This window comes from Methylomonas sp., from assembly GCF_023228165.1.
GTDB lineage: Bacteria > Pseudomonadota > Gammaproteobacteria > Methylococcales > Methylomonadaceae > Methylomonas.
On sequence record NZ_JALOBS010000006.1, the window covers coordinates 57,672 to 115,342 of the forward strand.

Annotated in this window: 58 protein-coding genes (2 of these 58 cut by a window edge); 13 read left to right on the plus strand and 45 right to left on the minus strand. The window is 42.8% G+C overall.

Going from position 1 to position 57,671, the window contains the following annotated elements:
• The 5 genes from M0R33_RS05925 to M0R33_RS05945 all read left to right on the plus strand — a co-directional run.
• Window positions 1-37, plus strand: partial view of a cation:proton antiporter family protein gene (locus M0R33_RS05925; RefSeq protein WP_292566458.1) — the 3' portion only. The gene continues 1,523 nt to the left of window position 1, outside the view; 37 of the gene's 1,560 nt are visible here — the last part of the coding sequence; its start codon lies off the left edge, out of view; the stop codon is at window positions 35-37.
• 78 nt (window positions 38-115) lie between these two features.
• Window positions 116-847 carry a DUF1538 domain-containing protein gene (locus M0R33_RS05930; RefSeq protein ID WP_292566461.1) on the plus strand — a complete coding sequence of 244 codons (732 nt, stop codon included), beginning with the start codon at window positions 116-118 and terminating at the stop codon, window positions 845-847.
• Window positions 844-1,623 (plus strand): DUF1538 domain-containing protein, encoded by a 780-nt coding sequence (locus M0R33_RS05935; protein ID WP_292566464.1) that lies wholly within the window; start codon window positions 844-846, stop codon window positions 1,621-1,623. Before M0R33_RS05930 ends, M0R33_RS05935 begins: the two co-directional genes overlap by 4 nt.
• An 8-nt stretch (window positions 1,624-1,631) precedes the next feature.
• The gene (locus M0R33_RS05940; RefSeq protein ID WP_292566467.1) at window positions 1,632-1,982 is read left to right on the plus strand and encodes a P-II family nitrogen regulator; all 351 of its coding nucleotides are present in this window, start codon (window positions 1,632-1,634) and stop codon (window positions 1,980-1,982) included.
• Window positions 1,979-2,386 carry a CBS domain-containing protein gene (locus M0R33_RS05945; protein ID WP_292566469.1) on the plus strand — a complete coding sequence of 136 codons (408 nt, stop codon included), beginning with the start codon at window positions 1,979-1,981 and terminating at the stop codon, window positions 2,384-2,386. The genes M0R33_RS05940 and M0R33_RS05945 overlap by 4 nt, the downstream gene beginning before the upstream one ends.
• Before the next feature lie 279 nt (window positions 2,387-2,665).
• Here M0R33_RS05945 and M0R33_RS05950 read toward each other — a convergent pair whose 3' ends face one another.
• The 15 genes from M0R33_RS05950 to M0R33_RS06020 all read right to left on the minus strand — a co-directional run bounded on the left by M0R33_RS05950 (window position 2,666) and on the right by M0R33_RS06020 (window position 13,939).
• The gene (locus M0R33_RS05950; RefSeq protein ID WP_292566472.1) at window positions 2,666-3,337 is read right to left on the minus strand and encodes a DNA adenine methylase; all 672 of its coding nucleotides are present in this window, start codon (window positions 3,335-3,337) and stop codon (window positions 2,666-2,668) included.
• Between the two features lie 85 nt (window positions 3,338-3,422).
• Window positions 3,423-3,695: a type II toxin-antitoxin system RelE/ParE family toxin gene (locus tag M0R33_RS05955; protein WP_292566474.1), complete on the minus strand. Its 273-nt coding sequence runs from the start codon at window positions 3,693-3,695 to the stop codon at window positions 3,423-3,425.
• Entirely contained in the window at window positions 3,679-3,906 is a 228-nt protein-coding gene (locus M0R33_RS05960) for a DUF6290 family protein (RefSeq protein WP_292566477.1), read from the minus strand. Before M0R33_RS05960 ends, M0R33_RS05955 begins: the two co-directional genes overlap by 17 nt.
• 343 nt (window positions 3,907-4,249) lie before the next feature.
• On the minus strand, window positions 4,250-4,444 hold the full coding sequence (locus M0R33_RS05965) for a YbdD/YjiX family protein (RefSeq protein WP_292566480.1): 195 nt from the start codon (window positions 4,442-4,444) through the stop codon (window positions 4,250-4,252).
• 1 nt (window position 4,445) lies between these two features.
• Complete coding sequence (locus tag M0R33_RS05970) at window positions 4,446-4,802, minus strand: PilZ domain-containing protein (protein WP_292566483.1); 357 nt, start codon at window positions 4,800-4,802, stop codon at window positions 4,446-4,448.
• A gap of 46 nt (window positions 4,803-4,848) precedes the next feature.
• A complete protein-coding gene (locus M0R33_RS05975; RefSeq protein WP_292566486.1) occupies window positions 4,849-5,874 on the minus strand; it encodes a hypothetical protein in 1,026 nt (341 codons plus the stop codon).
• A gap of 56 nt (window positions 5,875-5,930) precedes the next feature.
• Window positions 5,931-8,729 carry a class I adenylate cyclase gene (locus M0R33_RS05980; RefSeq protein ID WP_292566489.1) on the minus strand — a complete coding sequence of 933 codons (2,799 nt, stop codon included), beginning with the start codon at window positions 8,727-8,729 and terminating at the stop codon, window positions 5,931-5,933.
• 42 nt (window positions 8,730-8,771) lie between these two features.
• On the minus strand, window positions 8,772-9,383 hold the full coding sequence (gene cobC / locus M0R33_RS05985) for an alpha-ribazole phosphatase family protein (protein WP_292566491.1): 612 nt from the start codon (window positions 9,381-9,383) through the stop codon (window positions 8,772-8,774).
• A gap of 13 nt (window positions 9,384-9,396) precedes the next feature.
• Window positions 9,397-10,143, minus strand: a complete 747-nt coding sequence (locus M0R33_RS05990) for a phosphate/phosphite/phosphonate ABC transporter substrate-binding protein (protein WP_292566493.1) — start codon at window positions 10,141-10,143, stop codon at window positions 9,397-9,399.
• A gap of 12 nt (window positions 10,144-10,155) precedes the next feature.
• A complete protein-coding gene (locus M0R33_RS05995; protein WP_292566496.1) occupies window positions 10,156-10,632 on the minus strand; it encodes a PAS domain-containing protein in 477 nt (158 codons plus the stop codon).
• Window positions 10,633-10,658: 26 nt separating this feature from the next.
• The gene (locus M0R33_RS06000; RefSeq protein WP_292566499.1) at window positions 10,659-11,021 is read right to left on the minus strand and encodes a roadblock/LC7 domain-containing protein; all 363 of its coding nucleotides are present in this window, start codon (window positions 11,019-11,021) and stop codon (window positions 10,659-10,661) included.
• Window positions 11,022-11,059: 38 nt separating this feature from the next.
• Complete coding sequence (locus tag M0R33_RS06005; protein ID WP_292566502.1) at window positions 11,060-11,713, minus strand: hypothetical protein; 654 nt, start codon at window positions 11,711-11,713, stop codon at window positions 11,060-11,062.
• A 1-nt stretch (window position 11,714) separates the two neighbouring features.
• Window positions 11,715-12,254 (minus strand): ATP/GTP-binding protein, encoded by a 540-nt coding sequence (locus M0R33_RS06010; RefSeq protein WP_292566505.1) that lies wholly within the window; start codon window positions 12,252-12,254, stop codon window positions 11,715-11,717.
• A gap of 15 nt (window positions 12,255-12,269) precedes the next feature.
• Window positions 12,270-13,448 carry a hypothetical protein gene (locus tag M0R33_RS06015; protein WP_292566508.1) on the minus strand — a complete coding sequence of 393 codons (1,179 nt, stop codon included), beginning with the start codon at window positions 13,446-13,448 and terminating at the stop codon, window positions 12,270-12,272.
• On the minus strand, window positions 13,445-13,939 hold the full coding sequence (locus M0R33_RS06020) for a hypothetical protein (protein ID WP_292566510.1): 495 nt from the start codon (window positions 13,937-13,939) through the stop codon (window positions 13,445-13,447). The genes M0R33_RS06015 and M0R33_RS06020 overlap by 4 nt, the downstream gene beginning before the upstream one ends.
• 370 nt (window positions 13,940-14,309) lie before the next feature.
• Here M0R33_RS06020 and hemJ point away from each other — a divergent pair, with 370 nt between their 5' ends.
• Entirely contained in the window at window positions 14,310-14,735 is a 426-nt protein-coding gene (gene hemJ, locus M0R33_RS06025; RefSeq protein ID WP_292566511.1) for a protoporphyrinogen oxidase HemJ, read from the plus strand.
• A 19-nt stretch (window positions 14,736-14,754) separates the two neighbouring features.
• Here hemJ and M0R33_RS06030 read toward each other — a convergent pair whose 3' ends face one another.
• The 21 genes from M0R33_RS06030 to M0R33_RS06130 form a co-directional block, all read right to left on the minus strand.
• Entirely contained in the window at window positions 14,755-16,539 is a 1,785-nt protein-coding gene (locus M0R33_RS06030; protein ID WP_366043195.1) for an asparagine synthase C-terminal domain-containing protein, read from the minus strand.
• Window positions 16,536-17,726: a glycosyltransferase family 4 protein gene (locus M0R33_RS06035; protein WP_292566514.1), complete on the minus strand. Its 1,191-nt coding sequence runs from the start codon at window positions 17,724-17,726 to the stop codon at window positions 16,536-16,538. The genes M0R33_RS06030 and M0R33_RS06035 overlap by 4 nt, the downstream gene beginning before the upstream one ends.
• Window positions 17,723-18,877: a glycosyltransferase family 4 protein gene (locus M0R33_RS06040; RefSeq protein ID WP_292566517.1), complete on the minus strand. Its 1,155-nt coding sequence runs from the start codon at window positions 18,875-18,877 to the stop codon at window positions 17,723-17,725. The genes M0R33_RS06035 and M0R33_RS06040 overlap by 4 nt, the downstream gene beginning before the upstream one ends.
• Window positions 18,878-19,180: 303 nt before the next feature.
• Window positions 19,181-20,386: a TIGR04063 family PEP-CTERM/XrtA system glycosyltransferase gene (locus tag M0R33_RS06045; RefSeq protein WP_292566520.1), complete on the minus strand. Its 1,206-nt coding sequence runs from the start codon at window positions 20,384-20,386 to the stop codon at window positions 19,181-19,183.
• A 51-nt stretch (window positions 20,387-20,437) separates the two neighbouring features.
• Window positions 20,438-21,526, minus strand: a complete 1,089-nt coding sequence (locus M0R33_RS06050) for a nucleotidyltransferase family protein (protein WP_292566524.1) — start codon at window positions 21,524-21,526, stop codon at window positions 20,438-20,440.
• 10 nt (window positions 21,527-21,536) lie between these two features.
• Entirely contained in the window at window positions 21,537-22,442 is a 906-nt protein-coding gene (locus tag M0R33_RS06055) for an HprK-related kinase A (protein ID WP_366043198.1), read from the minus strand.
• 335 nt (window positions 22,443-22,777) lie between these two features.
• Window positions 22,778-23,392 (minus strand): hypothetical protein, encoded by a 615-nt coding sequence (locus M0R33_RS06060; protein ID WP_292566529.1) that lies wholly within the window; start codon window positions 23,390-23,392, stop codon window positions 22,778-22,780.
• A gap of 88 nt (window positions 23,393-23,480) precedes the next feature.
• Entirely contained in the window at window positions 23,481-25,367 is a 1,887-nt protein-coding gene (locus M0R33_RS06065; protein WP_292566532.1) for an XrtA/PEP-CTERM system amidotransferase, read from the minus strand.
• Between the two features lie 20 nt (window positions 25,368-25,387).
• Window positions 25,388-26,521 carry a TIGR03088 family PEP-CTERM/XrtA system glycosyltransferase gene (locus M0R33_RS06070; RefSeq protein WP_292566535.1) on the minus strand — a complete coding sequence of 378 codons (1,134 nt, stop codon included), beginning with the start codon at window positions 26,519-26,521 and terminating at the stop codon, window positions 25,388-25,390.
• Window positions 26,514-27,725, minus strand: a complete 1,212-nt coding sequence (locus tag M0R33_RS06075) for a TIGR03087 family PEP-CTERM/XrtA system glycosyltransferase (RefSeq protein WP_292566538.1) — start codon at window positions 27,723-27,725, stop codon at window positions 26,514-26,516. The genes M0R33_RS06070 and M0R33_RS06075 overlap by 8 nt, the downstream gene beginning before the upstream one ends.
• Window positions 27,726-27,732: 7 nt before the next feature.
• A complete protein-coding gene (locus tag M0R33_RS06080; RefSeq protein WP_292566541.1) occupies window positions 27,733-28,752 on the minus strand; it encodes a FemAB family XrtA/PEP-CTERM system-associated protein in 1,020 nt (339 codons plus the stop codon).
• Window positions 28,749-29,615 carry an XrtA system polysaccharide deacetylase gene (locus M0R33_RS06085; protein WP_366043202.1) on the minus strand — a complete coding sequence of 289 codons (867 nt, stop codon included), beginning with the start codon at window positions 29,613-29,615 and terminating at the stop codon, window positions 28,749-28,751. Before M0R33_RS06085 ends, M0R33_RS06080 begins: the two co-directional genes overlap by 4 nt.
• Before the next feature lie 6 nt (window positions 29,616-29,621).
• Window positions 29,622-30,773: a UDP-N-acetylglucosamine 2-epimerase (non-hydrolyzing) gene (gene wecB, locus M0R33_RS06090; RefSeq protein ID WP_292566543.1), complete on the minus strand. Its 1,152-nt coding sequence runs from the start codon at window positions 30,771-30,773 to the stop codon at window positions 29,622-29,624.
• Window positions 30,754-31,779: an XrtA/PEP-CTERM system-associated ATPase gene (locus M0R33_RS06095; protein ID WP_292566545.1), complete on the minus strand. Its 1,026-nt coding sequence runs from the start codon at window positions 31,777-31,779 to the stop codon at window positions 30,754-30,756. Before M0R33_RS06095 ends, wecB begins: the two co-directional genes overlap by 20 nt.
• Window positions 31,780-31,797: 18 nt before the next feature.
• Window positions 31,798-33,408 (minus strand): TIGR03016 family PEP-CTERM system-associated outer membrane protein, encoded by a 1,611-nt coding sequence (locus tag M0R33_RS06100; RefSeq protein ID WP_292566548.1) that lies wholly within the window; start codon window positions 33,406-33,408, stop codon window positions 31,798-31,800.
• Window positions 33,383-34,243, minus strand: coding sequence for an XrtA-associated tyrosine autokinase (locus M0R33_RS06105; RefSeq protein WP_292566550.1), 861 nt, complete (start codon window positions 34,241-34,243; stop codon window positions 33,383-33,385). The genes M0R33_RS06100 and M0R33_RS06105 overlap by 26 nt, the downstream gene beginning before the upstream one ends.
• Window positions 34,244-34,258: 15 nt before the next feature.
• Window positions 34,259-35,788 carry an XrtA system polysaccharide chain length determinant gene (locus M0R33_RS06110; protein WP_292566552.1) on the minus strand — a complete coding sequence of 510 codons (1,530 nt, stop codon included), beginning with the start codon at window positions 35,786-35,788 and terminating at the stop codon, window positions 34,259-34,261.
• Between the two features lie 40 nt (window positions 35,789-35,828).
• The gene (locus M0R33_RS06115; protein ID WP_292566553.1) at window positions 35,829-36,557 is read right to left on the minus strand and encodes a polysaccharide biosynthesis/export family protein; all 729 of its coding nucleotides are present in this window, start codon (window positions 36,555-36,557) and stop codon (window positions 35,829-35,831) included.
• Between the two features lie 49 nt (window positions 36,558-36,606).
• Window positions 36,607-39,036, minus strand: coding sequence for a tetratricopeptide repeat protein (locus M0R33_RS06120; protein ID WP_292566555.1), 2,430 nt, complete (start codon window positions 39,034-39,036; stop codon window positions 36,607-36,609).
• A 38-nt stretch (window positions 39,037-39,074) separates the two neighbouring features.
• The gene (locus M0R33_RS06125) at window positions 39,075-39,812 is read right to left on the minus strand and encodes a PEP-CTERM/exosortase system-associated acyltransferase (RefSeq protein WP_292566557.1); all 738 of its coding nucleotides are present in this window, start codon (window positions 39,810-39,812) and stop codon (window positions 39,075-39,077) included.
• Between the two features lie 36 nt (window positions 39,813-39,848).
• Window positions 39,849-40,322, minus strand: coding sequence for a cyclic nucleotide-binding domain-containing protein (locus M0R33_RS06130; RefSeq protein ID WP_292566559.1), 474 nt, complete (start codon window positions 40,320-40,322; stop codon window positions 39,849-39,851).
• Between the two features lie 109 nt (window positions 40,323-40,431).
• Here M0R33_RS06130 and prsK point away from each other — a divergent pair, with 109 nt between their 5' ends.
• Window positions 40,432-42,504 carry an XrtA/PEP-CTERM system histidine kinase PrsK gene (prsK, locus tag M0R33_RS06135; protein ID WP_292566561.1) on the plus strand — a complete coding sequence of 691 codons (2,073 nt, stop codon included), beginning with the start codon at window positions 40,432-40,434 and terminating at the stop codon, window positions 42,502-42,504.
• Window positions 42,501-43,874, plus strand: coding sequence for a PEP-CTERM-box response regulator transcription factor (prsR, locus tag M0R33_RS06140; protein ID WP_292566564.1), 1,374 nt, complete (start codon window positions 42,501-42,503; stop codon window positions 43,872-43,874). The genes prsK and prsR overlap by 4 nt, the downstream gene beginning before the upstream one ends.
• A 10-nt stretch (window positions 43,875-43,884) precedes the next feature.
• Here prsR and M0R33_RS06145 read toward each other — a convergent pair whose 3' ends face one another.
• Complete coding sequence (locus M0R33_RS06145; protein WP_292566567.1) at window positions 43,885-44,736, minus strand: transglycosylase SLT domain-containing protein; 852 nt, start codon at window positions 44,734-44,736, stop codon at window positions 43,885-43,887.
• Between the two features lie 1,044 nt (window positions 44,737-45,780).
• On the opposite strand from M0R33_RS06145, the gene M0R33_RS06150 reads away from it, so the two are divergent.
• Both M0R33_RS06150 and M0R33_RS06155 read left to right on the plus strand, forming a co-directional pair.
• On the plus strand, window positions 45,781-46,650 hold the full coding sequence (locus tag M0R33_RS06150; RefSeq protein WP_292566570.1) for a class I SAM-dependent methyltransferase: 870 nt from the start codon (window positions 45,781-45,783) through the stop codon (window positions 46,648-46,650).
• Window positions 46,651-46,728: 78 nt separating this feature from the next.
• Window positions 46,729-47,412 (plus strand): methyltransferase domain-containing protein, encoded by a 684-nt coding sequence (locus M0R33_RS06155; RefSeq protein ID WP_292566573.1) that lies wholly within the window; start codon window positions 46,729-46,731, stop codon window positions 47,410-47,412.
• A gap of 91 nt (window positions 47,413-47,503) precedes the next feature.
• On the opposite strand, the gene M0R33_RS06160 is transcribed toward M0R33_RS06155, so the two are convergent.
• The gene (locus tag M0R33_RS06160) at window positions 47,504-48,304 is read right to left on the minus strand and encodes a hypothetical protein (protein WP_292566575.1); all 801 of its coding nucleotides are present in this window, start codon (window positions 48,302-48,304) and stop codon (window positions 47,504-47,506) included.
• A gap of 208 nt (window positions 48,305-48,512) precedes the next feature.
• The gene (locus tag M0R33_RS06165; RefSeq protein WP_292566577.1) at window positions 48,513-49,376 is read right to left on the minus strand and encodes a ThiF family adenylyltransferase; all 864 of its coding nucleotides are present in this window, start codon (window positions 49,374-49,376) and stop codon (window positions 48,513-48,515) included.
• A 153-nt stretch (window positions 49,377-49,529) separates the two neighbouring features.
• On the opposite strand from M0R33_RS06165, the gene M0R33_RS06170 reads away from it, so the two are divergent.
• The 3 genes from M0R33_RS06170 to M0R33_RS06180 are packed head-to-tail and all read left to right on the plus strand — an operon-like array spanning window position 49,530 to window position 52,380.
• Window positions 49,530-50,666 (plus strand): ABC transporter permease, encoded by a 1,137-nt coding sequence (locus tag M0R33_RS06170; protein WP_292566581.1) that lies wholly within the window; start codon window positions 49,530-49,532, stop codon window positions 50,664-50,666.
• The gene (locus M0R33_RS06175) at window positions 50,663-51,382 is read left to right on the plus strand and encodes an ABC transporter ATP-binding protein (protein WP_292566584.1); all 720 of its coding nucleotides are present in this window, start codon (window positions 50,663-50,665) and stop codon (window positions 51,380-51,382) included. The genes M0R33_RS06170 and M0R33_RS06175 overlap by 4 nt, the downstream gene beginning before the upstream one ends.
• Before the next feature lie 23 nt (window positions 51,383-51,405).
• Window positions 51,406-52,380, plus strand: coding sequence for an efflux RND transporter periplasmic adaptor subunit (locus tag M0R33_RS06180; protein ID WP_292566587.1), 975 nt, complete (start codon window positions 51,406-51,408; stop codon window positions 52,378-52,380).
• 1 nt (window position 52,381) lies between these two features.
• On the opposite strand, the gene M0R33_RS06185 is transcribed toward M0R33_RS06180, so the two are convergent.
• The 6 genes in view from M0R33_RS06185 to M0R33_RS06210 are tightly spaced (at most 38 nt apart) and all read right to left on the minus strand, a layout consistent with a single transcriptional unit that may run on beyond the window.
• The gene (locus tag M0R33_RS06185; protein ID WP_292566589.1) at window positions 52,382-53,770 is read right to left on the minus strand and encodes a TIGR03013 family XrtA/PEP-CTERM system glycosyltransferase; all 1,389 of its coding nucleotides are present in this window, start codon (window positions 53,768-53,770) and stop codon (window positions 52,382-52,384) included.
• Between the two features lie 24 nt (window positions 53,771-53,794).
• Complete coding sequence (locus M0R33_RS06190; protein WP_292566593.1) at window positions 53,795-54,571, minus strand: serine protease; 777 nt, start codon at window positions 54,569-54,571, stop codon at window positions 53,795-53,797.
• 12 nt (window positions 54,572-54,583) lie between these two features.
• Window positions 54,584-55,663 (minus strand): acyltransferase, encoded by a 1,080-nt coding sequence (locus M0R33_RS06195; RefSeq protein ID WP_292566596.1) that lies wholly within the window; start codon window positions 55,661-55,663, stop codon window positions 54,584-54,586.
• Window positions 55,664-55,701: 38 nt separating this feature from the next.
• Window positions 55,702-56,457, minus strand: coding sequence for a YdcF family protein (locus M0R33_RS06200; protein ID WP_292566599.1), 756 nt, complete (start codon window positions 56,455-56,457; stop codon window positions 55,702-55,704).
• A 19-nt stretch (window positions 56,458-56,476) separates the two neighbouring features.
• The gene (locus M0R33_RS06205) at window positions 56,477-57,370 is read right to left on the minus strand and encodes a hypothetical protein (protein WP_292566602.1); all 894 of its coding nucleotides are present in this window, start codon (window positions 57,368-57,370) and stop codon (window positions 56,477-56,479) included.
• Window positions 57,371-57,393: 23 nt separating this feature from the next.
• Window positions 57,394-57,671, minus strand: the 3' portion of a protein-coding gene (locus M0R33_RS06210) for a tryptophan--tRNA ligase (RefSeq protein ID WP_292566605.1). 739 nt of this gene lie beyond the right edge of the window; the window shows 278 of its 1,017 coding nt (coding positions 740-1,017); its start codon lies beyond the right edge, outside the window; it ends in the stop codon at window positions 57,394-57,396.

Below are 57,671 nucleotides of genomic sequence, written 5' to 3' on the forward strand. Positions count from 1 at the left end.
GCTGGCCGCGCAGGCCGGTAGCTTGGCGGATGAGTAGGTTTACCGGTATACAAAGCAAGTAACGAACCATGGTTATGTTAAGCTACTACACTGACATTGAACCGGATAAACCACCATGTTCAGTAACAATCGATTGTTCAGATTAATCATCAGCAGCTGCCTGGATCTGACACCGATTTTACTGGTGGTACTGGCTTTTCAATTGCTGGTGATTCGCCAGCCTATCCCCAATGTAGCCGAATTAATTATCGGCTCGTTGTTTGTGGTATTGGGGTTAACCTTTTTTATGCTGGGTCTGGAACAAAGTCTGTTTCCGATCGGCGAATCCATGGCCAACGCCTTTGCCCGCAAGGGCAGCTTGTTTTGGCTACTGATGTTTGCGTTCTGCCTGGGCTTCGGCACCACCATCGCCGAACCCGCCTTGATCGCTATCACCCAGGAAGCGGCCAATATTGCCAGCCGAGCCCAATTGATTGAGGCCGACGACAGCGCGGTGCAAAATTATGCTTTAGGCTTACGACTCACTGTAGCGACATCGGTGGGCTTTGCCATCGTGGTGGGTGTGTTCCGCATCATCATGGGCTGGCCGCTGCATTATTTCATCATCGGCGGTTACATCACGGTGATTGCCATGACCCCGTTTGCCCCCCAGGAAATCATCGGCATAGCCTACGATTCCGGTGGCGTCACCACCTCCACCATCACCGTACCGCTGGTGACGGCATTGGGCATCGGTTTGGCCAACTCCATCAAAGGTCGCAACCCGGTGATAGACGGCTTTGGCTTGATTGCCTTTGCGTCCCTGACACCGATGATTTTTGTGATGGCTTTCGGCATGCTGGCATGATCGAGTGGTTACAACAGTTTCTGGATGCCTTATTGGCAACCGGTCGCGATGTGCTGCCGATTGCAGCCATCATCATTGGTTTTCAGTTACTGGTCATACGCAAACCGCTGGTGCATCCCACTAAGACCCTGCTGGGTTTTATCAACGTTTTGATTGGTATCACTTTTTTCCTGGACGGCCTGAAAATGGCGTTATTTCCGTTGGGCGAACTGATGGCATCCCAATTGACCGCTCCGGAGTTTCTGAATATTCCCGATACCGCCATTACCGCGGACTGGCGCAATTATGGCTGGGTTTATCTGTTCGGCGCTTGCATCGGCTTCGCCACCACCCTGGCAGAACCGTCTTTACTGGCGGTGGCTATCAAAGCTGAGGAAATTTCCGGAAAGGCCATCAGCGCCTGGGGTTTACGCATTGCCGTGTCCTTCGGTGTGGCTTTCGGCATAAGTTTGGGCACCTTCCGTATCGTCTCCGGCACCGAGCTGTATTATTACATCGTAGTTGGCTATATCATCGTGGTGATTCAAACCTTGTTCGCACCCAAAATGATTATCGGCCTAGCTTACGATTCCGGCGGCGTCACTACCTCAACCGTCACAGTACCGCTGGTGACTGCGCTAGGCCTGGGTTTGGCATCCACGGTACCAGGCCGTAACCCGTTGCTGGACGGCTTTGGCCTGGTGGCTTTTGCCAGTTTGTTTCCGATTATTACCGTTCTAGGCTATGCTCAGCTCGCCGAATGGCGGAGCAAAAGACGTCAATCAAATCATTCTTGAGGATTATCATGCGCTTTAAACTCATCATAGCTTTTGTGGATGACACCAAAACCGACTTGGTCATGGATACCGCTCGGAAAAACGGCGCCAAAGGGGCGACCGTCATCACCCAGGCCCGTGGCGAAGGCATTAAACAGGCCAAAACCTTTCTTGGCCTGACGCTGGAAGTGCAGCGTGATGTCTTGCTGTTTTTAGTCGAAGAACATTTAAGCCGCCATATTCTGGAAAAAATTGCCAAAGCCGGCGAGTTTGATTCCAAGCCCGGCTCGGGCATTGCATTTAAAATCGATGTGGAAGACGCGATTGGCGTCATGCATCAAGTAGAAGAACTCACTCAAGAATTGGAAGACGAAATATGATCGACACCAATAAAATAATCCGCGTCAGAGACATCATGCGTACCGACTTTGCCGGCATTGACGGTTCGGCAACCGTTAAAGACGCCTTGATTATGATGAAAAAGCATAAAACCTCGGTGCTGATCGTCAACAAGCGCCATGAGTTCGACGAATACGGCTTGGTCACTTCCGGCGACATCGCTCGGCATGTGCTGGCCGAAGATCGGGCCCCCGACAGGGTTAATGTGTATGAAATCATGGACTGCCCGGTTATACAGGTGAGCCCGGAGATGGATATTCGACTTTGCTCGAAATTGTTTGCCAATTACGATCTGGTGCGTGCGCCCGTGATTGAAAACGGCACGGTAATCGGCATGGTCAGCCCCAACGCCTTGGTGCTGGACGGCATGTATAAGAACCTCTAACAGAGTGACGGACGGCTCGCCGGCGGGAATTCGCATATGCCGACCAAAAACAACCACTAATTCCGAATTGGTTGCGCCAATAGAGCATGCGGTCTGTTGAAAGAAGATAATTGACGCAATCGACCCCTAGCAGCCAATGAAAATTAAATTGAAAAGACAAGAGGGCAAATAAGCTGCCATTCAAAATGTAGGGGCGTTTTACCCTAAAGGGTATAAAAGCTTGCGTAATCGCACATTTTGAAGTCAACATTCCTCCGATTACGCTATCGCTAATCGGAGCTACGCGGGCTGAAAATCAATAATATTAGCTTTTGTTGAGTCTTGAAAAGTTCTTTCCCAAGTTGAAAAATTGCCAAAAGAACGTTTTACATCTTTATTCGTTCGCAAATTTAAATTGGCTCGATGAAATAAGTTAAATGGTCGCTTTTTTAAACATGCCTGAAATAAGCAATAAAAATAAACGCTACGCTGATGTGGATTTTCTACGGCATGAATTGCTTTCGCTGCACCGTCCAACCATTGATTTTCTTCATCCGTGTAATACATGTTGGCGAATGTCTTTGTTATAAAACCATTTTCTGGTTTTATACTTTCTATAAATTGATAAGCATCGTTAATATCGGAAAAAGGGAATTTGTCGGCCAATAAAGCCTGAGCTGAAATGGTGTTGCTGAGCAGAGCGTCGTGGTAATAAATCTGTTTGCCCATTGCCTTAAACAACAGTGAAACGCTAGCCGTTCCGCCAAAACCATCCAATACCGTATTGAACGGCAAGTCCTTAACTGCGTGATATATCCAGCTCAACAAACGGCGTTTGCTACCGTAATATCTTGTTTTCGGAAACTTCGAGATAGCCAATTCAATTTCGGCATCGTTGAACGCCCTGGGTTTCTGGATGCTCCAGTTTATTGCGGCGCTAATTGATTCGGAAGGTAGATAATCGAAAGTCATATCAAAATGCTAACAAGAGAACTGCGTAAACTGAACATTATTGGAAATGGATCCGAAGTAAGGTGGTTGGGTTAGATTTTTAGGATTAATGCTTGTCTCGATAAACGTCTTTTCGATGGCCCAATTCAACGACTAAAACAATTAATTCGTCGTCTTGGATTTGGCAAATCAAGCGGTAGTCGCCAACCCGATAGCGCCAGTATACGGACAATTTGCCTTGCAAGGCTTTGCCGGAAATGCGCGGATTGTCTTGCTCGGCCAACTGAGTGAGAAAGGTCTTGATTCTGTCGCGGACCGGTTTGTCCAGCTTGTTGATGGCTTTGGCGGCGCCAGTCTTAAGCTTAACGCTCCAAGGCATTGAGTTGTTGCTCCCATTCCTCCAAGCTGATCGTATCGTCATTACCGCTCGTCAATTCTGCTAACGCAGCATCTGCGGCGGCGACATCCGCCAAATCTTCAAGGTAATCACTGAGTAAATTTTTGATCAGTTGCGCGGGGCTGACGTGTTCCCGCTCGGACAATTGGCGGAGCAGGTTCGCCGTGTCGTCATCGATATTTAGTGTCATCATGCTGCTGCCTGTATTGTGATTTTAGACGCTTAGTCTCGTTGTATAACGCCGAACAAACAAGGTGAGCCGGAATGTTCGTTCTAAGCAATGTAAAGCTGTGGACGACCGAGAATATATTTATCCTCTGGGAGAATGCCCCCCCTTGCCCTTCGACAACCTCTGGAAGAACAGTACTTTTCATGGCCCAACTGCTCTTGGTTTATTGATGATTCTAGCATGGGTTCCGGTTTTCAATATCTGCTTTGCGGTTTATAGCAGGCAACGGCTATCGGCGCTACAGCAATGTGGCAGCTTGTTTCAAGCCAGTCGGCGCCGCTAACGGATTTAATCTGAATAGGCAAAATCAGCAACAACGCTTGACGCCATTCCATTTGCGTTGGGTTTCCGCGGCAAAAAATGCTTTGCGAGTCAGTGGCCGCCCTTCCGAAGTATGTTGCCGCCGCCAGTGAGTCAAATAGCGTTGATAGGCGGCCTCGCCGTTCCAGCTTTGCCAGAGCTTGAAAATAAAAGACGCTGCCGATTTAAGGTTCTGTTTCATACTATTCTGGCTCCACCGCGTATTTCACGCATTCAAACATTAAGTTGTCCAACTGCTCTTCGGAATGTTGATCGGCGTACTGCACGCCGCATTCATGCTTTTCTTGAATGTGCTTGATCATGCCGTGGATGGAAACCGATACGCCGGACTCGGGTAAAATGATGGAGATCCTGAGCTCAGCCTGATCGATTTCCGGATTCAGAGGCTCGGCCAGTTTAATTTTGATACCTTTATAACTCATATCCACCACCACCCCATTGATAACAATTTCCGCGTCGGGTGGCGGCGGTTCGATAATGATATGCGCTGTAAGTCCTTCGGGATTAAATCGTTTATGAATACGTTGATCGGCTTCCACTTTCTGGCTCCATGTTGGGCATGGCTGAGAGTATAGGCACAATCCCTTAAGCGGTAAAATTTATCTGTTGCGGAGTATCGGCCTGGTTATTTTGCGGCAAATTCATGTTGCCATCGGCCGTTTCGAGCAAAGTGGGCTTATTTTCTGTAGTTTTCGATTGCAGCGGCGCATTCAGGTGCCCTAAGTACAGCGCACCAAGATTTTTTTCACCCAGGGCCAGTAGTTGTTGAGAACCGTCGGCATGACGCTGCCAAATCCTTAATTGTTGATAAACGAATTTCGCCATGCCGAGCAATTGACTGTCTTTGCTATCATTACCTGACGGCTGCTCAACGTTGTCCGATTCGGATGCGTGATTGCCGGTATCCGCCTGTTTTGAAACCGGTATTTGCCTAGCGTTGGTGGATTTTAAACTGTTAACCTGACCCTGGCTCCCATGGGTATCTAAGGCAAACTCAAAATGCGTGGCAGTCAACTCTGCGGAGTTACCTTCAAAATCGACCGATAAGGGGGCGCCACTGGCCGTGTCCCCCGTCTGCAAGTCCAGATTAGTTTCCGTATATAAAACGTGACTCATCGATAAGGACACTGAAAAGTGAATACTTTTTCCGTCTTTGGTGTTTATGCTGCCTTGCGCGTTAAAGGTGATGGTCTGGGTTTCGAACGATGACATAGATTGTTGATAGACCAGCCCGGTATCGCTATTGGCCGACGTGTCGGGTGCTTGCGTAGGCGCCTGTACAGTAACCTGGTCCGCCTGATCCCGTAGTGCCTGCGGAGTAAATAATCGCAAATCCTGGCCGGTGATGGACTTGACCATGCTTTGAATGATCTGGATGTTCAACGTATGTGTGGCATCCGGCTTTTTTTCCAGATCCACCGGGCTTTTTTGGGTGGCGGCTAATTTGCCGGCATCGCTCAATTTCAACTGATCTTGCCGGTCATGCTCCCGATGGCGATGAGCGCCAATTTCGGAGCGATTCTTGAAAAAATTGTGCCTACCGTTACCCTCTATACGCGAAAGCAGGTAATGGCTAGCTTGAGATTTGGTAGCGGCAGTGTCGATAAGCATGAGCTTGTCCTCATTTTTGTGAGCTTCCGTGATGTTATCGACAGTTTTCCGAAACTTTAAATATTTAATTTTTCCTCGATTTTTTGTTTATAGTTTAAATAATGCAGACTTTGAACCTGATCGAACGGCTGAATTCCCAGCATTTCATCCGGTGCATCAATTTCGGTGATATGAAAGGGATAGTCTTCGTGGTTTTTCCTGAAGCCCAAAACATAACTTTTTAATCTCAGGTAAGAGTCGACATCCGTGATCTCAAACTTCCGCTCGTTACAATAAACGGCCTGCCCTCTGGTGCGATCAACCACAATTCTGACCCGCAAATCCAATTCCGTACTACCTTGCTTTACCTGGGTATGATGACAGGATACTACTCCCGTGGAGTTTTTTTGGATTTCGTAACATTCGATACCTATGCTCTCCGGCAACTTGGCCTGTAATTGCAGGGTTTTGATAAATACCCAATAGTGAACCAGAATATGCTGAGGATTAGCATGACTATGTTGGCGCACGAACAAAGAGCCTTTTTCATCGATGATGTACACCGCCACGTGTTTGCTGGTGGGGTGATAGAAAATCTGTACCTTATCGGCCTGATTATGTTGATATACGAATGGAATGTAGGTTTGTTCCAGCACAAACTCGTCAAAAATCACCGGCGAAAATCCGGAATGCGGACTGGATAATTCATGCATCAACTGAGTGTGATTTTCCAGTAAATAAAATCCCAACACATTATTTTGCAATTTAAAACAGCAAAATCCGGTTTCGGCCGGCAGAATATATCGACTGGAGGCTTGCAGGGAGTGGCCGGCAAAACTGCCCAACAAGCGGTTGAAAATCGTTTCTATCCTAATCGCAATACTGCGTCCCCGCCCGCGGGTATAGCAGATCACCCGTAGGTTTTCGGCCGTCAAGGGCTTAGCCGTTTCATTAAAAACCTCGGTCAAACAAGAGAAAATGCCTTCCAATCCGGCGTACTGCTGTAAGGTGACCTCGCCCCAGTTGGAGACCGACAACTTATGGATACCTTGCACAAAACAGTATCGGTTCTCGCCATAACTCAGAGGATCGGAGCGCTCGCTCATCATAAACTGCTGTTGATTGTCATCAATAGCCAACATCTCGCCCAGGTTTATCACTAATAAAGACGATAACCAGCGGTTTGGCTGTTTATACACCTCCAGACCGGTTTCCTTGTTGGGTAAATGAGTCGACAGAAAAACGGACAACTCGGCTAAAAACCGACTCAAATCGACTTCGGGAATCTGTTGGGTTTTAGAATGCACATGCAGATTAATATCGCGCCTATACAAGCCATTCGCTACTGCCCAGCACAACATTTCCAACAATGTTTCGCATTGTTTGATGGCCGGTTCGGGGCGAACTGGCTGAGACGGCAGCCTACCGTCGAACAAGCACCAGACCGATTCGATGTCTGTTAAGGGCACTTCGGCAATTGTCCAAATCTCCGGTTTGTTATACACCATGGTTCGGGTGGTCAATATCTCGATCTTGCCCGGCCGAAGATCCAGAAACGCTCTAAGCTTACGACTCAGCAGTTTTAAATCGTCATTTTGATCGGGATGGTCAATAGGATTGCCGGTAATTTTTAGAATGATCCGCAAGCACTGCTGTAACTGATCACGAATCACGGTATGTTCGGTATTGGCTTTTTTAATGTCCCAAGTCTTACTGTTGCCAAAATTTTCCAACAAATCCTCCGGCCAATGCCATCGCCGGGCTATCATTTCCATAAACCCATCATGCAGTTGACGGACTTTATTATCCAAGCCTCCCGAAAACGCTCCCATGATTTTGATATGGAAACATTCCCGGGCCAGATTGAGCCGCTGCCTGGAGCCGGCCTGCCGTAAATAGCCGTCAACTTTATTATAGATTTGCAGATAAGGATCCAGAGTGTCGACACTGAAATCGCCGCTGTAAATCGCCTGTTTCATCGACACGCACAGCCATTGCGGATCAGGAAATTCGGTCGCATAACTCTCCATTAGAAACAGTTTGAGTAAAGCCTTATGCGGGGAGCTCAGCGACTTATAAATATGCCAAAGCGTTGCGCTGACAAATTCAGATAACGGCATATCTTGTAAACCGCCGAAATCCAACACATCCGTATCGGAGATAAACCGATTTTCCAACAAATGGGCGACATAGCTTGCATACGTTTTTTCCTGCTGCGGCGGCACCAACCACCATACAGGCACGCGTCCGGCTATATAAATAGAGGTGCGATAAAATTCCTCCAGCAACAAATAATGCTGGGCCTCGCCACTGCTTTCAGTGGAAATCGGAGTGTTTTCGCCCTTTTTAAACTGCTCGCTGTTCAGCAAAAAAAAATGCACTTCCAACTTCAAGGACTCCGCCCATTTTTCAATCAGTCGAGCCTTTTGAGTTAACTCTTCCAGTTCGGTAGCGGACAGACTGGGTTGATGGCACAACCAGATGTCGATATCGCTATCTTTAGAAAAAGCCATGCTGCCGACGCTACCCATTAAAAAGATACTCTGTATCGGATATTTTCTGAGCGCCTTGCGCTTGTAAGTAAAACCTTTGGAAAATTGTTTGGCTGTATCTACCGTTTGTTTGCCGGGCAAATAATCGGGAATCCCGGCCGGAGTCTCCAAAGACACGAAGCCTGGCAAAAGGGGATGATTTTGGTGAAATAGCAACGGCAACAGATGCAAAAACTCATACTGGCGCGGCTGCAAAAAATCCCGCATCCGTTGTAAGCGACTTTGATTAAAATGCTTAAAACGCTGCATTACGGCGTGCAGATCTTTTTTGCTAATCTCTTCGCCGGGCGCGCCTAAATGAATGATGGGGAAGCGGGAAGTCAAACTTTGTCCTGCGAAAAAATACGGTGCAGCCAGTATAGGTAATCAAATTGGCTTATGGAAGCTCAGCTGAACAAATCTGCCGCTTTCGTCATTAAAACAATTAAACCGGGTCAAACAGGCATGCGGCACGTCAATTTGAAAACTGTGTTGCGGAGGAATGCCCAATAATTGCGAGTAAAGTACTCTAATGACCCCGGCATGTGTCACCACCAACACTCTTGTTCCGGCATGTTTAATTAACAGCTCATCCCAGGCACGCCGAACGCGAGCGGAAAAGTGCAGATAACTCTCGGCATTCGGCGGTGTAAAATCCAGTGGCTGTTTGTAAAACGACTGTAACGCCAGCGGATCTTTTTCAGTGATCTGTTCCGCGCTGAGCCCTTCCCAATCACCGAAATACAGTTCTTCCCAAGCCGGCACCATGGCGACATTGGTTCGATGCTCTTGCGCCCAAGCCGACGCAAAAGAGGCGCATCGACTCAACGGCGAGCTGACCACAAATTGCCACTGTTGCCCCCGGCATTGTTGGAACATTTGGCGCCAGCCCAGCTCAGTTAAAGGATCATCTGTTCTGCCGCGAAAACGTGCCTCGCCCCTCACCTCCCCATGCCTAAGCAAATCGATGCTAGTCTGCTGTAATTTTACTGTCGACATGGGCTGATTTCGGTCAGGTATTCAAGGTATCCATCAGATCGATCATAAACTCCATTTCTTCGTTATCGACTTTTTGCCAGACAGTGAAGCCCAAACTCTGCAGTACGCCCCGGCCTTTATCATCATTGGACATTTCCACCAACAAATTTTGAATATCCTCTCGCCTTTCTTGTAATCGCGGCCCTATCATCAAGGCATGGTGTATGACGCTGATCTGGCTTCTGACCAATACTTTGAGCTGATTTTTTACCATGGCCGACAAATCGTCATAAGCCCCGGCCAGAAAGATGCCGACATCGGCCTCGACTTTCAATAAATGCTTGGCTACCAGCACGTAATTATCCGCAAGCACCGGCACGATGTTGTTATTATTCAGATCGCCCGGCTCCAACATGATCATACCCATCAAACGAACATCGGGGTCCTCGGTGTACGCTACCCGAGTGCCGGGCTTTAAATCCGCCACATCGTTTATCGCACTATCGGCATTCACCACAATTAAAGCTTCATCCGCCGCGCCTTCGGCTTTTACCAGGGGCAAAAAACCTTTCTCTCTTACCAGCATCGCCGCATCGAATGGATTGGCATAGATTAAATCGACTGTATCGGCTTGAATAGCGTCGCGTTGTCCCTGAAAATCGTTGTACATTTCCAGATGGATGGCGATTCCGGTTTGTTTTTGCAGCCAGGTGTTGAATATGTACCATCCGGACAAATGGTCCGGGGTAAAATCCGGACTGACAGTAAATTGAAATGACATGTGCATCCCCTGTTAAAAAAGCGTCGGATAAAGTTTGCAGCACTCTTCAATCTTGCTACGGGATGGTTTGCGCCTGACCGATGTGTAACCCACCACTTTTCCTGCTCTGACGTTAGGAATCACGGTGGCCTTCACCCAATAATACCCACCGTCTTTGCGCAAGTTCTTTACAAACCCTTGCCATTTTTCACCCCGCTGGACGGTATCCCACAAATCCTTGAATGCCGCCGGCGGCATATCCGGGTGTCTGAGGATGGAATGCGGCGCGCCGATTAGCTCCTCTTCCCTATATCCGGACATTTCCACGAATGAGCGATTGACGTGAGTTATGATACCTTCCGGATTAGTGGTCGACACAATCAGCTTGCCATCCGGATAAGGCGTTTCAATCTGGGTATATAAAATTTTTCGTTTAACGGAACCGTACAATTGCAAGCTGACTTCCTGATAGTCGCCTACGATATCTTTTGCATTCATGTCGGCAATCATGTTCTTCTCCCCCCTCGCGATCAGGCTTACAGCATTTCGGCAATGCTTTCCGCCGCCCGTTTGACATCCAGAAAGATCAAGCCCAGTTTGGCGTTGGGTTTAGCCAACACGGTCAACACAGCCTCTTCGCCAGCATAGGTCATTAATACATAGCCATGCCGTCCTTTGATCAGCACTTGCTCAAGTTGCCCCCGGTTCAACTCTTGCGCGGTTCTATCCCCTAAAGACAACATGGCTGCGCTCATTGCCCCAACCCGGTCTTCATCCATCCCGGCCGGCAACACCGAAGCCATCATCAAGCCATCAGTGGAAATCACGCCGGAGGCCTCAATATCCGCAGAGGTTCCATTGAGTTCGTTTAATACTGAAGTCAGCATGTCAGCTTTCATTATCTGTATCCTCTTAACTTAAAATATTCCAAAATTAATCACCTGTTTGGGGTTGTGGTTTTTGTATAACGCGTACATAAAGCCCAAATTAAACTCACGAATTCCGGTTGATTGAAGTGCGGTATGCCGGCAATGGCAATCACAAAATGATGACCGCCGATAAAAAGCGGCCAAAAGCCGATTTGGCTACAACCGAAGGCGTCAACAATGGCCCAGGCATGGCTGGCGATACCCATATTGCTGACCAATAACCCGGAACGGCGTTGATGAACCGTGGCTAAATCAGCGCTTAACGCCGATAACTCTTCCGCTACCTCATGCGCGAAACCGCTACACGCCAGATAAAAACCCTGTTCGTCGGCTAATAGCACCTTTCCATTTTCGGATATTCGCCCTAATAAATCGGGTAATAAATCTTCCAATGCCCCCTGGGGCGCTTGTAAAACGTCGTCGACGCCCTGTACCCATCCCAGTTTCTGGCAATGATGCAGTAATTCCAGCACTCTGGCGTGATCATCGCTTTCCGCCAGCCGACACAATGGCTCCAGGTTTAAAGCTGGCGTTTGAGGCTCCTGAAGCAAACGTCGTAAAAAACGCCTGGGTTTATCGGCTTCCGGCGTGGAAATCGCTTGATAAGCGCCTGCCGGAGTCGGGTAGAGAAATAAGCCTTCGATTAATGTTAGTTCGCTCATGTCACTCACTTACTAAACCGGGATCCAGCGTATACAGCAGCGCCTGTACCAAAAGCGACACATCGTTGTGCTCGCGGGCATCCAGGGCAAAAACCGGTGGATTGAGACCCAATTTTTGTAACTGTTTTTGATACTCGCTAATAGCGGGAGTGTTGCTGAGATCCATTTGCGTGACACCGACCGCAACGGCGGTATCGCTAATAAATTGACTGAAAGCGTCCAGAAAAAAACGCATATCTTGAAATGGATCGGCCCGGGTATTATCCAGTAACAAAATCAGCCCGATACCGCCCTGGGTCAAAATATCCCACATAAAATCGAAGCGTTCCTGGCCGGGGGTTCCGTAAAGATGGACTTTTTCACCACCATCAAGACTCATGACGCCGTAATCCATCGCAACGGTCGTGGAAGATTTGCGATTCTTGGTCATATCGCTGGCCGCCGCATCGGTTTTAACCGGCGGCGCATCGCTGATACTCGAAATAGCCGTAGTTTTTCCGGCCCCTACCGGACCAGTAAAAATAATTTTATATTGACTCATACCATTCCTTATCCGTTAGTCGCCACGCAATTTATTAAGAATCTTACTAAACAGATTTTGTTTTTTATTGGCTTTTGGCGGTTCGGGTGTCAGCATCAGATCGGAACGACGCTGGCTTTGCCCTAAAATACCCAAACTATGACAAGCACTGATAAAAGCAAACACATATTGAGGCTTTATATTCAGCACCTTAATAATATCCAAAGGTGTATAAGCCCCCTTGAGTAAAAGCGAAGTGATTCGCATGGCATCCGGAATTAATAATAGCCGGGTAAAATTGGGCCAATGTCTTAGAAAAACCGGTAACGCGGGGTTAATGCCGACGGGAAAACGGCCTTTCGAAGTCCAAATAGTCAGTTTCCAGACAAAAGCCTCCATATCCTGAAATTTATCTTTCGCTTTACCTTCTTTAACGGTACCGGCATCGATAGGCACCAAACTAATGTTGCTGGCAAACATTTTGTTTTGCTCGACGCCCGCAAACACTCTCAGTTGCTTATCATCCGCATCCAGCCAAACTTGGCGGGTATCCGGAAATATCAGCAACGGCTTCCAAATGGAATTGAGTTGCTGCGCACTACCTTGATGACAGGCTACCTTATAAGCCGAAAGCACATAATGGAGTAAATGACTTTTTGCATCATAGCTTGCAGTTAACAATTGCTCGGGATCATTAAAATCAATATCTGGCAAGGTGCCCAAAAAAGCCGTATAGCCACCTTCGTTATTTTCAACGGTCGAACGTTTTCTTTGAGGTTGCCGAGCTTCGGGACGGCTGTTATCCGCAACGATGCGTTGCTGATCGCTGTCCGTTGTTCCGCGTGTTTGTTTTACAACGGGGACAGGCGGTGCTAAAACCTCTTTAGTTTTTTTGCCACGAGCCAATTGATTTAACACCTCCATCAATTGCTCTGCATTGACCGGTTTTTGTACAAAATGAGTGTTTTCTATTTTTAATGTCTGTAACGACAGCAGCACAATCGGTCTTTGCGGAACTTTCTGTCGGCAGGCTGCTAAAATATCGCCAGCCGTTGCATGATCCGCATCGATGATATCGATTAGTGCATCGCCCTCGGAAACCACTTCGGCAATACCTCGGCAAGGACCTTTCAAGTACAATTCCATGGTCTTATAACTTCTGGGATCCATACCATACAACGCCACTTTAATAGGGGCCTGGCCGGCCTTTTTCATAAGACTTTCCTATTAAAAACCATTGCCAACTGTTGCCATTGGTTTATTACTGGCGTACCTGATTTTAATATCCGGTCATAGTATTTTTGAAAGCGGTCGCGGCTTTGGGTGGATTGATAAAGTTCCAATAACAAGGCTTGCAAATCCTGCCTGCCGGGCGATGCTTCCAGCCCTTGCTCTAATACTGCCATGGCTTCTTCAAGTTGACTATATTCGATAAAGTCGCGCGCCAATCCCATGTAGTCATGCTGTACTTGAGCGAGTTGTTTAACCTGCAATAATTGAGATTTACCCACCAATCCCTTGGTAAACAAAGAAAAATGGTTGCTTTGTATCTGTTGAGCACCCAGACTGATCTTTCTAAGGATTGTAAATTGCTCGGCATCCAGCATGGGACGACAACCTAAAATTAAACGCTGACTCAAGGTTTGACCTTTTTGATCGAGCACGATCAATAAATCCAACAAAGCGGCATAAAGTGGCTGCTGCATAGCGTTTTGATAACAAAAATAAATCCGCCGGACGTGTGCCGTTAAATCTTTTGGTTTTCTACTGACCTTTAAAATCAAGGTATTCAGAATTGAAGTCGCAGAGGACGAATTCGCGTTATAGGGCATTGTTTCGTCATCACTAAAAACGAGCGAGGCAACAGGATCGACAGAAGCGCCAACAAATAAATTTTTACAAAACCGGGCCATCGAACCCTCCATCAAAAAGCATTTCGTGCAAGAATAGCAGCAATTTAAACTACCAAGCAGCTTAAGCGGCGATTTGTCGTCGATAAACCCTTAAAATGTGAGGTGATTCTATTATTCCCAGCTCTCCCCTTTTTTATCCGAGTAAACGACAAGGAGACTCGCCATGCTTTGGTTGAAAGCCTTTCATTTGATTTTTATGGTGACTTGGTTTGCCGGTTTGTTTTATCTGCCCAGACTGTACGTATATCACGCCATGAGCAACGACGAGATTAGTAACGAGCGTTTCAAAGTAATGGAACGCAAACTCTACTACGGCATTATGACGCCGGGCATGATTTTAACCCTGGCGTTTGGAATATGGATGCTGGCCGATTATGCTTGGTCCTTATATTCGGCGGCAGGCTGGCTACACATCAAACTCAGTTTGTTAGTATTAATGGTGATTTACCATCTGTTTTGCGGCAAATGGCTAGTGGATTTTAAACTTGACAAAAACCAGCACAGCCATGTCTATTTTCGCTGGATGAATGAAGTACCCGTCATCTTTTTAATTGTCATTGTCTGGCTGGCGGTACTTAAACCTTTTTAATCACAGATTAGCCTCGGTACTAACGGTTTTTGCCTTCAAACCACAATTCCAGCATCATCAATACCCAGATCAATTCACCATAATAAGCAGCATGGATACTTTGGTGCATTTCTATGGCGTGATCGAGGAATTGCGGCTGAAAGTAATCGCGTTTTTTCAGTGTGTGGATGGCATCGTAAGCCAGCTCTTTCAACGGTTGATGATCTTTCAACCAGATGCCAAACGGCAAACCAAAACCATGTTTGGATTTATTGATGATTTGATCGGGCAGGAAATCCGCCATGGCCTGTTTATAAAACCAACGCAGCTTTTGACCTTTTAATTTTTCCACGGATGGGATACGGCAAGATAAGTCTACGATGGGTTGGTCCAGCAATGGGTAACACACTTCGACACCGGCCATTTCGCACATCCGATTGACTTTGACCAAATCGTTATCATGCAAGGTGGTTTTCCAATCCATGTACAGCATGCGATTCAAGGTACTGGCATTTTCCGGCCGTTGGTAGCAATCCCTGAGGAGTTGCAAAGGCTCAGACACATCGATCCGAGCCAAAAATCCCGCCTGAAAAATATCATTGATATCATGCCGATGTAGATAATTGTAATCCTGTAAACGATCAGGCATTTGCGTTTTGGCCTGCTCGATATAACGTTTTGCCTTAAAGGGAATTTTGCTTTCGGCTAATGCTTTGGGTAAATGGTTTAACCCCGCCTCCAAAGCCATTTTTGCAAATCCTGGCAGGCGTTGATAATGATCAAACAACATCTGTTTGGCATAACGTTCATTACCCGCAAAAATCTCATCCCCACCATCACCTGCCAACAATCGAGTAACACCGTTTTCTTTGGCGAGTTTGGCGCAATAATATGCCGCCAAAGCGGAAGAATTGCCGAATGGCTCATCATAATAACTCGCAATTAACGGTACGGCCGCAACGGTATCCTCCGGCGTGACATAATATTCGTGCTGGAGGGTGTGGAAATGATTCACAGCAACATTGGCAAACTCAATTTCGTTATAGCCCTCCACTGGAAAGCCCATGGAAAATGTCTTAGCTTTGCCCGGAAACACTTTTGCCAATGCCCCCGCGACACTGGAACTATCCAAACCGCCACTCAAAAACGCCCCGGTGTTTTCCTCTGTTTTAACCATGGATGTCACAGCATTCAACAACAATTGTTGCAATTCTTCTCCTGCCTGTTGCAAATTACCGGTCATGTGTTCTTGAAATTGCGGCTGCCAATAACGCTGCAGACTAATCTTGCCATCCTGGCAAATTAAATATTGCCCGCCTTCGAGCTTTTTAACCTGCCGGTAAATAGTATTCGGACTGGGACAATGATGGTAGTACACGTAATCATAAACACTTTGCGCCGAGATCTCCGAGCTGACATCGGGGTGACGGATAACAAAATCGGCACTGGATCCAAACACAATGCCATCTTGAGTCTGAGCATAATAAATGTTAGTTAGCCCAATTGGATCGCAAGCTAAAATCAAGCTTTGCCGCTGAGTATCAATCAAAACCATCGCCAGTGGCTCGGATTGCTTGACTACAAACTCGTTTCCGCGATGTTGGTAAGCATTTAAACAATCTTGCAACTGGCTAGCTTTTGAAACCGAATTCAGAGCCATCAAAAGGCATTGATCAGTTTGTAAGAATGCATCGGTATTCACAGCTATGCCGTAGCCTAAGCCATTCAGAAGCACCAAATTTTCATTTGGTGCCACTCTTTTAAACAATCTCGGCAACTCGTCATTTTGGAGATTAGCTCCAAGCCATCCAATATATTTTATCATTGCGGTAAATTAGATCGGTTAATTTCTGAAATCAATGCTAAAAGCCCTTCCGTGGTTTCCTGCCAAGAAAATCCTTCCGCATATTGTCGGGTTTTTTCTCGGTCAGGGTAATTAACAAACAAACGCTGAACGGCTTCAACAATACCTTGAACGCTTCGCTCATTACATAACACCCCGGCTTCCGGCGTTTGAACAACTTCGGGCGTACCCCAAATACGAGTGGCAACCACTGGCGTTCCACAGGCCATCGCTTCAAGCAACACATTAGCCCACCCTTCGCGACTGGAAGCTAATACCAGCGCGTCGGCACGGCTATATAATTCAGGTAGTCGTTCTTGAGGAACCTCTCCAACAAACTTAACACGTTCTTGAACACCGTGCTTTTTCGCTAATGACTCTAATTTTTCCCGCCACTCACCATCGCCAACGATTACCAGTTGATAGCCCGGCAAGGAAGCCATGGCCTCAATTATTAAATGATGACCTTTTCGTTCGATCAAATAACCTACACTAATCAATTGCTTGCTTTGCAAATTTCGTTTTTGCCTTGTTTCATCGATTGCTGTTGGGTGAAATAAATTCAGATCCACACCGTTTCTAAACACGCGAGTAGAATTTTCCGCAAAACCGATTTCCAGCATGCGTTGCCGCAAAGCTTCGCAAACGGCAAGATTAAACTTCGCAACCTTGCCTGCCCAAACCATCATTTTTCTCGGAATTAAAAAATCAGAAATTAAATTAATATCCGTTCCTCGCGCGGTAATCATCAAGGGAATTTTTAGAACCTTTGAGACTATCGCGGCGGCTACTCCATCGGGATAATAGTAATGTGCATCAATAACATCAAAACTACAACCTCGTTTATATAAATATCGAATCTCTCGTAAAATGCAAATGGCGAGAAATATCGGCGTAATCAACATTCCTATTTTTGGAATGACAAGGTACCTTGGATGACATACATAAATTCCATGCCATATCTCATGCCTAGGGACATCAACTAATTTAGAATACTCCGGGAAAAATCTCGACTTGAACGGAAACCATGGCACTGGCGCGATCACATTTATATTGACATTATTACTTTTATGAACATGTTTAATTCTAGTTTCAACAAACACGCCGTGTCTAAATTGAATAGAGTTTGGGTAAAGTGAGGTTATTACAAGGCAGTTTATAGCGCTCATTGTTTCGATAATAGTTCCATAAATACACCTTGTACTTTTTTCGCATTCTCATCCCAAAATAGATTTTTGTCCGTTATAGTTTTCCTAGCCATACTGCCAAGCGAACCCCTTAATTCTTTTGAAGAACATAATCGCTCTAATTGCCTTGCAAATGAGACCTCTTCTTCCGGATTAAATAATAACGCATTTTCATTATCAATTAGGATTTCCAATATATTCTTCCTGTTAGGAGCCAGAATTGCTTTACCTAAGACCATATATTCAAAAAGTTTCAGCGGTGATGCATATTCGACGACATCAGGCTGTAAGGCGATATCAAAAGCATTTACGTAATCGGCCACTTTATGTCTATCTACGACACCAATAAAACTAACCCGGTCATTAATACCCAACCTTTCGCTCTGCTGCTGTAGCTCCTGCATTGCTGGTCCATCACCTATTAATAATAAATGCCAGTTTTTATCCAGGTTTTCACTTATCGATAACAATACTCTGTCAAGCCTATGCCACGTCCTAACAAAGCCAACAAATCCAAGAATTAATTTATCATTTAAGCCCAAATCGTCCCTAATATTTTTTCCGGAATTGAAACCTGAAAATTTTGTTTGATTAATTCCATTGGGAATAACCAGACATCGCTCAGAATTACCCGTTTCCGCCAATACCATTTCGGCTAACACGTGTGTAACGGGCAATACATAATCTGCTTGCCGCCAAACCAATCTTTCCGACCATTTTGCTAAAAACCGTAACTGGATACCATGATTTTTTTGTCGCTCAAAAAATAGTGGTGCATTAACTTCTAAAACCAAAGGCAACTTAAATAATTTTTTTGCCAATATTCCTGAAATAAAAAATAAATTATAGCGTTCATAAATGCAATCAGGTTTATTTTTTAAAATTGATATAACAAGCTTAAATAAATCAAAAAAACAATAACTAAACTCAATAAGCTCATGTATAAAGCCCGGTAAAAAACTGCGTAAAGACTGAACCGCTCCGGAACTTTTACCAAAGTCTTTTTTTGTCAGCTGCGCAGGCTCGACCACCACCACCTCATGACCAATTTTTCGCAATGAATTTATCATTTCTTCTATATGGACATACTGCCCATCTTTAGAAGCAATGCGATGATGATAAAGAATCTTCATGTTTGGTAATTACCCTATTTATATGAAACCCAATAACGCCTAGAATTATTATATAGTCCGCAAACGACCAGGCTCGAAATTAGCAATAATTCATGCTGCATAACCCATTATATCAGCTATACCTTTAATTATTATTATAATAAAATACAGCCCATTGATCCGGCTCTGTGACATCTGAAGTTTCAGGATTAATTTTTTCGATAAAGCCCCGAAATACGTGAGCCTCATCAAAAAATCCAGTAAAAGTTAAACTATTTAAGGGCGCGCTGTATAATATTGGAAGTATATATAAAATTATTTAATTTACAATTTAACAAGTTTTCCATATACAGATTGATATTTACTAACAACCTTTAACCAACTTCGCTCATCTTTCACATAGAGCCTAGCGGATTTTCGTATCCCATCCCAAACTCCTTTGTCATTGATTGCCATTAAGACAGTTTGAACTAACGACTCCTTATCGCCAGCCTTAAACAAATAACCTGTTTCATGATCGCGAATATACTCGCGATGCCCTCCTACTTCTGACGCCACCACAATACAACCCATTGCCATCGCTTCCAATGGTTTTAGTGGCGCCGATAATTCTGTCGATCGAGTCGAAAAACTAGGATAAATCAAAATATCAATTACATTATAGTAGCGCTGAACCTGATCATGAGGGACTCGCCCGATAATCGACACAAACGCCTGTAAATCAAGTGCCTTGATTTTGTCTGTAAGCTGTCTTCTCTGCGGTCCATTACCCACAAGTAAAACTCTGACATTAGGCTGACTTCGAATAATGGCGGATAAGGCGTCCAAAAGCAGCAACAATCCTTCATAAGCATAAAATGAACCGATAAAACCCAGCACTTGCTTGCCGACCAAATCTAACTCTTGCGTAAGTTCAAGGTCGGGAGAGTCTCTGCGGGTAAACTTATCGATATCGACTGCATTTGGAATCACTGTGACGTTATCTGCTTTTACGCCCCGACTAATAATATCGCTTCTCAGTCCTTCGCAAATAGTGGTTATAGCATCGGCACGCTTGAGTACATGAGTTTCCAATGCTTTAGAGATTCGATAACGCAGGCTCCCTTCGTTTGTGGTGCCGTGATTCACTGCCGCATCTTCCCAAAAAGCCCTGCATTCATAGACCAATGGAATATGGTATTTTTTTGACATGCCCAATGCCGCCAAACCGTTCAATGCCGGGGAATGCGCATGCAAAACATCGGGTTTGATTCGCGGAATAATTTCGTCCAGACGTTTTTCCAGACTTTTGACAATTGCCCATTGATTAACGGCAGAGAAGTTTGCAAAAACGCCTTCCGGATCGGGAGAGCGGTAAAAGTCAAAACCATCGACAGTTTCCACGGCTGAACGTCCGCCAACATGTTTTGCAGAGGTTATATGAAAAGTTTCCCAACCCAATTTTCGCTGCTCATCAAGAATAGCCTGAGTACGGAAGGTATAACCACTGTGTAAAGGAATGGAATGATCTAAGATATGCAAAACTTTCATGTCACGAGTGTTTTTTTAATTTTTGTTTTTATTATCGATCATTTCCAAAATTTAATGCGTTTCTTTTCCTGTTAACCTCATCCAAGCTTTTCTGGATAAATGTGGCACTAATAAATACAAAGGCATTTTTAGCCAATGGGATCGCACATAGAGCATCCATCTAGATACGCCAATGTAGATACTTTCATCGCTGGTATGATTTGGCATCAAAGCATTCAGATATAAAAAGTCGTATATTTTTCGCATTAAATAATTAGGCTCATAAGACTTTAACATCATAAAAACTTTATCTGGAATTGGCGTATAAAGCATTTTATTTGTATATCGAACGGCATAATACAAAGGCAATTCTAATTGTAGTTCGCGTGCCCTGCCTACAAAAGTCTCCCAACACTCATGCTGCTCATCAAATTGATTAAACAGCATATCTAAATCAGTTAAATCACGAAATCCATTTTCAAATTCTCCACCATAAAAAAGATGAGTTGCGCTATGCAAAATCATATCCATTAGAGACAGCGTGTAGCATGTTTCCTTTAAATTTACTGCATTTAAGTTATGCCAAAGTTTTTTGGCATCTGGCTTTAATATAGATGTTGGCGGAATAATAGTGTGATGAACATCCAAGACGGATTGACGCTTTAAATTACGTAAAGGGGGAATTTCATGCATCCAGGTGCGATAGTACTTTTGTTCATAGGCATCCAGACTACTAGTAATCCACCCATTATGTACCAAAGCTACTTCTGCTTTATCGATCAGATCCTTGCTTACCAGAATGTCTATATCCCCAAAAACTCGACCTTTAGCAGCAGCACAGGAACTTACAATATACGCAGCACCTTTGAGTAACACGAATGGAACTCCTGCGTCATTCAGAACGTTGGTAATATCTTTCAATTCCCAATTAACGGATCTAATATTTGCCTCAAATATTTTTAATGCATTCGACAAATGTAGCCTAGGCTTTTCAGGTACCAAATAAAATTCGTCTCGTTCCTTAAGTAAATATGCAATTCTGGCAAGTAAATTTGCGCCCCGCGCTTGTCGAATCAGCCCCCCCCAATCTTTAACGATAACCTCACAACTTGTGCCATCTTTCCCATAATATCTAAAAAACTCAATTATTTCACAACGCACTCAGCCAACCCTATAAGCCAAACTGTTCAAACAGCATTATCGCCTCCCTCAAAGAATGATATTCAAATTCATAAACATCACAGTCAACAATTAATTTTTTAATAGCATTAAAACCTACGGCTCCTAAGACATTAAAATTAAAGCTATTTTCGGCCACTTTCATAAAAGCGTGATGTTTATTTATTGGCTTTAACAAGTTATTTGAACCAAGAGTATAGCGGGGAAATATAATTCTTGATGGAATTGCCGGAATATCTATACATGAAAGGCATTTTTCAAACGTGCGCATATGCCCTAAAGTACCTTTTATTGTATTAGGAACTATACTAGTGATAACAGCCTTATCAGAAAAGTTTTTTATGATATCGATTGACTGATTTTTTAAACTAATAGGCCTTGGTATAGGATAAATACGCCCATTTACCAATGAAAGCAAAGTCATTTCATCTGACAATAACCGCCAACCACTACAAACTAAAGCAGCACAAAGAGTACTTTTACCGCTACCAGGAACGCCTGGGAGAATGATTGCATAACCATCTCTTTCAACTACCGCAGCATGAATAATCAAATACTGATGAGATTGATTTGCCACGCACCAATTTAGCCCCCATTCAAACATTGCTCCAGCTTGTGGCAACGGCAACGGTAAAAAAGGGTAGTAGTTATCAAAGGAAAAAATTGCCTGTTGATAAATAAAACGCCTTAAATTATTGGGAAATCCAATAGACACTTGAAAGTCGATAAATTCATCTTTACTCACAAGCTTAAAGCCGCCGTAAAGCCCTATCAAATGCTCTGCAACACTGGGCACAGACGATTTTAAGCATACTGTGAACGGGCCTATTTTTAATCCCAAACCGTCGCTTGAAATGCACCTAGTGAAGTTGCTTTTATTCAACTCAGACAGTCTCAAGCAACATCCCTTTTAATGCTTTCAACTATATTTAAAGATCGGAATTCTTGGATTAATTCCTCAACGAAAACCGACAGTTCTTCAGTCACTTCCCGATTTAAGTAGTTAGCAATATTTACCAACAAATCGTAACGCGAACAAGGACGTTCATAAAACATAAAGAATACTTTTGCACTCAACTCATCCAAATAATGACATTCGCACGATTCGGCATTAAAAACTATGCAACCATCTTCTTCAGGAACATGAAATACTTGTAAGCATTCACACCTACTAATACAATCAGTCACAAGAATTATAATGCCGATTATTTAAACCTTTTACTTTGAAAAAACTCAGAGATGATAATTAGCGTCAACATAATCAGCAAATGACGCATATGGCGCTGGAATAGGAGTTGCGCCGCTGACTAGTCCAAGAAATTGCTGATAATTCATAATATAATGCTGGCCTGTAGCAGCGGCATATTTTATATTCAAAAGAGCCGCCATGTAATGCAAATGGGCATCAGCATTACTAGCAGTATTTAAATATTCTCTGGCGTAACTGTTACCTGTTATTCCTGATGGAAAGGAATAACCCGAAGGAAATACAAATTCATTTACTTTAGAACCGCCATCATAGTGATTCCATTTTTGACCACTTTTTCCGGGTTTTAAGGTTCCATAATTAAAGCCAGCTTGTAGCCATTGTGATGGACTTCCATCACCGGTTGGACCTTTCCATGCGCCCGGCGACCACCCACCCCAACAGGATGATACAGCGTGAGACTGGTTAATTGATAGCGCATTAGACAAGCATTGGGCACCAAAAACAGGCTTACTAGCAAGGCTAACAATAACCGGTGCCGCGATACCTGACTTTGCGAATGAACGCCTGGATTTGTTAACTGCAGAGCTTTTGTCTAAATCGGCAAGCAACCTGTCTTGATTGTTATTTTCTATACTCATTGTATTTACCCCAATATTTTATATCCGTTAGACTCTAGCAAATCAATTAACACCTGTCCATTGCCCACTAGGGCAGTGTCATTAAATATTACATGTTATTTCGCAGAAACGCTTCAAACATTAGCAGCGACCAAATCGGCGCACTGTAATCGCGTAATCCAGCTTGGTGTTGAGTAACAATATGTTGTAAAAATGACGTGTTGAACCAACCTGTTTGTTTCAGCGTATCACCTAACAAGGCATTTTGCACCCGCTGCTTAAGCGGCCCTCTAAACCAGCTAGCCAGTGGTACAGCAAAGCCCATTTTGGGTCGATAAAGAATATCGTCGGGCAAATAGGTCTCTAAAGCTTTTTTAAAAATATATTTACCCTCCCGACCATGCAATTTCAAATCCGGGGGCAAGGCAGCCATCCATTCCACCAATTTATGATCCAATAACGGCACTCGTACTTCCAGGGCATGCGCCATGCTGGCCCTGTCGACTTTTGTCAGAATATCGCCCGGCAGATAAGTTTTCAAATCCAAGTATTGCACCATAGACAGCGGGTCGCCAGGTGCTTGTTTTTGATAGCGCCGAAATACTTCTATAGCTTGATAACCTTGCAGTTGGCTTTTCAACTGATCACTGAACAATTGTTCACGTATCTCATTGGACATGACGGAGACACTGTGAAAATAACCGGATATGGAATCGCGACCGATTGATTCCAATGTCGATTTCGCTCGCAGAAACTTCGGCGCCCAATCCAGTTTGGGATAAATGCGACCCAAGGTAGAAAATAGCGGTACGCGCAAGGCATCCGGTAACAAACTACGCATTCTATCTTCGTAAGTATGCCAACGATGGCGACGATAACCGGCCAGGCTTTCATCGCCACCATCACCGGATAACACCACAGTGACCTGTTTCTTGGCTAATTCGCACACCCTATAAGTCGGCAATGCGGAACTATCGGCATAAGGCTCGTCATATAAACCCGAGAGCTGATCGATTAGACCAAAATCGTCCGGATCGACTTGTTCAACCCTATGGGCAGTGTGGTAACGTTCAGCGACCTGGGCGGCAAATTGCGATTCGTTGAACTTAGGATCGCCAAAAGAAATCGAGCAGGTATTAACAGGATCGGATGACAACCCCGCCATCATGGCCACCACTGCGCTGGAATCCACACCACCCGACAAAAACGCACCCAACGGTACATCGGCCATCATGCGAATGTTAACTGCTTCCCGAAAGCGTTCGATTAAATCTTCGCCAGTTTCCCCCACATCTCTGTTTTGCCCTGACTCAAACTTAACATCCCAATATTGTCGCGGTTGCCATTGTTGCAGGCCTTTTTTTATGGTTAAGCAATAACCCGGCTCCAGCTTATAAACCCCCTGATAAATCGTTTTAGGGTCGGGAATGTAGCCAAAGCCAAAATAATCTTCGATAGCAGTGGGGTCGATTGTTTTGGGTAACAGGGGATGCTGCTTTAATGCCTTCAGCTCGGAACTAAAAATAAATTGGTTATTAGATAATTGCGCATAAAACAATGGTTTGATGCCTAACCGGTCCCGGGCCAAAAACAGGGTTTGCTGTGTTCTATCCCAAATTGCAAATGCGAACATGCCGCGCAAGCGCTCGACGCATGCTTCACCCCAGGCTTGCCAAGCATACAATATAACTTCTGTGTCGCAATGAGTTCTAAAAGCATAGCCAAGGGTTTGCAGTTCTTTCCGCAGCTCGGGAAAGTTGTATACCTCACCGTTATAGGTCAGCACTACATTTCCATCCTGACTGTGCATGGGTTGTTGGCCACTGGACAAATCGATAATGGACAGACGGCGATGCCCGAACCCCAAACCTGGTTCGGTATGTAAACCGCCCTCGTTCGGCCCCCGGTGGAATTGCGATTCATTCATCCTCGACAACAAATCCCGATCGATTTCGGATTTTTCATGAATGTCAAAAATACCCACTATGCCGCACATATTAGCTCCTCAGGGCTTGGTTATCGTCTGTCATACACCGCTTGATAGCGTGCCACCATGCTATCGAGTGAAAATTCCTGCCGAGCCCGCTGCAAAGCTGCTGCAGAAAATTGCTGTCGTTTACTATCGTCAGTGATAAGCAATTGCAAGGCAGTCGCCATTGCCGACACATTTTCCTTTTCTACTAAAAGACCGGTTTTTTCGTTGATAACCAATTCAGGATTACCACCCACACTTGTCGCAATGACAGGCAAACCGGTTGCCATGGCTTCCAAAATGGTATTTGAAATCCCTTCAGCTTTAGAGGGCAGCACAAACACGTCAAAACCGCGCAAAATTTGCGCAATATTGTGGCACTCCCCCGGTAACCAGGCATTGGCTTCCAAACCATGTTTTTCAAGCAAATTGACAGCTAACTCTCGTAAAGGCCCATCGCCGATAATCGCTAACCGGGCTTTCTCAGCGAAAATAGCCGACTCTTGACAGGCCAGTATATAGGCTTTCACCAAGGTCAATTGATCCTTTACGCCATGCATTCGCCCAACGGTGCCGACCAGAAATTTATTGTCCAACTGCAATGGACAATTTTCAGGCATTTGCCGCCGGCCTTCCCGAGGATAAAACAGATCCGTGTCGACACCATTACAAATCCGGGCGATTTTTTTGGCGGGGATACCTACTTTCTTCTGCAAATAATCATGCAGTTGTTGGGATAAAGGAATGAAACGGTGGATTATCAAGCCCATTAAAAACCGCAACCATCGGTATTTAACATTGTTACCTTCCGGGTCGAATACATCCCAACCATGTTCACCCTGCACCCTGAAGGGAACCCCTGCGAAAAAGGCGCATAGTTGGTATTCGATAGCGGCCAAATTGCGGGTATGCACCAGCGTAGGCTTAAGTTGTTTAAGTAATTTATAGACCTTTACAAAAGACTCGACATCCTGACCCGGTTTTTTATGTATCTCATAAATCGCCACATCTGGTCGCTGGATGCGCTGGCTAAAATCAGTACTGTCGGTCAAACAGATAATGGCGTGCCGGTAGCTATCTGTCGGCATGCGATTGATTAGATTGACCAGACCGTTCTCCAGCCCACCGACACCCAGGCGGTATATGATGTGTACAATCAAAGGCGGTTGCTCAGACAAGACTTTCAATCCCCTTGTCGGACAACATTTGGCATAACCTTTCTCCGTTATGCTGCCAACTAAAATCAGCCTGCACATAACGGCGATGCTCTGCAACAGCCGTCATAGGCTGTTGCAATATCTTGACAACTTGGCTGGCAAATTCTTGGGGGTTATCGGCTACCGCTATTTCTAAAGACTGATTGCCGGGAATACCTTCCATTGCCGCAGAGGTTGCCACGATGGGCTTAGCCATCGCCATCGCTTCAAGTACTTTGTTTTGTATTCCCCGGGCAATCCGTAGCGGGGCCACGACCACACAGGCATGCGCCACATAATTTCTTACATCGTCGACCCGACCTGTGACGATGACCGATGCATCATTGTCCGCAAGCTGCTGCACAGCCTTAGTCGGTTTTGAACCCACAACATAAAATCGCACCTCCGGGACTTGTTCTTTCACCCAAGGGAATACTTGCTGAGCAAACCAAACCACGGCATCGACATTAGCCCAATAATCCATGGCCCCGGTAAAAACAATGGCGGCTTGGTTTTTTGCAAACGGATTGGCGAATGACAATTGCGGGTCGAAAAACTCAGTATCGACACCATTATTGACAAAACTGATCTTATCGGCATTTTCGGGAGCCAATTGTTTGAATAACTGAGCTTCTTGCTCAGATACAAACACAGTCGATTTTGCCAAACCGGCGGTATGTGTTTCAAAATCCAGTAATTTTTGCGCTTCACGTTGATACACCCAACTTCCCGGCCAATTTTTACTGCCGGCATATTGCCGCCATTTATCGGAATCCACATCCACAAAATCGGCTACTAAACTTACCTCAGGGTGGTTTTTTAAATATTGCGCCATCGGTGAAGAAAAAATTAACGCATATTCAATGTTTTGTTCTGCAATAGTATTGTCTACCCAAGCCTGCAAAGCTGAGTTGCGATAGTACGGCAAACTCAGCGCTTCGCCGGTCAAAAATCCCGTCAAACTTTTCAACTTGCCGAATTTAGGCTGCAAATCGATACAAAAACTATCTTTGCAATAAACCTTTAGTGTATCGATATATTGTTTATCATCCGGATCGTCGATAAAGGTACCCAAGTAAACTTCATACTTCTCTGCTAAGGCTTTCAAAAAATGAAACGAGCGAATCTTGTCACCTTTATTGGGTGGATACGGAATACGGTGCACCAAATAGAGTAACTTCGTCATGGCCGAATCACCCCAAGTCTTTAGCCAGCCAAGGCCCGACCAGTTGGCTTACCGGCAATGGCAATCGTTTCCAGGCCGCAATAAACAATTGATATTTAGGATTAAGCGGGTTGATATCGGGAATTTGTTGCGCATTAACCAGATCGACTTCATAGAACAACGGCTCAGGTTCGAAGCCCCAATGCTTTTTAAATCGATAAGAGCCGGTGCCCTCTTTACTGCGGCCATAATCGAATACTTTACAGCCCTTATCAACCGCGCGACGCATGACCTCCCAATACATGAAATCGTTGCCTTTTAAATCACGGGCTAAATCGGTACCACCGCCGTAGTAAGGCAACACTTCGTCTTTATAATAAAAACTCATGACGCCAGCGACTAAGCGACCTTCATGTTCGATAATCAAAATTTCACAATCATCCGCAAAGACATTTTTCAACACTTGAAAATAACGTTTGGGGAAGACCGGCGTCCCTAAATTTCTTACGCTTTCCGAATAAGCCTGGTAAAAACGATCAACTGATTCATCCACTACGCCATTCAAACCGGCTTTGATACCCGCCCGCACCATGGCGCGTTGTTTACGCGGAATCGCAGCCATGTTCTTTTCGTGGTCGCTTTCCAGGTTTTTTCTGAAAGTGACATAAAGTTGCTTATGCGGCCAATCCGGATGCTGTTGCTGGCGATTACGCATCTCCAGACAATCTACCCCTAATTCCCGCGCCAGTTGTTGGGCTCGGTTTTGTAATGCAGCAAACGCTTGGTCATTGTTGGCAACGATACCACCGTAGACGCAAAAAGCACTGGAAATTAGCGTATTACCAAACAACAAACTATTGATATGCACTAAAGGCAGAATGCCGGTAATTTGGCCCTCTTGTTCAGCATAGAAGTAATAGGTTTTATGCGAAAAGGCTTGCTGTATAACCGACTGCCACGCAGACAGATGGAAAAAGCTGGCTGCATCGGATGCGATGACATAGTTATCCCAGCGCTGGTAATCAGCCGGTTCAAGTAGTTTAATCATGTTGGTGCTTTAGCAAGTGGTTTGCTTAAAAAAACATTTTGCATGGTATCCCAGGCAAAATCATTTAATAAGTTATTGAGACGATTTTCTACCCGACTTAAATTCAAATAGTGTCTGAATCGCGATTTGAACGGCAGATTTTGTTGACGCGGTTGCTGCGGATCAATTTCCCACGGATGAAAATAAAAAATACCCGCTTGTTTCTCCACTGAATTCAAGTATTGATAAGCTGCTTTGGAAAACAGGTAAGGATATAAACGAAAAAAACCTCCCCCTCCGCAGGGTATGTTTTTACCCATAACCTTTAAAGTGGTGATCGGCAATTCAATCAATTGTTGGGTATTGTCCGGCCTAAAAGCAAATCTAGGCGCAGAAGGCATGCCATATAAATCATGCTTGACCGGATAAATGCTGGAGCTATAAAGGTGTCCCTCTTCTTCCAAAACCTCTAGAGCCCAAAGATTCTTAGCGCCTATCGAGTAACTGGCGGCCCGATAGCCAACTACCGTTTGCCCGGAGACATCTTCCAACAGCTTTTTAGTTTTTCTGATGTCCGCACGAAATTGTGCCGGCGATTGCTCTGTGACCCGAATATGCTCATATCCGTGCGACGCCAATTCATGACCTTCCGCAACAATGCGTCGCACTAATTCAGGATATCGTTCTGCTATCCAGCCCAACGTAAAAAAAGTGGCCCTAACCTCATGCCGGGCAAATAAATCTAGAATACGCTCGGTATTGTCCACAACCCGATGCTGCAGAATATCCCACTGCGATTTTTCAATATGATTTTCAAATGCCGAGACTTGGAAATAATCCTCAACATCGACTGTCATGGCATTAGTGATTAACTGACGTCCCATAGGAATTTAGTTGCCTGGAAGATAGCGATGAATAATTTCCGCCACGATGCGTTGCGCTGCCAGTCCATCCCAGTATTCAGGGACGCGTCCGCTTTTACCGCCACTGGTTAATACCTCATCTACGCACTGCATGATTTTGACGGGATCTGTGCCCACAATCGTATTAGTACCTTCAGTAACCGTAATAGGCCGCTCGGTATTTTCGCGCAAAGTAATACACGGCACTCCCAAAGCGGTAGTTTCTTCCTGCAAGCCACCGGAATCGGTCAACACCAGTTTTGCAGACCGCATCAATCCCAACATTTCCAGATAACTTACCGGCGGGAGAAGAACTACGCGCTGTTCAGACAATTCAGCTAATAAGCCGGCCTGACTGATCTTCTGTTGGGTTCTAGGGTGTACCGGAAAAATAACCGGCAATTTCTGGCTCAGCTCAGAAATAATTTTAATCAGACGCGCCAGTGTGGCTTGATCATCGACATTTGATGGGCGATGCAAAGTAAGTAGGGCGTAATTATTTTCCGAGACCGTTTGCGTGCAGGCATAGTTATCGAGTGTATCCCGCAGTGACGATGCTTGATTACAGTTATTCAGTAAACTATCAATCATCACATTTCCTGCAAAACATATTCGATCTTCAGATATGCCTTCTTTCAGCAAATTACTAGCTGCATCCCTTTCAGTGGTCAATAACAAATCGGATAGTTGATCAGTTAATATCCTATTTATTTCTTCAGGCATTTCCCTATCATAACTACGCAAGCCAGCCTCCACATGTATCAGCGGAATCTGTTTTTTCACTGCCACTAATCCACAAGCAACGGTGGAATTGACATCGCCGACCACCAACACCGCAAAAGGATTTACGTCGTCAAGAACTGGTTCGAATTTAAGCATAATATTGGCGGTTTGTACTGCATGAGTACCTGAACCTACTCCCAAATCCATATCCGGCTTGGGGATACCTAATTGTTGAAAAAAAGTATCCTTCATGGCTTGATCGTAATGCTGACCGGTATGAACCAAATACGGTGTTATTAAATGTTTAACATTTTGCAAAGCCCGCATAATAGGGGCCATTTTCATAAAATTTGGCCGGGCCCCGACCACACAAACCAGCACTTGCGGCTGTGTAGTGTTATTTTTTACCGCTGTCATAAACCGTGTCCATATCGAGCTGAATTAAAATTGCTTTTCTAAGCAAAGCCTTTTCCTTATTAGCAATATTATGAAGATTAAGCACCTCGCTTTCCAAGCGCAGCAAACGATCTTCAAATGATCCTGCTTCAGCACCGGAATAACGATTTGCTGACATTGAAGACGATGCGGTCTGCTCCTCGCGATCTTCGAGCTTCATCTCTTCGTTTACTTCAGAAATGACTTTTTCAACAGCTTGACTATCTAAAATACTTAACTCTTCTAAATAACCAAATAGTAACAACCGATCACACAAAGAATTGATGCGCCGAGGTGTACCCGCCGAAAAATCATGTATATCCGAGAAAACGTTAGGGTCAAACTCCGGCTTACCTTGCCACCCAGCGGTTTGCAACCGAAATAAAATATACTCTTTAGTTTCATCTTCATCCAGCGGATCAAGATGAAACGTAGAAACAATACGCTGCTTTAATTGCTCCATATCAGTCGCATATATGGTGCGTTTTAATTCTGGCTGTCCAACCAGAAAAACCTGGAAAACCGGCGTACCGTTTACATCCAGGTTAGTCAACATTCGTAATTCTTCCAACGATTGTTTGGGCAAATTCTGCGCTTCATCAATAATCAATAATAAGCGACGCCCTTCCCTCGCCTTCTCAATAATAAACTTTTCAAAGCTATTTAATAGACTCGCTTTATCATTATGCAAATATTGAAAACCAAATGTCGAAGCTATCAGTCTTAAGGTATCTTCGGGCCCGACTTGAGAGGTCATCATGACGCCAATCAATAATTTATCTTTATTAAGGTTTTTAACCAGACTTTTAACCAACATAGTTTTACCGGTGCCAGGAGAGCCGGTTACCAACACAAACCCTTCTCCCTGTGTCAAACCATACTGCATATACGCCAGGGCGCGTTTATGCACCGAACTTTGAAAAAAGAAATCAGGATCAGCGCTTAATTGAAATGGTTTTTGGCTTAAGTTGTAAAATCCGTCGTACATAAATTTAAAGTGGAAATTTTAAAAACGAACCGCAAAATTAGCTGTAGCGCGATTCTCTGTGTAGTCGTTTAAAGAAAAGTCAGATTGTTGATTGATATGTCTTAACTCTAAACTGGTATTCATCAGTAATGGGCGCCCCAAATTAATAGGCACACCTCGAGTCACCCCCAAAGCCACATCATATCGCTTACTATTCACTGATGAGGCGCCGCCACTATCCGTGGATTGCCAGTTAGGTCTTAAATAGAAATTCAATCTAGGATCGAATTGCCAGCGCCAACTCGCAGAAGCACCATATACATCATCCTGCACTAGGCTCGGTTCGTAATTTCGATGTGTATTGTAAAAAGACGCATTGTAAAAACTTTTTCCAGTTTGAAAGGTAAATGACAACTTAGCGTTTTTGCTAATAATCACATCGTTACCTAAACCCAAATTCGGTAAATTTGAATTAAGCACCAGAAGCTGTTGATCCGTGTCGCCAGACACCGCCCCCCCAGTGGGGTCGGAGAATATTTGTTGATCGGCTAAAACTTGTTGAACTGTTGTAGTATCCTGAGAATAGGTAAAATTAACAGCTGCCTGTTTTACACGATAGTTTAAATTAGCATTCCACGTATTACCGGTATTTAGTCCAATATCTTTATTTTGATACGTAACAAACGCAGATAGATTTGCGGATGGATTAACGCGAATAGTGACATGTTTATTGTTCCCATATCCTGCCTCGAGGGAATAGAATTGACTAGGATTCCATTGCGCACCAAAAGTATAAAAGAAGCCATTATTAATACTATTTGATGAGGTTTGGAAATCGTTATTTTCGTAACCGGCATGAACAAAAACATTATATTTCCGATTAAAATAATAACGAGCATCGCCAGTATAATGCTCAAAACGAACATCACTCCCACTTACACGACTTTGATCTTGAGATGAATAATTTAAATTCCATCTCATCGTATTAAATTTACTACCGCTTGACAGCCTGGCCTGCCTTGAAAAAGTCTCGGAATCAGAAATTTGACTCAGCAAAGGTGAAGAGGTTGTATTTGAATTTGCATTATCAAAAGAGGATTTTTGATAGCCGACTTTAAGCAAACCATTGGCATATTGCCCGAAATGAGGTGTCCAATACGGTGAAATATTGAAGTTTTTCGACTCTACTCTGCTGCCGTTTCCGGTTAAATTATCTGTAGTTATAAAGGTATTACTAATATTTTGTTGACTGATCGAACTACTCGTTTGCAAAAAAAGAGTATTCCGCAAAGCCTGATATAACGAACTCATTTGCAATTGATGGTTTATATCAATTGCATCGCTTCCTCCGGCATTATAAAGCCCTTGTAACCTATAGTTTAAATTTAGATTACTCCAGGGTGAAGAACCATACATTGAAATTCCGGGAGAAACCTCGGAGACAAATCCACTTTTCTTAGCATTATTCGACAATGCCAGATTATCAGAAAACACTTCGCTCATCGAGAGATTGGGACGAATACGCCAATCAAAAGCTAAGGCGCTCTCCGGAAATAAAAATCCAAATGACAATAAAATTGCAAATAACTTGTATGTTATTTTATGCAATTTAATACCATCTTTATCAATGACCATACTTACCATAACCATAGTTATATCCGTATAGATCAAGCTCCTTTTTGGTTTTATTGAGAAGAGTCATAACCACATCACAATTCGCTAACTTTGAAATCGACTCGTTAACAACATTTTGAGGTGTCTCCTCTGCGGCAATCACTAAAACAACTTGCCCAACTAACTCAGCAAGGATCTGAGCTTGTGTGGCCACTAACAAAGGCGGCGAGTCAAAAATTACAACCCTATCTTTATAACGTCGACTGACCTCTTCAGCAAACAAATACATTCTCTGGCTGGATAATAACTCTGTCGAATATTTATGTCTTTTACCTGCAGGAATGACATTAAGGTTAGATAAATCAGTTTTCAACAAAATATCCGAAAAATTAATTTTATCATTTTCAAGATACTCTATTAATCCGGGAGATTGTTTAATACCTAATTGCCTGGACACACTAGGTCGTTCGACATCCGCATCAATCAATAATACGCTTTTATCCAGCTCGTTGGCTATACTTAAGGCCAAGTTTATGGATACAAATGTCTTACCTTCACCAGGAAGGCTACTACAAATTAATATCAAATTAGGGCGAGAAATCCCATTAATTTCTCCACCTTGAATATTATTTACTAAGGGGCGCTTGATAACTCTAAACTCTTCTGCCAATTGTGATTTAGTATCATTGTGATCAATAAACCCTTCGGCAGCCAAAACATTCCAATTTATGACAACTTGATTATCTTTCGGAATTATTGAATCATCGTCACTGGTAAAATTATCGCTTTCAATTAATGAATCATCTGGTTTATTTTTCTCTATTAAGCCTTGGTTATTTGCTTTTTTTAAAGCGTTTTCAATAATACTCATCAGACTTACCTATTATTACTTGATAAAATCAAATAACATAATACCAATATATCCAAATATTATTAACGTAATTGTAATTAATAATAACCAATCCATGCTTTTTGCCCTATTAATTCCAATACTTGTTAAGGATACACTACCTAAAGAAGGCAACCCTGTAACTACCCTAACCTGTCGACTAGACATATAAACAGGGCGAATAAAATATATCAGAAACGCAACACAGAACCCGCTAATGATTCCGCCAACCAAAATCAATGAATAGAAAAGTATTCTATTTGGAGAAGATGGCTTGCTTGGTCTGGTTGGTGGATCCGCTATCTTAAATTTTAGGCGGGAAGTTTGGTCATCTACTCGTTCGGTAATATGGGCTTGCTCGCGCCTCTCAAGCAATTCAGAATATTTGCCATTTATAGTTTGATAATCCCTATTAAGATTTTTCATCTCAGTTTCAATAGCAAGCCTTTCATTCAACCCGTGCTCAATCATATTGATCCTTGCTTTTATTGAGTCGATTAACGCCTGAATTGAAGCTACCTCTGCTTCAGAATTATCGTATGCAATCTTTAAAGTTTGCACATAAGGATTAGACATTTTCTGTGGCCCAATCCAATCGGTTTCCAGGGCAACATCCTTCTTGTTCAATTCTTTTTGCTCTTTTAAAGATGCTATTAATCGATCAATTGCCAATATTTCCGGATGATTTTCTGTATACTTAATCAGCATCTCTACTTTTTTATCTTTTAACGCAGAAATTCTTGAATCTTCATGGGAAACCTCCTCAGAGAGATTTGTTATACCCCAATCTTCATTTGATTCTTGAATACTTTTCACTTGTTCGCCCAGAACATTTTTTCTAGCTATCGCTTGCTCCTGATTTGAAGTTGCCGTATTAAGCTGCTCCTTTAATTGATTTAATAATTGGAACTGATCGGACTCACCTGCCAGATAATCCAAATTCGCTCTTTTAAAATCTTCCTTTGCTTTTTCAGCTTCTTGTAGTCTAATTTCATAATCCCTAATTTGTTGTTCAATAAAATGCTGAGCATCGGTGGCATCCGCCATAGCCTTGCCTTGGGCTTGCTCTGAAAAGACGGTAAGAACTGCTTGAACGACACTTTTAGCCGTTTCAGGATCTGTTGAAGAATAACCAATATCAAAAATATCCCTATCTCGAGCTCCCGAAATAGTAATATCCTTTTTCAATTTCTCAATAAAATCACTGCTAATTACCTCTCCTGTTTTTTCCGCCTTCAAATGAGATAACTCGATAATTTTCTCTAAATTAGGCCTGGTAAACATTAATTGTTGGATAATTCTAATTAAAGCGGAAACATCGGGCTCAATTACCATGCCACGCATCAATGGCCTTATGACTGTGGATGAGTCAATATGCACTTTAGCTTTTGATTCGAATTTATCAGGCATTGTAAAAACGAAAGACCAACCACATATGCATACCAATAAGGCAAATAAGATGGCCAACCGCTTGTACTTGAGGGTACCTTTTAAATAGAAATAGACTTCAGATAACTCTTGTTGCATTTTATTTAGGATACTTTATGTGAAATAACCAAATTTGATATTAAAAATATGCATCTGGGATGATCAAAATATCACCTGGCATCATTAATACATTTGCCGACAAATCAGCATCATCGATTAAGTCATCGATTCGCACTCGGTATGATTTAAGATCCCCATCTACCTTGCGGATTACACTAGCCCTGTTACCATCAGCATATTGATTTAATCCGATTTGAATAATCACATCAAGCAAAGTCATACCCCTTTCATAAGGTATAGCTTTCCCTTGGTAACGCCCAATGCCTCCGCCGCCAATTCCGCCGCCGCCAATTCCGCCGCCGCCAATTCCTCCCCCGACTCCTCCAATACCGCCTGATCCGCCACGTCCCCCTGAACTTCCTCCACCGATACGACCTATAACACGAATTTGCTGATCTCTTATTCCTTGAAAACCCGACACCATAACTACTACTTGCGGGCTTTTAACATAAACCTTTAAAACATTTTCTATATCTCTCGCTAGCTGATAAGGGGTTTTTCCATTCGCCAATAATTCCTCAACTAATGGCACTGTAATTTTACCGTCAGGTCTTACTACCGCAGTAGTAGATAATTCAGGATTACCCCATACAAAAATATTAACACTATCTCCAGGTCCAATTTGATATGTGTAATCAGCAGATTGCGTAACGTCTTCAAGTAACGGCTGAGCGCATCCACCTGTAATTATAAAAAACACGCATATAGTAAGTCTACGCCATGTAACATACAGTTTAGTCTTTATCATTTTTAAAAAACCCTGCCCCAAAAAACTATGATAATGGATGCCATTAATATTAACGATTACTTAATTTCTTTATTAGTTTTATCGCCTCGTCTTTACCAGAAAAACTCCGTTTCTGGCTATCTGCCAACGAGATTGACTGCTTCAATTCAACAAGTGCTGTTGCCTTATTATCATTGTTAAGATGAGCGACACCTAAATGATACCTAATTTCGGGCATTTTTGGCTCTTTTACAATCAGCGATTCAAGAATTTCCAATCCCTCTTTAACCTTACCGTTTTTAACCAAAGCCCAGGCATAAGTATCTTGAAAGTAAATATTATCTTCATTCTTAAGTTTTTCAGATAACGCAAAACCTTTTTGCTGGTCTTCAATTATATTAGAATCAATCAGCAAGGTTACAAGATTATTTACAGCTGTATTTGCGTCTGGATACTTGTATATAATTTTTTCATAAATTTTACGTGCTTCCTGCTTATTTCCAGTTTGTTCATCAAGACTAGCCATAGCCATTAATAGCTGTTCATTATCGGGGTTATCTTGTAAGCCTTTAATATAAACCTCTTTAGCCGCTGCGGAGTCTTTCTTTATAACAACAGTTAGTTTTGCCAAGGCCAGATAAAGAGGAACCGAATTGCTAGTCATATTTTTAATTTCTTTCTTCAAAAGCGCTTCAGCTTTAAGATAATCTTTATTAGCAATATATAGATCACTTAACACACCAAGAATGACTAGATCATCGTTATATTTGTGATGCTGACTTTCTAGAAATGCAATAGCTTTTTCACGCTGGCCAATTCCTTCATATGATCGTACCAAATTTATCATTGAATTAACATTAGAAGGAAAGTCTACCAATATTTTCTCATAAAGTTTTATCGCATCTAAAAACTTTCCTGTACCTTGCAGAATGTTCGCCTCTAAATACAATGGCATAGATTTGTTTTTTGAAAAAACGGCAATCCTCTGTACTGTTAACTGTGCGTCCTCCCACTTTTTTTCGGCAATATCTAATTCTGCCTTTTTTGCAAGAAATAATACTTGATTTGGCTTTGCATTTATAGCCTTATCTATCAATTGACGTGCATTTTCCATTTGATTAGCATTTGTATAAAGATTATATATAAATGTAAAGGCCTGGACATTAGCCGGATTTATCTCCAAAGCTTGCTTATGATATTTTCCAGCCTGCTTCTTATCATTTTTCATTGCATAAGCTTGACCTAATAGCACATAAGCGACATCAGAGTCATTCTTCAACCAAATAGTCTTATTCAGTAAATCAATTGCATCATCAACCTTATATTTCAAGAGATACAACTTAGCCCTTAAAAGGCTCGCCTCAATATTATCAGAATTCTCTGCCAATATATCTGAAATAGCAGTTTCAGCCTTATCATAATCTTTATTGATGAAATAACTTTCTGCAATAATTGCCTGCGCAGATTGACCCTCTTTACTTTTTCTATCCCTGTCAATAATTAACCGCAACCCTCTAATAGCCTCATCGATGTAATTATTAGACATCATCCATTTTGACAACTCTAATACATCTTCATTTTTACTTGTTTGGTTTAAAATTTTATCAAACTCCGGGACAACTCGATCTTTAAATTTTGCATTTAAAAACTCAAGCAATAAAATTTCAACCTGCACCTTATCTTGGCTGTCGGATACCATTTCTCGCAGCTGCGCCTCTGCAAGATCCAATTTGTCCGTCATTGCATACATCGAAGCCAAGTTAAATTTGAACTTTTCATTACCTGGATATAATGTAATTAATTTTTTGTATTCATTTATAACAGCATCAATATCTTTTTTATTAGAGCTTATTTTTATTTTTAATAATCTTAAAGGTAAATTCTTTTCATCTAAGTTCAAAGCCGTATCAACCAAACTATTTGCTCGGTCAAGCTGATTATCTTCAAATGCAATAGCGGCTTTTAAAGACAATGCATCAATATTTTTGGGATCAGTTGACAATACTGAATCAATTATAGCCGTTGCTTTATTATTATTTTTCTGCCTTATAAATGCAGAGGCTTTTAGTAACTTTGCCTCGTCATTACTAGGATTTTCTCTTAAAATAAAATCGGCTTGCTCCATTGCCTTATCTAACTCTCCAAATAATAAATTTACTTTTCCCAATTTTTGCCGTACTTCTAGCTTATTTGGATCAAGCTCAATTGCTTTCAATAAGTTGTCTTTCATGGACTTAAAGTTATTCACTTTTTCATCAGAAAGTGCCATGTAATAATAAGTATCGGCGATATTATCTCCTGCTTGACTTGATGTTTTTAACTCAAGAATAGCTTTCTCATATTCGCCTTTTTCAAATAGCTCTTTTCCTTTTTTTAAGTGGCTTTCCGCTACTTCCTCAGGCGTTTCACAAGCCGTTAGCAATATTGCTCCCAACACCACCATCATGGTGGTTCGTGCTTTAGTTTTATTTGGTTTACTGAATACCAAGGTATCCTCCATAACGTTTTTATTTTAAATAAAAAATAGATATTTTAATATTAAGAATAAATAGCATTTTTGATCCATTGGTATAAATCAAATAAATCCGGGTGCATATTCTCAAGTACCGACTGTGTCGTTATAAAATATGGCGCTCTAATTCCATGATAAAATACATCTTTACCAACTCTCTGAAAGTCAATGCCAGATCGGTGCATCAACCGCGGTAAGAATGGCTCCATCATCGCAAACACATTTGTACGATTATCCACTTCTGTCATCGCCGTTGCAGCGAGAAAACAAGCAACAGCAATCAAAGAACAGCTTCTCTGTTCTTGATCAGAGAAATTAAGACTGCGTATTTCGCCAAACCTTGTCAACGATTCGCCTGTGCGTCTACGAAATGCACCATCTACTGCGAGCCTTGAAATCTCACAAACTGAAGATCTTTCTAATTCAAATTTATCAATCTGATTATGATCGAGACTTGAGTTGCAAAATTTTTCTAATGGTAGTGGCGCGTTAACGGTGTCACCTAAAGCGGGTACCAACCGCACACAACCAGCTGGTGTATCAGTCCTGCGATGGATAACTAGACAATGTCGTGATACCTGATCATATTCATCCTTCTCTAAGCAGTCGGGAAATAAGTCAGTCGCTTCATATTTAAATTCTTCGCAGTAAACACGATATCTAACCCCGTATACTTGCGTTCTTTGAGTCTCGGTTATCGCCAACTCAACTTTGAAATGTTTTTGAAAACCTTCCACCAAGGATAAATTGGACTCATCGTTCATAAATAGCCCCAATCACTTGATTCCACACCTATGATTTTAAAGGTATTTATCAATATCATGCGCTTTTATACCCCAAGCTAAAAGCTTTTCGATACGGTCATTAGCAGTCTCCAAACGTATCGCCATTATTTCAAACAGACCTTTCAAAAAAAGATAGCCCTCTATGGGATGATCATCAAGGTAAACACTTAACATATCACTTCGAATTTCTAAAATGCTTACATCTGTCAACGCTATCACAGAAGCAGTCCTCCGATGCATACCATATAAACAGATATCACCAAACACCGACCCAGCGTCCAAATCACATAGGCCGGGGGTTATTTTTATGTCCTTTTCAAGTTCAGCTCCACCTAACACACGTACATTACCAACTTCGATAAGGAACATAGAACTTCCGAGCTCACCTTTTTCAATGATCTTTTCATTCGCTTTGTACCTTACACGACGCCATGCCGCACCTTCGACAAACTGAGGACTGTTTAAAATTTCATCAAGTACTTGTTTCATAGCAACCTAACATTCAACCCAGTCTAAATGCATACCAAAACTATCTGTTATATTACCTTACACAAAGTTTTTTATCTCCACCCAAAGGTCTTATGACCTACTGTAAAACATGGAAAACTACCTTTTTTATAGCTACCTTAGCAGTACAATTGGCTATTGCGCGCTTTTTTTATTAACTATCTTAAAAAAAAGACGCAACGGACTACTTATTCTTGCGGCTCTATGTTCAACCATTTGGAGCGCAAGCATCCTTGCCGTAACACAAATCAATCAATTCTTTCTGGCAGAAACGCTCATTTTTGAAACATTAAGAAACATTACATGGTATTTGTTGTTGAGTTCACTATTGTCCAACCAGCAATGGGGAAATAGCTATCAATTCATTTTTCATTTCAAATTTATTTTACCTGCAACGCTGTTCCTATCTTTCGTTTCAAGTATAGAGACTTTTCCAGATTTCTTGGAATTCATTCAACATTCAATGAATTTTGATCCTCGATTTTTTGCCCATTTGTTTTGTGCTGTTATCGGTCTAATACTCACTGAACAACTTTATCGCAACACCCCCTTACAGCAACGCTGGCATATAAAATTCCTATGTTTAAGCATAGGAACAATGTTTGCGATTGACCTAATTGTGTACAGCAAGTCGCTACTTTACGAACATCTAGATTTACCTTTGTGGCACTCTCGCGGCTTTATCAACGCAGTGACAACCACATTTTTAGTCTTTTCATTGCCGCGCCTAGACTCACTGAATCTTACCCCATCACCATCGACGCCACGCAAAACAGTTTTTTACTCAACCATTCTTTTCGGGTGTGGGATATATCTTATTCTGATGTCTTTAGTCGGATATTTTTTGAAAAAAACAAATACAAATTGGGGAGAATCACTACAGACCGTCTTTATTTTTTTGGCCATTTTGCTACTGATTTTAACATTCACATCCGGCAAAATTCGCGCGTTGACCAAAGTATATTTTGGCAAACATTTTTTTCACTATAGTTACGATTATCGTGAAGAGTGGCTAAAAATTAGCAAGGCATTGGCAAAGTTAGAATCATTGGATGAATTGAAACACTTTATCATCACAACTCTAACTGACCTTGTCGAGAGCAGCGGAGGCGGACTGTGGCTTAAAAATGACCAAGGACACTTTTTTCTAGCTGCTGAGCAGAACTTACACCTAACGACGCAAGAACTTGATAGTCTAAGGGATCAGCATTATCTACCAGTCTATTTAACAAATAAACAGTGGGTGATAGATTTTTATGAACTAGCGCATGCTCCAGAAGTATACGATGACATAGACCTGTCCCCTTGGTGCTATGAAGATAGCGAAGTGTGGCTAATTGTGCCACTGTTTCATTTAAATCATCTTGAAGCATTTGCCATCCTTACTCAACCTCGCGTGCCTAGAAAATTAAATTGGGAAGACCATGACTTGCTAAAAACGGTTGGCATGCAATTGGCTAATGCAATCGCCCTAAATAAAGTTAGCGAAGCACTAGCCAACAATCGACAATTCGAGACCTATCACCGGCTTTCAGCTTACTTGGTGCATGATCTGAAAAACATTTCAGCGCAAATCGCTCTAATAGTTAAAAACGCTGATAAACACAAATTAAACCCGGAATTTATTGATGACACCATTGATACGCTAAAACATTCTGTAAACAAAATGCAGCATATTGTAGAACAGCTAAAACAGGGCAAGTCCACCCCTTTAGCCAACTCAAAAGTTAACTTGTCGGACATTATCAAAAAAATTCAGCAGCAGCAAAATGGCTTCCCTTCTATCCAAAGTGATATCCAGTGTGCTGACTGCATCATTAACATTGATCAGAACAAGCTAATTACGGTACTGTCGAATTTGGTACAAAACGCTCAAGACGCGTCGCAAAAACACGACGGCTGGGTAAAACTTGTCTTAACAACAACCTCCGACTATGCTGTCATCAAAATTATAGATAATGGCACAGGCATGGAGCCTTCATTTATTGCAGAACGGTTGTTCAAACCTTTCGATACAACAAAAGGGAACGCAGGTATGGGTATCGGTGCCTACGAAGCAAAAGATTTCATCTTAAAAAATGCCGGCCAATTGGATGTAGAAAGTCAATTCGGGCAAGGCACGACCTTCACCATTCGGTTTCCTTTACTTCATTCAATCAAATGACCTTAACTAATTTATTGCTAATTGTCGAAGACGACCCAGGCTTACAAAAGCAACTCAAATGGAGTCTGGATAATTATGAAATAATTATGGCGAGCAATCGCACAGAAGCCATCACCGCTTTACGCCGTCACATGCCTAAAGTGGTTACGGTGGATCTTGGCCTACCACCAGACCCAAGCAATGCTAGCGAAGGGTTAGCAACACTCAAAGAAATACTAGAGTTAGCCCCAACTACTAAAGTAATTGTCGTTACCGGCAACGATGACCGCAACAATGCAATAGAAGCAGTTGCACAAGGCGCATATGATTTTTATCAAAAACCTGTCGATGCGGATTCATTAAACCTGATTATCTCCCGTGCGTTTCATCTACATGCCTTGGAAGATGATTTTCGTAATTTACAACAACAACAAATGTTTTTCAGCGGAATCATCGCCACTAGCCCTCAAATGTTGAGCGTTATGCGCATGATTGAACGCATAGCCCCTACCCAAGCCACTACGTTATTGCTAGGTGAAAGTGGTACCGGAAAAGAAATGCTAGCCAAGGCTATTCATAAACAAAGCCCTCGCGCAAAAAAACCCTTTGTAGCCGTTAATTGCGCAGCCATACCCGAGTCATTGTTGGAGAGTGAATTATTTGGGTATGAGAAAGGCGCCTTTACCGGTGCAATCGCACAAACCAAAGGCAAAATTGAATATGCGGAAGGAGGCACTTTTTTTCTTGATGAAATTGGTGATTTACCGTTTGCGTTACAGGCCAAACTGCTCCGCTTTATTCAAGAACGCACTATTGAACGACTAGGTGGCCGCAAAGAAATTGCCGTTGATGTACGCATCATTTGTGCGACCCATCAAAACCTGCAAAACCTGATTGATCAAAATCTTTTTAGAGCCGATCTATATTATCGCCTTAGTGAAATCAACATAGAAATCCCACCATTACGGGAACGCGAAGGCGATATCATAGCTATAGCGAATTCGTTATTAAGGTCTTACTGTAAAAGCAATAATTGTAAAGCGAAAAGCTTTGCCGCAGATGCGGCACTAGCTTTAGAACAGTATTCTTGGCCTGGCAATGTTAGGGAATTAGAAAACAAATTAAAGCGTGCTGTCATTCTATCCGATAACAGTGTGATCACGTTAGAAGATCTAGAAATGACCACCAAAGTCGACAACGCTATGCCGCTGAATTTAAAAGAAGTCCGTGAGGCTGCGGAGATAACTGCAATAAAACGAGCCCTACATTATAACGATTACAATATTTCGGAAACTTCCAGATTACTAGGCATAACTAGACCGACACTCTATAGCTTAGTTGAAAAGCATGGACTACAAGATTTGATTCGCCATCAACTCGACAAACTCTAAGATGGCGTTGTCATATTTTTTGTTGGCTCAGCAAAGGATTCAAAGTTTGGGCCGGTATAGGATGAACAGACTTACCGTACCGCGCTAAAATCTGCTTAACATAATTCTGGGTTTCGCGGTAAGGTGGAATACCCTTATATCGTTCAACTGCACCTTCACCCGCATTATAGGCAGCCAGTACTAAATCGACTCTGCCATCAAAACGTCTTATCAACCAATGTAAATAAGCTATACCACCCGTGATATTTTGAATGGGGTCCCAACTATCAATCACACCAAAGCGCGCTGCCGTTTCAGGAATTAATTGCATCAAACCTTGGGCATTTTTGCTTGATATCGCATTTACTTTAAATCCAGACTCGGCTCGAATCACAGCCATAACCAATTCAGGATCAATACTGTAATATGGTGCAATTTGGTTCACCCAACTCTGCACTTTCTGTTTATTAGGGTTGGCATCAACAATTAGGTTTAATTCGGGCTCCAGCTGTTTACAATTCTCGTCGTCAACCGAAGAAACATCAGTGTACCTAGCAAGAATGTTTCGGGCTTCTATATCACCGGCTTCAGCTGCTTGCTTAAACCATCGCAAAGCCAAGGCTAAATCTCGAGCCCTACCCCGTCCATTAAAATACATAAAGCCCAGGTTATAAGCAGCTTCTGTGTCGCCCTGCAAAGCAGCCCGACAATACAAATGAAAAGCCCGTTGAAAGTCCTGCTTGACTCCATCCCGACCATGTTCATAATTCATAGCCAATAACCTTATAGCCTGCGGAGAATCGACAATATCATTTGCCCAAACACTTTGCATAAATATGACTATTAAAAAGGCAGCTACTGCTCGAATATTAGGGGAAACCATAGTTTTCAATCGCTCGCTATGTCGGAGGGGAGATTGCGCTAAGGGCGCATTATTATTTCACAGTATGCGCTATTAAATCTCAATGCCACCAGAAAGAACACTACCCAAAAGGGTAGCGGATCTATTTGTTAATGGCCAATAAACTGAGCCAAATGGTCAACAATTATGATCAGTTGAACCTCAATCCCGTTCCCAAACGCGAGGTGACAGCATTGATTCAATTACTGCTGAATCAGGTTAAACACGATGCGAAAATCACCCAGGCAATAAAGCCGTTAAAATCGAGGTGTTGACTCCTGAACAGGCCTCACAAACAGATTTGTTTTAGCGTCAAAAGAACGCTTGGCACCAAAGTGCGATGTCTTCGGGGAAACCTGCAATACCGATCTATCGACATTCGAAGCGGAAATCTAGCAACTACAAGACGACCAGCCTTACGAAACCGTCGTCATACCTAATCGCCCACCTCGACCATCGGCCTTTGCGGAATCATCTGCCGCTTATTGAACGTCGGCACGAGCCTGTCAATAACAACCCGTCGGATAACTGCATCCGGCCAATTGCTCTGGATAAAAAGAACTAGCTGTTTACCGGTTCTGAACACACCGGACAACGAATCGCCCATTATACGAACCTTACTCGGTACTGCCAAAAGGTCTAAACCTCCGGCATGTTTAAGAAAAACTGCCGATCTGGCCCGGAACCGCCTTGTTGCCTGCCTTGTTGCCTTTGACACCGGCGCCACTAACAAACTTTGTCTGAATGGGCAACAAAGTAGTAGTGGTACGCGCTTACCGATAATCCGCAAACCCAATCTCTAGAGTGATTAACAATTGCAACTGACTAGGTATGTATTAGTCGATGCAGATTTTACCATCTGTCCAAGCCTGCTTCTGTGCGTGATCCCGACATCTTGCGACGACTGGATAATCAGCAGCTAAACCATCCCCGTTAAAAAGAAACGGACAAGATAATTGACGCCGAACATTGGTTAGGATATATACATGAAATGGCTCATTTATTACGTAAAATTTAGGACATTTCATGCTCCCCATCCACAAAATCATCTGGATTGAAAATACAACTAAATCTAGAACTAAACGAAAAAATGAACCTCACGAAACAATGGATGATCTTGAGCAAGTAAAATCATATGTTAAAGCGTATGAATGGGGTGGCCCGACTTCGGCTCTTCAACTCTATCATTTAAGAAATCTTTCGTCCTTGATAAAGCCTGGCGATCTTGTAATTGATTTAGCATGCGGTCCTGGCCCGCTTCTGATTGAGTTAGCATGCTTATTCCCTGGGGCTCAATTTATAGGCGTAGATTTGTCTCCCACCATGCTAACTCATTTGCAAATGGAAGCTGATCGACTTGGCTTAAAAAATATTTCCACACTTTGTGAAGACATCAGTTTGTTACCTTCGATTAAAAACCAACAGATTAATATGGTAATTACAACTTCAGCGCTACACCACCTTCCAGATGAAAATATTCTAACGCTGGTGTTTCAAAGAATTGCGTCAATTTTGAGTGTTGATGGCGGTTTTTACATGTTTGATTTCGGCTTGCTAAAGTCCAATACGTCTAGAGACCTCTTTGTAAAAGAGGTCTCAAAACTAGCGCCTCCTATCACTGCTCGTGATTATGAACTGTCGCTTCAGGCCGCCTATCCGATTGACACTGTATTTCGAATTGCTGAATCAAATCTACCTAAGCCGTTTAAAGCTTCAAGAAGCGCTTTCTTTGATTTTTTCTACTTTTTGCACACTAGCCCTAGAGCAATCCCATCGAATGAAATATCGACAAAACTCAAAGAACATTGGCATACTCTTTCTCTAAATCACAAATTTGAGTATTTGTCATTACGTTTTTTAGCCAAAAACAAATATTTCCTAGAAAACCTGTCTTAGATTTCTGTATTTTAAAAGAATCTAAATCTAGACTTGTCATTTTACCTATATTTCTCGACTACCAGGAAGACCACTACCATGACTCCCATTCAAAACCCTTCTCAAAAAACTCGAGATGAGATTGCCAAGGCATACGCATCCGATCCTTGGTGGTATGACCTCAGGGGTTTTTTAATTCTAACTTTCGCCTATCGAAGTACCCTATGGGAACAAGTAGATTTTTTCGGCAAAAATATAGCTAAGGAACACCTAGAAGTAGCCATAGGAACAGGAACATTGTTTGATATTATCTTAAAATGGCGAAAATTTAAACGCATGCCCCCGGCCCATATTATAGGGGTCGATTATGCTGAGTCTATGCTCAACGGAGCAAAACAGCGCTTTTCTAAGCATCCGGAAATTGAATTAAACCATGCTGATGTTGCTAATTTACCTTACCCAGATGACTTTTTTGATTCCGCAAATATTGCCAATGCAGTCCATTGCTTTCCCGACTTAAATTCTGGACTTATTGAAGTATTACGGACGTTAAAACCGGGGGGACGATTAGCTGCCAATGTTTTGCTTTATCCTAGAGGCTCAAAAATATCCCAATGGATAGCACAAAAAATAAACAATTGGGGCATTCGTAAAGGAATTTTGTACACGCCTTACGAAGCGGATGATATTAAAAAAAGACTTATTGATACCGGTTTCGAAATAGTGTCAGAGAAAATATCCGGAAATACTTATAACGTTCTTGCACAAAAAATGCTGGCTTAATGCAAAAAAAAAAGCCCCGCAGTGCGGGGCTTTAAATATCAAGCAAAAACTTAAGCTGTACGGCGTTTTGATAAACCCGCGCCCAACAAGCCTATACCCAAAAGTGAATTGAGCTAGGCTCAGGTACATTAAATCTTACTTCAGTATTACTGGAAACTAACCATCCAGCGTTTGCACCTGTATCCAGTTTATACGCACTAGCAGAACCTACAACATCATGATAATTACCATCATCGCCACTCAAAATACCATTTTTAATAAACGGCAGCGAACCGGACAAAAAGCTTAACCCAAATTGTCCAGATGCTTGTTGGGGACTACCCTGTAATTGGTTTGCAGCCAAGCCTAAATCCAATAAGGAGGTAGCGCGCCAAAAGTCATCGGCCTCACCAAAACCTGCGGTTGCAATTTGTGTCAATCCAGTAACATTTGCAACCGCCGTAGCTGGATCCACGCTGATACTAAACCCAGGTACATTAGCGGTGCGCTCATAGAAGGTAGCAACAACATCGGCGCCCAAATTTCCTGTTGCGCCAAAGTTTAAGGTGCCTTGATTTATTCCGCCGCCTACATCAACTACGCCAGTAATAGAAGTGACTTCCACTTCGGAATACGCCAGCAATTGGTAGGGAAAACCAAAGCCGGGATTATCTGATACAACGACACTATTTACGTCTGTAAAGCGCAGGATAGCCTGAATGACGTCACCAACTTGAAACTCACCTGAAGTTACAACCTGGCCATTTCTCAGGACACGCTCAACGTCAGTATCTTGGAACTGATTTTCTCCACCAACCAACAGTGAATTAACCATAGCTGCATTCGCACTAAATGGCATCGCTGCCGCGCCTGCGATCGCCACAGCGATCAATATTTTATTAAATTTTTTCATTTTTAAATCCCCTCGTTCAAGAGTGAAATGGTTATGCTTAACTTTAATTTAAGCCTTCATAGTAGACTCGCATATCTTATAAAGCACATGCCATGCCAATAAAAAAAATACCTTTTAATCAATAAGTTGCATTTCACCATAATCAACAACATGCGCCAACTGTAAAATTTATCGACACCTTTTTTCAGAAACCTGCCGTATTAATACCTCACTGCCTCATATACTGCATTTTGGCTAAAGCAATACTCAATCGCTGAAAGGGATGATTATTCCCACCAGGCCGCCAAGTCTTAACCAACTTATTACAATAGGCATCAAAATGCAGCCCCCATGGAGCAGCCAATACGTTACCGCGCTTAAGCAATATCTTTAAAGCTTGTGTAGCGGCCACTCCAGCACACAATTCACAAGCCATCGGAGTAGATGGGCCTTTATGATTGATCAAATCCACAGTGCTTTTATCGACCAGATAACCTCTCTGCAACATAGCTGGCGACAAACCCAATAAAAAATGCAGCGTCTTGTCGGTTTCAGATTTTCCATTTAGTTGAAAATATTGTTCAAACGTCATTTTTCCAGGCAAAAAATTCAGCAACGCAACGCCCATTCCCAAGGGCGCCGCAGTGATAGCGGGTATGCCATGCTCAGCACAATATGCAAACACCATTTCGCGAGCATCAAATGCAAAAAAATCTAGCGCATCCACATACAAATCAACACCTGTAAAAAATTCTGACAGGTTGTCTTTCGTAACACCATTAGGAAACTTTTTTATCTCAAGCTCCGGGTTAATATCCTGAGCCATTTCAGCTAAAACATCGGTCTTAGGCCTATCCAAATGCTGGATTGTAGCCCCTGCCTGGCGGTTAAAATTTTGCAGCTCAAAGTTGTCAAAATCAGCAATATGGAAAGCCCCAATACCAAGCCTCGCTAAAGTCAATAAATGACTCCCCCCCACCCCACCTAATCCAGCAATGGCTATTGCTTTACTCCGAATAATTTGTTGTTCTTGCTCCGTTACCCAACCAATATTCCTCGAAAAGGCTTGGTTATAGTTAAATATTGTATTCATTTCCTCGCCCTATCAGCTTTGTAAAACAAGTTGTACTATGGTATGTACTAGTCTGCTTGTTGGATTATATCGCCATTTGACAATATTTAGGGCCTTAAGATTTGATTAGCGCTAAACTTGGCATATTCCTTAACTTATTTAGATACTTTGTTAATGCATTCCATCGTAATACCTATTTCAATCAGGATGTTAACCCACAACCAGATGCGGCTAATTATGACAGTTATAGGTATAGCCATTGCTTTTTTCCTAGCAGCGGCTCAAATAGGATTAATGGTTGGGTGGATAAATACTAACAGCGCAATTATTAAACACGCTGGCGTCGATATTTGGGTAATGGCTGAGGAAACCCGCGCCTTTGAATACGGTACAGCCATTCCCAGACACAGAATTCAACAAGTTGCCTCTATACCAGGTGTAGCTTGGGCCGAAGGACTACTAACCAGTTGGTCGTTATGGCAACATCCTCATGGAGAACGGATTAATGTAGAAATTATCGGTTTAGACAGGAGCCTTGTGGGTGGCCCATGGATGTTGTTGGATGGAGCAACAGAAAACGTTATTCAACCCAAAACGGTTATAGTTGATGAGCTCCATCAAAAATTACTAGGGGTTTATAACCTTGGAGACGAAGCGGAAATGCAGGGAAGCAGAGCGATTATCGGTGGGTTTTCAAAAGGAGTCAGAACGTTCACTGCTCTTCCGTTTATTTTTACATCCATAAATAATGCTCTTGATTACTCCCCGTCGTACAATGACGAAGAAATAACTTACGTTCTTGCCCGTATCGCACCCAACATCGATGCCAATGATGTACGCAACCGCATAATTAAAGAAATTAATAATATAGAAGTATTAACTACCGACGAATTTGCCGAACGCTCCGTAAAATACTGGATGTTGGAAACGGGCGTGGGGATTACTGTAATTATCACTGCTCTATTAGGTCTTTTGGTAGGTGCGGTGATTATGAGCCAAACACTGTTTGCCATCACTCAGGATCATATCGCCAATTACGCCACTTTATTAGCCTTGGGCTTTCATCAAAAAACCTTACGCCAAATCGTGTTGGCACAAAGTCTAAGTCTGGGTGGACTGGGTATAATCATTGGTTCAATTTTATTTTTCGCAGCTTGCAATGCGTCCGCCCGCAGCCCGATTCCCTTGGAAACCACGCCCACGGTATCAATGGGATTGATTGCATTTTCCCTGTTGTGTTGTATTGCCGCTTCCTGGTTTTCAATACGGGCAATTTTTAAATTGGATCCCGTCACGGTATTCCACGGATGAAAAGCATTATGGCCTGCCAAGGCATTAGCAAGAGCTATGGGTCCGGGGATATTCTCGAGCGTGTACTTAAAAGGGTGGATTTAGAGTTTTTTGAAGGCCAAGCCTCGGTATTGGTAGGCCCATCGGGATCAGGCAAGACCACACTTCTCTCAATTTTAGGTTGTTTACTGGCGCCCAGCGAGGGCCAGTTATTAATTGCGAGTGAGGCTGTAAACTTTTCCGACAAAAGCAGCCTGACTGAAGTAAGGCGACAAAAATTGGGCTTTATTTTTCAACACGCGCAACTACTGCCATTTTTAACCATTGAGGAAAATCTGGCGATCGTCGGCCGTAATGCCGGCATGGATGATGACGACATTAAACAACGTCTGGATGGTTTATTATATCGCCTTGAATTAAAAGCCATGCGGTATAAACACCCCGCTCAATTGAGCGGTGGACAACGCCAACGGGTCGCAATTGCTCGCGCGTTGTTGCATAGACCTTCTATTGTCTTGGCGGATGAGCCCACTGCAGCCCTAGACTGGAACACCGGCAAAACAGTCGTAGAACTTCTTTTGGAACAAGCCAGAATGGAAAAAGCCGTGCTCGTCGTGGTCACCCATGACACCCGTATGCTGCCATTGTTTGACCGTATCTTATCCATTGCCGATGGCATTCTATCAGAGCAAGCACAGACTGCCGCCGCCGAAAACATCTTCTATACTCAACCTTAACCCCAAATCGCCAGGATATTAGCATGCCCCGCTTCGCTTACCTGTTGTTATCACTTTTAGTTTTAAGTCCTTCCCTCTATGCCGAACAACGCTGGATTCAGGGTATTGGTTATGTGGAACCCACCAGTGAAATCCGTCGACTGGCATTTAAGCATCCTGGGATTCTCGGCGAATACAAAGTTCTGCTCGACCAACAAGTCAAAACCGGTTCAATCTTGGCCGTGCAGCATAATACTGAAGAGCAATCCGCGGTCGCCGTAGCGGAAAGCCAGTTAAGTGCCGCAAAAGCGGATCTGGAAAAAGTGTTGGCGGGAATTAATCCTTATGAAATAGAGGCAAAAAAGAACGCCCAGCGAGTCAGCGCATTGGATGCGGAGTATGCCAGACGTAAACTGGAGCGTATCAATCAATTACGAAACCATAAATTTGCCTCGGAAGATGAGCGGGATCTCGCGGAAACCAATGCCAAGCTCAAGCAGGCAGACAACCGCCGATTAACGGCTGAAACTCATTTTTTATCCAATTATGTAAGGGACGTAGACAAACAATTAGCCCTGGCTCAAGTTTCAGTCGCCGAAGCGCAACTACAAGCCGCCCGACAACGTTTAGCCGAAACGTATTTGATTGCTCCGATCGACGGCACAGTCCTGGAAAGGATTTTACGAGTAGGCGAATCGACATTTTCGGTCGGCAGCCCCGAGCCGGCTATCTTACTGGGGGACATGTCCAAATTACGCGTCAGGGCAGAAATTGACGAAAACTACGCCTTGATGCTGCAACAAGGCCAAAAGGCCGTTATCTTTGGAAGAGGCTTAGGCGAAAAGGAAATCCCTGCTCACGTTACATTGGTCAAAAAAATTATGGGCAAGAAAACGGTTTTCGCAAAAACGGCAACCGAACGAAAAGACATAGATGTGATTCAGGTTTTTGTTGAGCCCGACACCAATCTTCAGACACCTGTAGGCTTGGAAGTCAACGTCAAAATTGCTATCAATTGAATCAACGGGCACCTTTGCCCCACAGCACCACCTCTACAGTGCTGAGCATAATGGTCAGATCTAAAAATAAGCTGTAATTTTTGACGTAGTATAAGTCATATTCCAGCTTGTGCCAGGTGTCTTGCTCACTGGCGCCATAGGGATAACACAGCTGCGCCCACCCGGTAATCCCTGGTTTAACCCTATGCCGCTCGGCATAATAGGGAATGGTTTTTACAAATCCTTCCACAAACTCCGGACGTTCGGGACGTGGACCGACGAAACTCATATCGCCCTTCAACACGTTAAACAACTGCGGCAATTCATCTATGCGAAATTTGCGTATCACCTTGCCAACTTTGGTTACCCGGTTATCGGTTTGACTGGCCCATTGAGCACCATTTTTTTCCGCATCGATCTGCATGCTACGAAATTTAATAACCTGAAACGGTTGATTGCGATAGCCCACTCGGGTTTGCCGATACAAAACCGGCGCCCCCAAACCGCTTTCAATATAAATCGCAATCGCGGTGATCAACATCAGCCACCAACTCACTGACAGCAATAAAACACTGGCCAGTATATCAAAGCTACGCTTGACCAAGGGACGAGTCCCTGTATTAACAAATCCATCCGAAAATACCAACCAACTCGGACTCAAGGCATCCAAGAACACCAACCGCTGTTCTCTTTCATAAAAAGTTTGTAAATCCATCACAATGATACCCGACATTTTGATATCCAGCAGATCATCAACCGGTAACCTTTTGCGTCGATCATCCACCGCAATTACAATTTCGTCCACTTTATATAGGTTAACAACATCGGCCAAAGTTAGGCTTTCACTCAGCCAGATAGGATCAGGAACAGAAATCGTATCGTCTTCCAAAGCAATATAACCAACGATGTCAAAACCGCGATACACAAAGCTGGAATTAACAATCTCCAGTTCGCTAGCTTTTTGACCGCAGCCGATGACTAGTACTTTGCGTTTTAGATTATCCAAATTAATAAATCTATAAAAAAAGTACCGGGTCAACAGCATTCCGACAAAAGAAAATAGAATGGCGGAAATCAAAACACTGCGGGCAAGCATTAACTCAGGAACAATGTAATAAATTAATACTAAAGCAAAGACCGCCACGACAAAACTATAATTTATTCTTTCCAGCAGATTGTATTCTTCCCTATCCAGGGATTTTCGGTACAAACCAATCGAGGAACAACATAATGTAAAAACAGCGGAAAAGACGATCGATGCCCAAAACATCTCTTCTTGCGTATACCAGGAAGAAGTATACAAAAACCTCACAACAGCACCCCAATGCATGGCCAAATAGAACACTAGCCATTCCACTGCCATTAACCATAAATAGGCTGTCGAGATATAGTGCCGAAAAATTCTAATCATGCTAAGGTTCCCGCTTCGGTCGATTTAGTGAATACTTTTCTGATTCAAAAGAGGCTTTATATGTTCTGACGGTATGGCATATGAAATACCACTTGGATTGCTAATAGCATTTTCCTTACTGCCTTGCACAAAGACTTTATTGATAATCCCTACCACTTTTCCGGTATCAATATCATACAAAGGACTACCGCTATTACCCGGATACGCAGTGGCATCCAACTGGAACACATCATAAGGCGTTGACAGTTTTTTTATCATTCTGATGTTTAATTGCCTGCTGGCAAGCACTGGAATGGCGTTAGGCGATATAGCCGAGATAATACCGCGATGCGTAACAGGATACAGACCGAGCACCATGCCAATTGGATATCCGGTAAAGGCGAATAACTCCCCCTCTCTTACCTTCCCTGAATCCCCAATTTCAAGCGCGGGCAATCTGCCGTCCTGCAAATTAAGGATCGCAAGGTCGTGTGCTTGGTCTGTCGTCTTCAAATCCGCAAACACCATCCGTTCTTTCTGATCCTGCCGATAAAATATGGCATATTGCTCAAGATGAGCGGCGTCCAAATCTTTATTAACAACATGTGCATTAGTAACAATATTACGCCCATCTCCGACAACAAAACCTGTACCCAAAAATACTGCTCGAGGGTTCCGCGTTGGCATATATGTGCCTACTGCGACTATGGATGGCTTCACACGATAAATAATATCAGGCAAATTCTTTTCACCTGCATAAACGAATGACGAAGTTATTAAAAATGCCAAACAAATTAAAAAATATTTCACATCGAAAACCATAGAGTATATAAATTACTTCGCATAACTTAAAGAATACGGCTTTTCGACAAAAACAAACAAAAAGACCGACGGTAGCAAGGTAATCATAAAAGAAGGCACAATCAGCACCCACAACAGAGAATTAGAATCCTGACTCGCTGGATAATAAAAACTCAATAACATAAAAAATGCTTTTAGGGCTAAGCCATGGATCAAATAATATGAATAACTCATATTACCAAGCCAACGAATATATTTTAGAGAAAACAATTTATAAGTAAAACTTCCACGACAAAAACAATCTAAGAAAAATAGAAACAAAAATACGTACAATAAAAAGTACTTCCACACACCGTTAAATTGATAATAATTGAAAACCAGAGGAGTTATCAGAACAAAACATAAAAATAAAATCCCAAACGGAGGTCTTTTTTTCAAAAAAATATTATTTAAACATTCAAACACCAGTACGCCTGGCATAAACATTAACAACCTAATATGTCCACCATAAAAAAAAGAGCAACCAAACGCTAATATAGATAACAATATGAAAAATATAAATCTAAACTTTGGTTGCCAAGACTGCATAGATAAAATCACCACCAGAAAAGGCATAGCAAAATAGTAGAAAAATTCGTAACTTAAAGACCATGCAACAGTAACAATCGGCTTAATATCAAAAATACCAGGCAAAAGAAAATAATTCTGAAAAATGTAAATTAAAGCACCCACCCAATCATTTGGAATTTTAGACTCATTCGAAAAAACAAAAGAAAGCAGCACATATATAAAAAAAACAACACTAAAAACCGGATAAATTCTTTGAACTCTTCTTGCGATATATTTACCAAACAATATCTTTTTATTTATTAGCACCCCATATATCAGATATCCACTTAAAACAAAAAACAAGTCAACCCCGACATTCCCAATTTGCCTACCATATAAAGCGATCTTATATACTAATGAATCGAACAATAACCATGGCTCGACCAAAGTCATATAATGAACCAAAAACACAAGCAAAACTGCAAAACCTCGCATTCCTTCCATAGAAGAAATTGTGTTATGTTTATTATGTGATATTTCAAATATATTACTAAATAAAACCATTTCAAATAAAAACAATCATTCTACAAACGTTCCTACATTCATTTAAAATAAAACCACAGCACACCCAATCCTTCATGCGCCAATAAAAAACTATTCATCAAGGTTGCCGCTGAAGGTAAAAAATCGAGCACGGTCATTTCTGAATGTCCGCCTATAAATGCAGTCGGCGCGGGCAACACCTCAAAGCCAGCTTTGCGAAACTCCAATACTGCACGAGGCATATGGTAAGCCTGAGTGATTAACAAAATTCTATTGATATCGAACTCTCGCAACATCCTACCGGTAAACTGCGCATTTTCAGCCGTATTCCTACTTTTACTTTCCAACCAAGCCACCGGAGTGTTAAATTCCTGTTCCAGCACATCGGCCATTAACTGCGCCTCGGAAAAATATTCCGTCCCCATAACGTTGCCACCGGATACCAGTATAGGCAAATCCAACTCCCTTGCCAGTTTGGCTGCGTAGCGAATACGCAGCAATGTTCGATAGTTAACTGTCTGGAGAGACCGGTATTCATCTGCATGCAGCACCGCACCGCCGCCGATCACCACGATTGCCCGGGCCTTAAAAAGACCAATCTGGCTGACCTCCAGTGGCGGAAATCGCTCCCAAAAGCGCGCCCATTGCGACACTACCACGGGCAAACTCAACATTAACAATAAGCACAAACTGGTCAATGCAACCCAAAAACCCTGTTTGCGCTTATGCAATAAAAGCCCAAGTAATGCCAAAATAATTAATGAAGCGGGGGGTAATACCAATAATTTGATGCAATAGATCAGTGCTATCGACACGGACTTAAACCTAAAGCACTCACTGCTGCCGAATTAAAAATTTTATAAGTTTAACGAAATACGCCAAAATCATAATCGATAACAATAAATACAAAAAATTACCGACTGTTAAATATTTCAACACGCCAAAAAAATAACTTTGCCTCTCAAATTCGGCCTTCATTAATGCATCATTTACTATTTGTTTAGCGCCGTTAAGTTCATTTGCTTGCCGTTCTCCCTGGCGAGTAGTACGCAACGACTCCTCCAACAAATAATTTCGACCGTTCGATCTAGCTAAACCCAATGAAGTTAGGCTGGCCATTAATTGGTTATTAAGCCCCACAATAAGCGAATCCTGAGCAAACAGTTCAGACTGATCGATAGTGGTATTAATCCAATTATCCAGCTGTTTGGCATCCAAATAAGTCCAAACCATCTTGGCATAAATGTCTTCTCCCACCGTGAGTCTCATTTCGTCACGTAATAGTTCGAAAGGATCGATACCCATTTGATTTTGCCCATCGGCATGCCTGTAATCATTTTCCAAGCTTGCCTTGTCTGCAAATATCTCCCGACCAAAAAAATGGTTGGGCGGAACATCTTGAACCGGCAAAAATTTATTTACCGGTTCAAGAGATTTGGAATGCGCTGAAAATACGCGGGATACTGACCTTGTTCGCTGTACGGCAGGCTCCTGTACGTTCCCGGTTTTTTCCGATTCCGATGCATGCGGCTGGTTTGTTTTATCTTGTCTTAGCGGCAGAGGGACCGGATCATCTGGTTTCGGTAGTGGTAAAGACAGGTCGTCGAGATCGTCCGGTTGCCGCTCAGCGGCTTCAATAATTTCCCGGGAAAAAGACAAGCTAAAATCATCGGCCCAACTTACGCTAATGCACGCACTCAATAGAATTAGGCCAAGATAATAGTTCATGACATCACCGGATCATATTAAAGTTAGCTGCCCAAGATCGGTGTAATTCCCACCGCCCCGCGTAACTGTTGAATAAACGGCCGACTGATTGACCTGGCCTTTTCCGCACCTAACTGTAATTGTTCTTCGATATGTTCCGGCGCTTGCAATAGGGCTTCATATCGTTCACGCGCGGGCGCTATTTCGTCATTGATCTTTTCGAATAATACCTGTTTCATTTCACCCCAAGCTATACCCTCTGCGTAACGTGCACGAATCGCCTCTAATTCAAGGGGATTGGCAAAGGCTTGGTATATACCAA

Excerpts from the sequence above, each read along its gene's own strand:
- M0R33_RS05930 (WP_292566461.1), top strand. The coding sequence starts at position 116 with ATGTTCAGTAACAATCGATTGTTCAGATTAATCATCAGCAGCTGCCTG.
- M0R33_RS05935 (WP_292566464.1), top strand. The coding sequence starts at position 844 with ATGATCGAGTGGTTACAACAGTTTCTGGATGCCTTATTGGCAACCGGT.
- M0R33_RS05940 (WP_292566467.1), top strand. The coding sequence starts at position 1,632 with ATGCGCTTTAAACTCATCATAGCTTTTGTGGATGACACCAAAACCGAC.
- M0R33_RS05945 (WP_292566469.1), top strand. The coding sequence starts at position 1,979 with ATGATCGACACCAATAAAATAATCCGCGTCAGAGACATCATGCGTACC.
- M0R33_RS05950 (WP_292566472.1), bottom strand. The coding sequence starts at position 3,337 with ATGACTTTCGATTATCTACCTTCCGAATCAATTAGCGCCGCAATAAAC.
- M0R33_RS05955 (WP_292566474.1), bottom strand. The coding sequence starts at position 3,695 with ATGCCTTGGAGCGTTAAGCTTAAGACTGGCGCCGCCAAAGCCATCAAC.
- M0R33_RS05960 (WP_292566477.1), bottom strand. The coding sequence starts at position 3,906 with ATGATGACACTAAATATCGATGACGACACGGCGAACCTGCTCCGCCAA.
- M0R33_RS05965 (WP_292566480.1), bottom strand. The coding sequence starts at position 4,444 with ATGAAACAGAACCTTAAATCGGCAGCGTCTTTTATTTTCAAGCTCTGG.
- M0R33_RS05975 (WP_292566486.1), bottom strand. The coding sequence starts at position 5,874 with ATGCTTATCGACACTGCCGCTACCAAATCTCAAGCTAGCCATTACCTG.
- cobC (WP_292566491.1), bottom strand. The coding sequence starts at position 9,383 with ATGTCGACAGTAAAATTACAGCAGACTAGCATCGATTTGCTTAGGCAT.
- M0R33_RS05990 (WP_292566493.1), bottom strand. The coding sequence starts at position 10,143 with ATGTCATTTCAATTTACTGTCAGTCCGGATTTTACCCCGGACCATTTG.
- M0R33_RS05995 (WP_292566496.1), bottom strand. The coding sequence starts at position 10,632 with ATGATTGCCGACATGAATGCAAAAGATATCGTAGGCGACTATCAGGAA.
- M0R33_RS06000 (WP_292566499.1), bottom strand. The coding sequence starts at position 11,021 with ATGAAAGCTGACATGCTGACTTCAGTATTAAACGAACTCAATGGAACC.
- M0R33_RS06005 (WP_292566502.1), bottom strand. The coding sequence starts at position 11,713 with ATGAGCGAACTAACATTAATCGAAGGCTTATTTCTCTACCCGACTCCG.
- M0R33_RS06010 (WP_292566505.1), bottom strand. The coding sequence starts at position 12,254 with ATGAGTCAATATAAAATTATTTTTACTGGTCCGGTAGGGGCCGGAAAA.
- M0R33_RS06015 (WP_292566508.1), bottom strand. The coding sequence starts at position 13,448 with ATGAAAAAGGCCGGCCAGGCCCCTATTAAAGTGGCGTTGTATGGTATG.
- M0R33_RS06020 (WP_292566510.1), bottom strand. The coding sequence starts at position 13,939 with ATGCAGCAGCCACTTTATGCCGCTTTGTTGGATTTATTGATCGTGCTC.
- hemJ (WP_292566511.1), top strand. The coding sequence starts at position 14,310 with ATGCTTTGGTTGAAAGCCTTTCATTTGATTTTTATGGTGACTTGGTTT.
- M0R33_RS06030 (WP_366043195.1), bottom strand. The coding sequence starts at position 16,539 with ATGATAAAATATATTGGATGGCTTGGAGCTAATCTCCAAAATGACGAG.
- M0R33_RS06035 (WP_292566514.1), bottom strand. The coding sequence starts at position 17,726 with ATGAGCGCTATAAACTGCCTTGTAATAACCTCACTTTACCCAAACTCT.
- M0R33_RS06040 (WP_292566517.1), bottom strand. The coding sequence starts at position 18,877 with ATGAAGATTCTTTATCATCATCGCATTGCTTCTAAAGATGGGCAGTAT.
- M0R33_RS06045 (WP_292566520.1), bottom strand. The coding sequence starts at position 20,386 with ATGAAAGTTTTGCATATCTTAGATCATTCCATTCCTTTACACAGTGGT.
- M0R33_RS06060 (WP_292566529.1), bottom strand. The coding sequence starts at position 23,392 with ATGAGTATAGAAAATAACAATCAAGACAGGTTGCTTGCCGATTTAGAC.
- M0R33_RS06065 (WP_292566532.1), bottom strand. The coding sequence starts at position 25,367 with ATGTGCGGCATAGTGGGTATTTTTGACATTCATGAAAAATCCGAAATC.
- M0R33_RS06075 (WP_292566538.1), bottom strand. The coding sequence starts at position 27,725 with ATGACGAAGTTACTCTATTTGGTGCACCGTATTCCGTATCCACCCAAT.
- M0R33_RS06080 (WP_292566541.1), bottom strand. The coding sequence starts at position 28,752 with ATGATTAAACTACTTGAACCGGCTGATTACCAGCGCTGGGATAACTAT.
- M0R33_RS06085 (WP_366043202.1), bottom strand. The coding sequence starts at position 29,615 with ATGGGACGTCAGTTAATCACTAATGCCATGACAGTCGATGTTGAGGAT.
- wecB (WP_292566543.1), bottom strand. The coding sequence starts at position 30,773 with ATGACAGCGGTAAAAAATAACACTACACAGCCGCAAGTGCTGGTTTGT.
- M0R33_RS06095 (WP_292566545.1), bottom strand. The coding sequence starts at position 31,779 with ATGTACGACGGATTTTACAACTTAAGCCAAAAACCATTTCAATTAAGC.
- M0R33_RS06100 (WP_292566548.1), bottom strand. The coding sequence starts at position 33,408 with ATGGTTATGGTAAGTATGGTCATTGATAAAGATGGTATTAAATTGCAT.
- M0R33_RS06105 (WP_292566550.1), bottom strand. The coding sequence starts at position 34,243 with ATGAGTATTATTGAAAACGCTTTAAAAAAAGCAAATAACCAAGGCTTA.
- M0R33_RS06110 (WP_292566552.1), bottom strand. The coding sequence starts at position 35,788 with ATGCAACAAGAGTTATCTGAAGTCTATTTCTATTTAAAAGGTACCCTC.
- M0R33_RS06115 (WP_292566553.1), bottom strand. The coding sequence starts at position 36,557 with ATGATAAAGACTAAACTGTATGTTACATGGCGTAGACTTACTATATGC.
- M0R33_RS06120 (WP_292566555.1), bottom strand. The coding sequence starts at position 39,036 with ATGGAGGATACCTTGGTATTCAGTAAACCAAATAAAACTAAAGCACGA.
- M0R33_RS06125 (WP_292566557.1), bottom strand. The coding sequence starts at position 39,812 with ATGAACGATGAGTCCAATTTATCCTTGGTGGAAGGTTTTCAAAAACAT.
- M0R33_RS06130 (WP_292566559.1), bottom strand. The coding sequence starts at position 40,322 with ATGAAACAAGTACTTGATGAAATTTTAAACAGTCCTCAGTTTGTCGAA.
- prsK (WP_292566561.1), top strand. The coding sequence starts at position 40,432 with ATGGAAAACTACCTTTTTTATAGCTACCTTAGCAGTACAATTGGCTAT.
- prsR (WP_292566564.1), top strand. The coding sequence starts at position 42,501 with ATGACCTTAACTAATTTATTGCTAATTGTCGAAGACGACCCAGGCTTA.
- M0R33_RS06145 (WP_292566567.1), bottom strand. The coding sequence starts at position 44,736 with ATGGTTTCCCCTAATATTCGAGCAGTAGCTGCCTTTTTAATAGTCATA.
- M0R33_RS06150 (WP_292566570.1), top strand. The coding sequence starts at position 45,781 with ATGCTCCCCATCCACAAAATCATCTGGATTGAAAATACAACTAAATCT.
- M0R33_RS06155 (WP_292566573.1), top strand. The coding sequence starts at position 46,729 with ATGACTCCCATTCAAAACCCTTCTCAAAAAACTCGAGATGAGATTGCC.
- M0R33_RS06160 (WP_292566575.1), bottom strand. The coding sequence starts at position 48,304 with ATGAAAAAATTTAATAAAATATTGATCGCTGTGGCGATCGCAGGCGCG.
- M0R33_RS06165 (WP_292566577.1), bottom strand. The coding sequence starts at position 49,376 with ATGAATACAATATTTAACTATAACCAAGCCTTTTCGAGGAATATTGGT.
- M0R33_RS06170 (WP_292566581.1), top strand. The coding sequence starts at position 49,530 with ATGCATTCCATCGTAATACCTATTTCAATCAGGATGTTAACCCACAAC.
- M0R33_RS06175 (WP_292566584.1), top strand. The coding sequence starts at position 50,663 with ATGAAAAGCATTATGGCCTGCCAAGGCATTAGCAAGAGCTATGGGTCC.
- M0R33_RS06180 (WP_292566587.1), top strand. The coding sequence starts at position 51,406 with ATGCCCCGCTTCGCTTACCTGTTGTTATCACTTTTAGTTTTAAGTCCT.
- M0R33_RS06185 (WP_292566589.1), bottom strand. The coding sequence starts at position 53,770 with ATGATTAGAATTTTTCGGCACTATATCTCGACAGCCTATTTATGGTTA.
- M0R33_RS06190 (WP_292566593.1), bottom strand. The coding sequence starts at position 54,571 with ATGGTTTTCGATGTGAAATATTTTTTAATTTGTTTGGCATTTTTAATA.
- M0R33_RS06195 (WP_292566596.1), bottom strand. The coding sequence starts at position 55,663 with ATGGTTTTATTTAGTAATATATTTGAAATATCACATAATAAACATAAC.
- M0R33_RS06205 (WP_292566602.1), bottom strand. The coding sequence starts at position 57,370 with ATGAACTATTATCTTGGCCTAATTCTATTGAGTGCGTGCATTAGCGTA.